The sequence below is a fragment of the Acetobacterium sp. genome, from assembly GCF_030652775.1.
GTDB lineage: Bacteria > Bacillota > Clostridia > Eubacteriales > Eubacteriaceae > Acetobacterium.
In genome coordinates this window covers 1-57,671 of sequence record NZ_JAUSPS010000014.1, presented here as the reverse complement: position 1 = coordinate 57,671, position 57,671 = coordinate 1, and the positions used below count along the sequence as shown (strand labels likewise).

Annotated in this window: 56 protein-coding genes (1 of these 56 running past the window's edge); 5 read left to right on the top strand and 51 right to left on the bottom strand. The window is 42.1% G+C overall.

Translation table 11 applies throughout. The features are described from left to right. The 5 genes from Q7J41_RS03440 to Q7J41_RS03420 form a co-directional block, all read right to left on the bottom strand. On the bottom strand, positions 1–129 hold part of the coding region annotated (locus Q7J41_RS03440; protein WP_304885268.1) for a relaxase/mobilization nuclease domain-containing protein (this coding region is incomplete at its 3' end). 621 nt of the annotated region lie to the left of the window's left edge; 129 of 750 annotated nt are visible. After that, on the bottom strand, positions 130–1,002 hold the full coding sequence (locus Q7J41_RS03435; RefSeq protein WP_304885266.1) for a ParB N-terminal domain-containing protein: 873 nt from the start codon (positions 1,000–1,002) through the stop codon (positions 130–132). It lies immediately after the preceding gene. A gap of 81 nt (positions 1,003–1,083) precedes the next feature. Next, positions 1,084–1,950, bottom strand: a complete 867-nt coding sequence (locus Q7J41_RS03430; RefSeq protein WP_304885264.1) for a hypothetical protein — start codon at positions 1,948–1,950, stop codon at positions 1,084–1,086. A gap of 1 nt (position 1,951) precedes the next feature. Beyond that, on the bottom strand, positions 1,952–2,320 hold the full coding sequence (locus tag Q7J41_RS03425; RefSeq protein ID WP_304885262.1) for a hypothetical protein: 369 nt from the start codon (positions 2,318–2,320) through the stop codon (positions 1,952–1,954). A gap of 467 nt (positions 2,321–2,787) precedes the next feature. Continuing rightward, positions 2,788–2,934 (bottom strand): toxin-antitoxin system HicB family antitoxin, encoded by a 147-nt coding sequence (locus tag Q7J41_RS03420; protein WP_304885260.1) that lies wholly within the window; start codon positions 2,932–2,934, stop codon positions 2,788–2,790. Positions 2,935–3,038: 104 nt separating this feature from the next. Between Q7J41_RS03420 and Q7J41_RS03415 the strand changes: the two genes are divergently transcribed. The 3 genes from Q7J41_RS03415 (at position 3,039) to Q7J41_RS03405 (ending at position 4,548) form a co-directional block, all read left to right on the top strand. Further along, positions 3,039–3,230, top strand: coding sequence for an Arc family DNA-binding protein (locus Q7J41_RS03415; protein ID WP_304885258.1), 192 nt, complete (start codon positions 3,039–3,041; stop codon positions 3,228–3,230). A 240-nt stretch (positions 3,231–3,470) separates the two neighbouring features. After that, positions 3,471–3,851 (top strand): helix-turn-helix domain-containing protein, encoded by a 381-nt coding sequence (locus Q7J41_RS03410; protein ID WP_304885257.1) that lies wholly within the window; start codon positions 3,471–3,473, stop codon positions 3,849–3,851. A 13-nt stretch (positions 3,852–3,864) separates the two neighbouring features. After that, the gene (locus Q7J41_RS03405) at positions 3,865–4,548 is read left to right on the top strand and encodes a hypothetical protein (RefSeq protein WP_304885255.1); all 684 of its coding nucleotides are present in this window, start codon (positions 3,865–3,867) and stop codon (positions 4,546–4,548) included. Between the two features lie 21 nt (positions 4,549–4,569). Here Q7J41_RS03405 and Q7J41_RS03400 read toward each other — a convergent pair whose 3' ends face one another. The 12 genes from Q7J41_RS03400 to Q7J41_RS03345 form a co-directional block, all read right to left on the bottom strand. Continuing rightward, complete coding sequence (locus Q7J41_RS03400; RefSeq protein ID WP_304885253.1) at positions 4,570–5,427, bottom strand: ParB/RepB/Spo0J family partition protein; 858 nt, start codon at positions 5,425–5,427, stop codon at positions 4,570–4,572. Beyond that, positions 5,427–6,254: a ParA family protein gene (locus tag Q7J41_RS03395; RefSeq protein WP_304885251.1), complete on the bottom strand. Its 828-nt coding sequence runs from the start codon at positions 6,252–6,254 to the stop codon at positions 5,427–5,429. Before Q7J41_RS03395 ends, Q7J41_RS03400 begins: the two co-directional genes overlap by 1 nt. Then, a complete protein-coding gene (locus tag Q7J41_RS03390; protein WP_304885249.1) occupies positions 6,247–6,729 on the bottom strand; it encodes a hypothetical protein in 483 nt (160 codons plus the stop codon). The genes Q7J41_RS03395 and Q7J41_RS03390 overlap by 8 nt, the downstream gene beginning before the upstream one ends. Beyond that, a complete protein-coding gene (locus Q7J41_RS03385; protein WP_304885247.1) occupies positions 6,722–7,030 on the bottom strand; it encodes a hypothetical protein in 309 nt (102 codons plus the stop codon). Before Q7J41_RS03385 ends, Q7J41_RS03390 begins: the two co-directional genes overlap by 8 nt. Positions 7,031–8,314: 1,284 nt before the next feature. After that, complete coding sequence (locus Q7J41_RS03380; protein WP_304885245.1) at positions 8,315–9,115, bottom strand: hypothetical protein; 801 nt, start codon at positions 9,113–9,115, stop codon at positions 8,315–8,317. Positions 9,116–9,194: 79 nt separating this feature from the next. Next, a complete protein-coding gene (locus tag Q7J41_RS03375) occupies positions 9,195–9,479 on the bottom strand; it encodes a competence protein CoiA family protein (protein WP_304885243.1) in 285 nt (94 codons plus the stop codon). Between the two features lie 16 nt (positions 9,480–9,495). Then, positions 9,496–10,662, bottom strand: a complete 1,167-nt coding sequence (locus Q7J41_RS03370; protein WP_304885241.1) for a hypothetical protein — start codon at positions 10,660–10,662, stop codon at positions 9,496–9,498. 17 nt (positions 10,663–10,679) lie between these two features. Continuing rightward, positions 10,680–11,021: a DUF6075 family protein gene (locus Q7J41_RS03365; protein WP_304885240.1), complete on the bottom strand. Its 342-nt coding sequence runs from the start codon at positions 11,019–11,021 to the stop codon at positions 10,680–10,682. Continuing rightward, entirely contained in the window at positions 11,008–11,238 is a 231-nt protein-coding gene (locus Q7J41_RS03360) for a hypothetical protein (RefSeq protein WP_304885238.1), read from the bottom strand. Before Q7J41_RS03360 ends, Q7J41_RS03365 begins: the two co-directional genes overlap by 14 nt. A 60-nt stretch (positions 11,239–11,298) precedes the next feature. After that, a complete protein-coding gene (locus Q7J41_RS03355; protein ID WP_304885236.1) occupies positions 11,299–11,871 on the bottom strand; it encodes a DUF6036 family nucleotidyltransferase in 573 nt (190 codons plus the stop codon). Between the two features lie 2 nt (positions 11,872–11,873). Continuing rightward, on the bottom strand, positions 11,874–12,242 hold the full coding sequence (locus tag Q7J41_RS03350) for a hypothetical protein (RefSeq protein WP_304885235.1): 369 nt from the start codon (positions 12,240–12,242) through the stop codon (positions 11,874–11,876). Beyond that, positions 12,239–12,838, bottom strand: a complete 600-nt coding sequence (locus Q7J41_RS03345; RefSeq protein WP_304885233.1) for a recombinase family protein — start codon at positions 12,836–12,838, stop codon at positions 12,239–12,241. Before Q7J41_RS03345 ends, Q7J41_RS03350 begins: the two co-directional genes overlap by 4 nt. Before the next feature lie 371 nt (positions 12,839–13,209). Between Q7J41_RS03345 and Q7J41_RS03340 the strand changes: the two genes are divergently transcribed. Continuing rightward, positions 13,210–13,818, top strand: coding sequence for a helix-turn-helix domain-containing protein (locus tag Q7J41_RS03340; protein WP_304885231.1), 609 nt, complete (start codon positions 13,210–13,212; stop codon positions 13,816–13,818). 105 nt (positions 13,819–13,923) lie between these two features. Here the strand turns inward: Q7J41_RS03340 and Q7J41_RS03335 are convergent, their stop codons facing one another. The 17 genes from Q7J41_RS03335 to Q7J41_RS03255 all read right to left on the bottom strand — a co-directional run bounded on the left by Q7J41_RS03335 (position 13,924) and on the right by Q7J41_RS03255 (position 32,599). Next, positions 13,924–14,361: a hypothetical protein gene (locus Q7J41_RS03335; protein ID WP_304885229.1), complete on the bottom strand. Its 438-nt coding sequence runs from the start codon at positions 14,359–14,361 to the stop codon at positions 13,924–13,926. Between the two features lie 129 nt (positions 14,362–14,490). Next, positions 14,491–15,165 carry a hypothetical protein gene (locus tag Q7J41_RS03330; protein WP_304885228.1) on the bottom strand — a complete coding sequence of 225 codons (675 nt, stop codon included), beginning with the start codon at positions 15,163–15,165 and terminating at the stop codon, positions 14,491–14,493. A gap of 74 nt (positions 15,166–15,239) precedes the next feature. Then, entirely contained in the window at positions 15,240–16,601 is a 1,362-nt protein-coding gene (locus Q7J41_RS03325) for a hypothetical protein (protein ID WP_304885227.1), read from the bottom strand. An 82-nt stretch (positions 16,602–16,683) separates the two neighbouring features. Next, on the bottom strand, positions 16,684–16,923 hold the full coding sequence (locus Q7J41_RS03320) for a hypothetical protein (RefSeq protein WP_304885226.1): 240 nt from the start codon (positions 16,921–16,923) through the stop codon (positions 16,684–16,686). Positions 16,924–16,937: 14 nt separating this feature from the next. After that, a complete protein-coding gene (gene dinB / locus Q7J41_RS03315; RefSeq protein ID WP_304885224.1) occupies positions 16,938–18,191 on the bottom strand; it encodes a DNA polymerase IV in 1,254 nt (417 codons plus the stop codon). Positions 18,192–18,496: 305 nt separating this feature from the next. Further along, a complete protein-coding gene (locus Q7J41_RS03310; protein WP_304885223.1) occupies positions 18,497–19,318 on the bottom strand; it encodes a hypothetical protein in 822 nt (273 codons plus the stop codon). Between the two features lie 894 nt (positions 19,319–20,212). After that, the gene (locus Q7J41_RS03305; RefSeq protein WP_304885221.1) at positions 20,213–21,028 is read right to left on the bottom strand and encodes a helicase; all 816 of its coding nucleotides are present in this window, start codon (positions 21,026–21,028) and stop codon (positions 20,213–20,215) included. A 133-nt stretch (positions 21,029–21,161) separates the two neighbouring features. After that, complete coding sequence (ltrA, locus tag Q7J41_RS03300; protein WP_304885220.1) at positions 21,162–22,832, bottom strand: group II intron reverse transcriptase/maturase; 1,671 nt, start codon at positions 22,830–22,832, stop codon at positions 21,162–21,164. Positions 22,833–23,411: 579 nt separating this feature from the next. Beyond that, complete coding sequence (locus tag Q7J41_RS03295) at positions 23,412–23,567, bottom strand: 2Fe-2S iron-sulfur cluster-binding protein (protein WP_304885218.1); 156 nt, start codon at positions 23,565–23,567, stop codon at positions 23,412–23,414. A 27-nt stretch (positions 23,568–23,594) separates the two neighbouring features. Then, positions 23,595–25,391 carry an NADH-quinone oxidoreductase subunit NuoF gene (gene nuoF / locus Q7J41_RS03290; protein WP_304885216.1) on the bottom strand — a complete coding sequence of 599 codons (1,797 nt, stop codon included), beginning with the start codon at positions 25,389–25,391 and terminating at the stop codon, positions 23,595–23,597. A 24-nt stretch (positions 25,392–25,415) separates the two neighbouring features. Continuing rightward, positions 25,416–25,781, bottom strand: a complete 366-nt coding sequence (locus Q7J41_RS03285) for a ferredoxin (protein WP_304885213.1) — start codon at positions 25,779–25,781, stop codon at positions 25,416–25,418. Next, positions 25,781–26,287, bottom strand: a complete 507-nt coding sequence (gene nuoE, locus Q7J41_RS03280; protein WP_304885210.1) for an NADH-quinone oxidoreductase subunit NuoE — start codon at positions 26,285–26,287, stop codon at positions 25,781–25,783. The genes Q7J41_RS03285 and nuoE overlap by 1 nt, the downstream gene beginning before the upstream one ends. Before the next feature lie 419 nt (positions 26,288–26,706). Continuing rightward, on the bottom strand, positions 26,707–28,062 hold the full coding sequence (locus Q7J41_RS03275; protein ID WP_304885208.1) for an MFS transporter: 1,356 nt from the start codon (positions 28,060–28,062) through the stop codon (positions 26,707–26,709). A 154-nt stretch (positions 28,063–28,216) separates the two neighbouring features. Continuing rightward, a complete protein-coding gene (locus Q7J41_RS03270) occupies positions 28,217–29,197 on the bottom strand; it encodes a uroporphyrinogen decarboxylase family protein (protein ID WP_304885206.1) in 981 nt (326 codons plus the stop codon). A gap of 13 nt (positions 29,198–29,210) precedes the next feature. After that, the gene (locus tag Q7J41_RS03265; RefSeq protein ID WP_304885205.1) at positions 29,211–29,840 is read right to left on the bottom strand and encodes a corrinoid protein; all 630 of its coding nucleotides are present in this window, start codon (positions 29,838–29,840) and stop codon (positions 29,211–29,213) included. 80 nt (positions 29,841–29,920) lie between these two features. Next, positions 29,921–31,297 carry an MFS transporter gene (locus tag Q7J41_RS03260; protein ID WP_304885203.1) on the bottom strand — a complete coding sequence of 459 codons (1,377 nt, stop codon included), beginning with the start codon at positions 31,295–31,297 and terminating at the stop codon, positions 29,921–29,923. A gap of 798 nt (positions 31,298–32,095) precedes the next feature. Beyond that, positions 32,096–32,599 (bottom strand): GNAT family N-acetyltransferase, encoded by a 504-nt coding sequence (locus Q7J41_RS03255; RefSeq protein ID WP_304885201.1) that lies wholly within the window; start codon positions 32,597–32,599, stop codon positions 32,096–32,098. 810 nt (positions 32,600–33,409) lie between these two features. Between Q7J41_RS03255 and Q7J41_RS03250 the strand changes: the two genes are divergently transcribed. Continuing rightward, positions 33,410–35,770, top strand: coding sequence for an ATP-dependent DNA helicase (locus Q7J41_RS03250; RefSeq protein WP_304885199.1), 2,361 nt, complete (start codon positions 33,410–33,412; stop codon positions 35,768–35,770). 106 nt (positions 35,771–35,876) lie between these two features. On the opposite strand, the gene Q7J41_RS03245 is transcribed toward Q7J41_RS03250, so the two are convergent. From Q7J41_RS03245 to Q7J41_RS03165, 17 genes are all read right to left on the bottom strand, one after another. Then, positions 35,877–36,122 (bottom strand): hypothetical protein, encoded by a 246-nt coding sequence (locus Q7J41_RS03245; protein ID WP_304885197.1) that lies wholly within the window; start codon positions 36,120–36,122, stop codon positions 35,877–35,879. A gap of 15 nt (positions 36,123–36,137) precedes the next feature. Continuing rightward, on the bottom strand, positions 36,138–37,391 hold the full coding sequence (dinB, locus tag Q7J41_RS03240) for a DNA polymerase IV (protein ID WP_304885195.1): 1,254 nt from the start codon (positions 37,389–37,391) through the stop codon (positions 36,138–36,140). Positions 37,392–37,718: 327 nt separating this feature from the next. Continuing rightward, positions 37,719–38,222 (bottom strand): hypothetical protein, encoded by a 504-nt coding sequence (locus Q7J41_RS03235; protein ID WP_304885193.1) that lies wholly within the window; start codon positions 38,220–38,222, stop codon positions 37,719–37,721. Between the two features lie 41 nt (positions 38,223–38,263). Next, a complete protein-coding gene (locus Q7J41_RS03230; protein ID WP_304885191.1) occupies positions 38,264–38,986 on the bottom strand; it encodes a sulfite exporter TauE/SafE family protein in 723 nt (240 codons plus the stop codon). 2 nt (positions 38,987–38,988) lie between these two features. Further along, the gene (locus tag Q7J41_RS03225) at positions 38,989–39,777 is read right to left on the bottom strand and encodes an acyl-CoA dehydratase activase (RefSeq protein ID WP_304885189.1); all 789 of its coding nucleotides are present in this window, start codon (positions 39,775–39,777) and stop codon (positions 38,989–38,991) included. A 245-nt stretch (positions 39,778–40,022) separates the two neighbouring features. Beyond that, positions 40,023–41,381, bottom strand: coding sequence for a 2-hydroxyacyl-CoA dehydratase subunit D (locus tag Q7J41_RS03220; RefSeq protein ID WP_304885187.1), 1,359 nt, complete (start codon positions 41,379–41,381; stop codon positions 40,023–40,025). Then, positions 41,365–42,567, bottom strand: a complete 1,203-nt coding sequence (locus tag Q7J41_RS03215) for a 4Fe-4S binding protein (RefSeq protein ID WP_304885186.1) — start codon at positions 42,565–42,567, stop codon at positions 41,365–41,367. Before Q7J41_RS03215 ends, Q7J41_RS03220 begins: the two co-directional genes overlap by 17 nt. After that, the gene (locus Q7J41_RS03210) at positions 42,564–43,829 is read right to left on the bottom strand and encodes a 2-hydroxyacyl-CoA dehydratase family protein (protein ID WP_304885185.1); all 1,266 of its coding nucleotides are present in this window, start codon (positions 43,827–43,829) and stop codon (positions 42,564–42,566) included. The genes Q7J41_RS03215 and Q7J41_RS03210 overlap by 4 nt, the downstream gene beginning before the upstream one ends. 233 nt (positions 43,830–44,062) lie before the next feature. Further along, complete coding sequence (locus tag Q7J41_RS03205) at positions 44,063–44,680, bottom strand: carboxymuconolactone decarboxylase family protein (protein ID WP_304885183.1); 618 nt, start codon at positions 44,678–44,680, stop codon at positions 44,063–44,065. Between the two features lie 173 nt (positions 44,681–44,853). Beyond that, complete coding sequence (locus Q7J41_RS03200) at positions 44,854–46,929, bottom strand: HD domain-containing phosphohydrolase (RefSeq protein ID WP_304885182.1); 2,076 nt, start codon at positions 46,927–46,929, stop codon at positions 44,854–44,856. 238 nt (positions 46,930–47,167) lie between these two features. Continuing rightward, positions 47,168–48,973, bottom strand: coding sequence for an aldehyde ferredoxin oxidoreductase family protein (locus Q7J41_RS03195; protein WP_304885179.1), 1,806 nt, complete (start codon positions 48,971–48,973; stop codon positions 47,168–47,170). A 46-nt stretch (positions 48,974–49,019) separates the two neighbouring features. After that, positions 49,020–50,183 (bottom strand): iron-containing alcohol dehydrogenase, encoded by a 1,164-nt coding sequence (locus Q7J41_RS03190; RefSeq protein WP_304885177.1) that lies wholly within the window; start codon positions 50,181–50,183, stop codon positions 49,020–49,022. 331 nt (positions 50,184–50,514) lie between these two features. Beyond that, positions 50,515–51,321: an MBL fold metallo-hydrolase gene (locus Q7J41_RS03185; RefSeq protein WP_304885175.1), complete on the bottom strand. Its 807-nt coding sequence runs from the start codon at positions 51,319–51,321 to the stop codon at positions 50,515–50,517. A 193-nt stretch (positions 51,322–51,514) separates the two neighbouring features. Next, positions 51,515–54,196: an FAD-dependent oxidoreductase gene (locus tag Q7J41_RS03180; protein WP_304885174.1), complete on the bottom strand. Its 2,682-nt coding sequence runs from the start codon at positions 54,194–54,196 to the stop codon at positions 51,515–51,517. 56 nt (positions 54,197–54,252) lie between these two features. Next, a complete protein-coding gene (locus Q7J41_RS03175; protein WP_304885172.1) occupies positions 54,253–56,022 on the bottom strand; it encodes an oleate hydratase in 1,770 nt (589 codons plus the stop codon). A 178-nt stretch (positions 56,023–56,200) separates the two neighbouring features. Further along, positions 56,201–57,181 carry a DUF5692 family protein gene (locus Q7J41_RS03170; protein ID WP_304885171.1) on the bottom strand — a complete coding sequence of 327 codons (981 nt, stop codon included), beginning with the start codon at positions 57,179–57,181 and terminating at the stop codon, positions 56,201–56,203. A 126-nt stretch (positions 57,182–57,307) separates the two neighbouring features. Further along, a partial coding sequence (locus Q7J41_RS03165; protein WP_304885169.1) for a TetR-like C-terminal domain-containing protein occupies positions 57,308–57,671 on the bottom strand: 364 nt, incomplete at its 5' end.

The window sequence follows — 57,671 nt, the reverse complement described above, 5'->3', positions numbered from 1 at the left end:
CTCGGATGAGCAGTTAATGGTTGACACCAGGTGATTTTCTTCTTCCATTTTCTTGGTATAGTCAATACAGTTCCGCATTCCGGTTTTTGTTTGACCATGTTTGAACTTGATGATTTTAAACACAGCCATTTAACTGCTCTGAGAAAAATACTGATCCAATGCCAACTCAACGGTCATTTGGATGTCGCCTTCATCCTCAATATCCTGAAAGTATTTTTCGATAATTTCCGGTGATATTTTATAGGTTTTTTCCGGTTTCTTTTTTGAAACCTTATCTTTGAAAATCTCATTGAGTACATCGATTGTAATTTCAGCACTTTCCATTTTTTTTCGGATGATGTTTGCTTTATGGTAGGATATCTTATTTCCATCCAGCATAAAGGATCTCACCACGTCCTGTTCGGCATCAGAGAGATAGGACAGCTCTACTGCCGACTTGATACTGAGTTTACCACTGTCGCAAAGATCTTTTAATCCTTGCGTCAAATTGTTGTGGATCTGTACGTAAGAAATGATCTGACGCTTGCCGATATTGAATGGATTATCCTTTTCCAACTGATCGTATTGAGATCGCTCAATTTCTGAAAGTTGTGCCTTCCTTTTATTGAGTATTTTCATCAATTGATGGCGTCTCGTCAGAATTTTAGCTTTTTCAGAAATAGCATAATCATTTAGACTGCGCTTTTTTATATTTGTTTCAATGAGCATCAGTTCAGCAGCGCTATCATCTTTTAATTCCTCATAGATAACAGCATGGATATCTCTTTTCCCTAGTCTTTTGCAGGCTTCCACACGATTATGCCCGGAAATAATCTCAAACATCCCCTCATACTCATTGTGAGGTCGAACCAGGATCGGATCTGTCACTCCCATATCTTCAATACTTTCCATCATTGATTTCATTTCGCTTTCGTTGTACTTGGCAAAAATGTGATTCTTGAAATCAATGAGACGACTTACTTCAATTCTCGCATAAATTGAAGATTCAGAATAATCGGCCATATTTACTTAACACCCTTTCTTATAAAAAATAAAAGACCCTGTGAGGGTCTGATTAATTTTGTTTCCTCGGGAAACAGAATCCTATGTTGAATAGTCTCTAAATTGTGTTCCTCTTTCCATATGTGCTTTGATCGACGCCGGTCGCTGCCATTGCCTGGCGAATGCTTTCCATTCCATTGAATACTCCGTTTTATACGATGAGAAATCCCTCACCAATTGGGCAAAGGGCATGGCTCCCATCCGATATACTTCTTGGAGACGATTTTCATTTGCTTCCATATCATCCCCAATCAGAACATAGCACTTAATTTTTTCCCGATTAAATCCCCCTTTAACTAACTTCTTACAGGCAGTTCTAAACGCCAGTAGTGATTGATCCGTGTCACAGGCCAGCCATAATTCATCAATTTTTAGACTTCTGACGTTCTCTACAAAATGATCATCGATCAAATTTGATTGTAATCCGCCTTTAAACTGGATCCTTCGCTGAGACCGTAGCATTTCAAACATTTTATCTTTATGATTTTTACTGGTCTGAAGAAAATTATTGTCCTGGACAATGTTGCCAGGACAAATAGGCAGTTCTTTTAAGTACCCCTCAATCTTCGGCACGATGCACCAGGGACATTGATTATTACAACCCCTGCTGGTAAAAATTATGTTTGGTTTGAGATATAGTCCCGGCACGAAATCCTCCGCTGCACTTACAAATCCGGGGCCACCAATTTTCACTGGCCGGTCTGTAAATGCCTGGTATTGTTCCTGAAGCTTAATGCAATAGTCCTTATCCCAGGTAAAGGAACAGGAAATATGAATCTCATCAAACTTTGGAAAAAGTGAAAACATGGGTGCCTGGATGATTCCATCCGGATAATAGGTCAGGGGATCTTCCGGGGTGTAACTGGTTTTCTTTGGGAAAACCCGAAGTATCTGTTTATCCCAGTTCATTTCAATTAATTTGTTGCACTAATTCAATAAAGCGCTTATTGATTTCATCATTCGTCTTATTCTGTCGATTATAAAAGATTTCTTTCTCAAAAAGATCGAGTGGATGAGTGACTTGATTTCCATTCTTATCAATTGTATAACTCATTCCAAAGCATCCCAGCTCCAGTTCTTCCAGCCATTCTCCTGTAGCTTCTGATCTTACATCCAGATCTTTTACTTGCCCACAGTATGGACACCGTAACTGATCGGACGTTTCAGCGAAGTGCTTGCCAATAATAAATTCTTTATCACAACCATAACAGACATATTTCACCAAATCGTCTTCATAGTGCTTTTCACCCGATTCTTTTTCCCAAATTAAATTCGCCATTAAAATATTCTCCTTTATAATTATAATGATTTACAAATATCCCTAATAGAAACATTTGTAAACCATCAAAAAAGCAGATGAGTAGAATCTACTCATCTGCAAATTATTTATTATATTAATGATTGAATTTTACAACGACCCCCAATCATGGAGAGAAATCTCTCCGGGCACATTATAGAATTACTTTGGTTAAAAGCAAACGAAACTAAATCCCGCCACATAGGCCGGCACCAACAGGCGTCGCATGGTCCATTTTTCCGTATCTTTGCGATTAATCTCTACCATGAGATCATTTTTCGGCATCTATGTGAATCCAACACAATGCTACGTCGCTTCCTGTTTAAAGGGGGAATCATGGAATTTCTATAATGCGTAATATTCATTTATCTAAGAACTAAGAAAGACCTAGGACTTGAACCCAGCGGTTACCATCTAACATCTTTCATGAAAATATTTTTAACAAACATTTATTTATTCAATTTACTCACATATTCCCATAGGATTTGAAGTATTAACGCATTTTTAGAAATGCCTTTTTCTTTAGCTTTTTTTATTAGCATTTCATTCAATTCTTCTGGTAATCTCAATCCTGATCTAACGTTGTTTGTCGTCACTTTGTCGTCACCTCCTTTTTTTACCATTTTATCATGTCGTCACTTTGTCGTCAACAATATTTTTGATGTTATAATATATCAATAAAAGTAAAGGAGATTTTACAATGCCTTCAAAATTACCACGTTTCACAATCCGTGTTGATAAAGAATTAATGAAAAAATTCAGATATGTTGCTGACTACAACGGCCGATCAGCAAATCGTGAGATCGAAATACTAATAAAAAAGCATGTCTCTGAATTTGAGGAAAAAATTAATTTAATTACACCCGAACAATACGAAAAATTTGATAAGTAACCTTTTAAAACCTATAAAATCAAAAATATTTAAAACACTTATAAATATAATAAAAGTGTTTTTTTTTATTATCTAATTATACTCTGTGTATAATTAGATAATATTATACCTTATTTCAAATGTCAATCCTTTAAATAATGTAGTATTTATGATTTATTTGATATTTTGGTTTAAAAAAGAGCATAAAGAGTAGTATAATAAATAACTCAGGAGATTATACTACTGATAAAGGAGATCATAATGTTCCCAAAAATATTGAGAAAACTTCGAATAAAAAATAAGCTTACCCAAACAGAACTGGGAAACATTATTGGCGTATCATTTGTAAGCATCAGCAAATATGAAAATGAAGATAGACAGCCAGAGCTTGGAACCCTAGTTAAACTTGCAGATTATTTTCAGATATCACTAGACGATTTGATCGGCCGGTCAATAGAAAAACCTTCAGTTGAAACAAGCGAATATACACATAAAATAAAACAGGAATATTCCATTAAATTAACAAAAAATCAGAAGGATTTACTTGATATTTATGATAAAATTGAAGATGAAAGATTACAAATTAAACTATTAGGAAAATTTGAGAATATTGTTGAAAATATGATTATTGAAAAAAAGTAAAAGGGGATATTGAATGGATCACTTAGACAGAAGTAATTTACTAACACAATTGAAAGAAGCCACTTCTTATTTTAGCCAGAAATCACCTCAATACAATCAGCTTATAAAAATGGAAGAAGCTGCTATAGAATTAACCAAGGCTTTTGAATCTCATAAAAAACTATCCTTCAGTAATTTAGGAAACTTTTTTCTTTCTATTTTTATAACCTCAGCTACGTTGTTTACCATTTTCTTTTATTTATACATGGATTACCAATATACGCCCAATATTTTATTATTTACGATACTTGATATTCCACTTATCCTGGTATTTTACTTTATCCTTCACTCTTCGAAAGAACGAAAATTGGAGAAGTATATCAAAAATTTAGATACGCTGAATAATGAAAAAAATCGACTTCTGTCCGATCTATACCAAAGTTATCAGAATTTCAGATATCCTGGTTTACTGCCCTTTAAGTATACCTTTCCAGGATTTATTGAAATTATCTATGACTATATCAATGATCATCGAGCTAATACCATTACCGATGCAATTAATTTATATCATGATGAAATTCACAAACAGAATATTGTAAAATCACAGAAGGAAATTATTAAAATAGCAAATGCTACTAATTCATCTACCCGACGTGCCGGAAATTGGGCTGCTGCTGCAACAGCTATTTCAGTATTAGGATTGTTTGTAAAACGTTAGATAAAAAAGAAGGTAATGATTTTACTCACTACCTTCTTTTTTATTAAAATATTCATCTAGAGCTTCTACTAGAATATTTTGAATCTCTGCATCCGTTTCTTTGTTAAAATAGTTATCTAATATTTCAGGTCTTATTTTAAAAGGCTTTCTCTCTTTTTTCTTTTTAATAAATAAATCTAAGATTGCTTCCCTCGTGATCAGATTTTTTTCGAATAAATTTTTGATTAAAGAAGCCTTTGGTTCGGTTAGTTTATACCCATCATTCAATATAGATAATACCATCATCTGCCCATCTTCATCCAGATAAGATAATTCTACTCCCGCTTTTATACTGATAGCATAATTATCAAGCAACTCTTTAATCCCCTGGATCAAGGAGTTATGTATCCGATTATATCTCCATACTTGAATTCTTCCCAGATTAAATCCTGATTCATTTGGAGATTCTTCATTTTCTTTTTCAATATCTTTATCCTCTCTCAAACGATCCCATTCAGATACAATATGAGCACGTTCCGATACTTTAAAATCATTCAAATTTCTTTGATTGAGGTTTGTTTCAATAACAATCATTTTTGCATCATTCTCGCTCAAATCATTAAATAAACGTGCCGGTATAATATCGATATTCAATCTTTTACAAGCTTCAACTCTATTATGGCCAGCAAGAATTTCATACTTCCCTAATTTTTCAGGATGCTTTCTAACAAGAATCGGCGTTACAACTCCACGACTCTCAATACTCACCATTAAGCCTTTCATAGAAATTTCATCATATCCGGGAAATATATGATCCTCAAATTCCAGTAGTTTATTGACTTCTATCATCAAAAGTTCTTCATCATCCAAGCTAAATAAACTGTCTAATCGGTTCGCCATTACTTCACCTCCTTATTTATAATTTCTAAAGAAAGATTCTGATATGCACTCATTACTTTTTCAATTGAGTCTTTATGCTTCTTTATTTTTAAACTCTCGTACATTTCACGAGCACTTAAGGAGTTGATAGCAGTATCACCCATTTTTGTAACTGCTGGAATTTTTGAATCAAACACATTAATCCTTTCACCAAAAACATCTGTAATAATTTGTTCCATTTCCTTTGTGATTCTTAAATTAGGAGTATATTTTGTTAATAGTATCCCTTCAATTTCTAATCCACTATTCATTTTCTTTTTAACATTCTTGATCGTTTTCAGCAATGCTTCGATCCCTTTGACTGCCCAAAATTCCGGAACAACTGGTATAATAACTTTATTGGCTGCAACAAGAGCATTTATTGGCATCATCCCTAATGAAGGCATGCAATCAATGATTATATAATCGTAAGCTTCTTTATATTTTTCTAAAATACGATCTAGGACGCTTTCTCTTGACATAACATTTACAATTTGTATCTCCACATTTGATAATTCAATATTAGAAGGTAGAAGATCGATCATCTCTTTATGAATAAGAATATCTTCATTATCATATGTAAATTCATCGTCATATATACACTTTGTTAATAAAGTCGCCAATGTAAAGCTCAATTTGTCTGGAGTTGGAACACCTGCTTGCATGGTTAAATTTGCCTGCGAATCTAAATCAACAAGAAGAACCTTTTTGCCCAATTTACCAAGTTCCCAACCTAAATTATATGTTGAAGTTGTTTTACCTACCCCACCCTTTTGATTAACAACCGCAATGACCGTACAATTACTCATGCTCGTCTCCTTCTTCATTATCGTTTAAGTCTTTTTTAATTAGAGATATAATATAGTTACCAATTGTTTTTATCTTCGGATCTTTCTCTCGCTGTAATTTAAATCTCATTCTTTTGTCAAGAACTGCGGGTATCTTTAAATATATGCCTACTTCTTCTTTATTTTCAGTACCTGGATTTATACCAAAGATCTTATCATATACTTCAACCTGAAGTTTTTCTTTCGCCCAATTTTCCGCTTCTTCGAAGGTTATTGGCAGTAATATTTCTCCAGCAGTAAATTGATTATTACCGCTTTGTTCAGCATATTGAGTAGCAGCTCCACCGTAAGCGTGAATAAAATATTCACCAGTCTTTTTTATATAAAGATTCTCTTTAACATACAAAGGATCCATTCTAGGATAGCCATTATCCCAATCTGCCAATTGAGTGGCAGATTGGGTGTTATACAATTTGTTCTTAATAACCTTATTCATCCGTTCCTTCACCAAGAATCTCTAAGAAATCGAATTGCTTTTCTTCTGGCAATTCTTTAATTAAAGCCTTTAAAACATTAGACTGGCGTATAATTGTTTGATTTTGGGATTGAACGATTTTAAACAATCCAAACAACTTTAAATCCTTTACAAAATCTTTTTCATCGTCCTCACCAAACACAAATAACCCTTCACATTTATCTCTATAATACTTTAAAACATTATATGATTCTAATTCATCTTTGTACTTTATAAGGAACTTCTTATTTTCCATTTCAATTTCATGTTTACTTTTTAACATATAACTGTTTCCTTTCTTTATTAAGTTAATTCATTATATAATAGATAATATATATAGTCAAGTATTTAATGACTATATATATTATCTATTAAGACAAAGTCAAATTATACTAAATATAGTGAGAAAAGAATGCCGACTGAAAAATTTTCTTTTTAATTTACTTGCTTTTTAGTTCTGAAGAATTTAGGATAGGCGGAAGGTTCACTAAGGACACAAAATTTTTCCCCCCCCTGTTTTAAATTAAATTAAAAAAATAATTTAAAACAAGGGAAAGAATTTAGAATAGGCGTATAGGACGCTTAAGGTTTCTAAACCCTTCGCAAGCATTACTGCTCGCAATACTCTGCCGGTCAAGGATCTGCCATAAAACACCGGTTGTTATCACACAATTGTATCCCCCCCCTCCTAGATAACTCCAGGCGACAGGACGGTAACGAACCACTCTTAATAAAATACATCCCTTTAACGGACTATACACGGTGATTAGACGTGCGGGTTATTTTAAAGTGGTTTACCCCTCAACACAAGAAAACTATTTGCTTTCTTACATTAAACGGCATTTTAAAGCCATTGTAAACCTCCACCAAAAACCAGCTATAAGAACTTACAGTTCTTACAGAACTTAGTGAATTATTAAAGATATTCAAAATACCCCAGTATATTGCCATTTCCACTATAAAAAATCAACTTTTAACTTGCCCACTTATGCGACCCAACTCGCCCACTTATGCGACCCAACTTGCCCACTTATGCGACCCATCACCACTAATGAGATTTAAGTTTTTCTTAAGTATCTCTGAAAAATACGGATTAAGGGACGTTTTAAATTCACAAGCATAATTTATTATTATAACACATTTAAAAAAATCCGTCTAAAACATGAATTAAAAAACTGTCCAAACATAACGTAAAAGTTAGAGTTTGGACAGTTTTTTTAATTCATGCTATACTTATTTTGTTGGGGTTTTGACGTCCCCAAACTCCTATGAAAGGAGGTCCCTCAGTATGAAAAAGCATAAAATGTCTAAGCAGGGAGTCACAGGCTTTGCCGTAGAGATCGTGAAGTTGGCAGCAGCTATGATTACCTTGATTAAAGCCTTGCTTTAGTCTAAATAAAAACCCCCAGATTCGCAGTCTGGGGGTTTTTTAATTTGACGTTTTTTTACCTGACCCTCAGTATGGATCGTCTATAAAAATTGTATCATACTAACTTTATTTTGTCCATATTACATGCTAATGTTTTATATTTGATATAAAAATTTATAAGAATTAAACTCGGCCGCATTATTCAAGTAGACAGTAACCTTCCCGGTCCTCGATAATCTTCATTTTATTTTTTATATAAAATTTCCAACTGTAGGTGTTATCATTAACCTCGCAGTTAAGATCCGGCAGTAAAAAACCATAATCTGCCAACTGCATGAAGAATTCCGCTAAAACATCTGCTAGAGAAGGCAGTTTAAATCCCTGGATATCTTTTTGTCTCCACGATCCATAAATTAACCAATTGATCGGTAATCCTTTCTTTTTGACAATCCAATTATGTACCCATTCAATCTTTATGAAGGAATACTTGTTGTTAATAACAAACAGACCGAATAATGTTGTCTGCCAGATCCGCCGATCACAATCAAAAACAATTTCACCTGGTATCGGGTAATTTAAATACTCAAAGATATCGTCCATATCAAGATGCATATATTGATTTGTATGTTTCCAGTATTTATTTTCCGCAATTCTCGCATCCATGGGATATAATAAGTCTGGCATGTGATATAGTTTGAGCATTAAAGCACTCACTTTCTTCCTAGCCTGTTCTTCTTCACGTATGTCTGCATTTTCATAATCTTCAATCGCTTTATTCAGCAGCTTATTGTTTACCCACTCTTTGTTGGTTTCCCGATGGATGATATGATTTTCCAGATGTTCATAGGTACCGTTCTGGATACTTGTATAGTAATATTCCTCAAGGTCTATTTTGAGAACGCTAAGGTTCATTTCTTTGATCTTTTCATACTTCTCATCATCCACATCATGGGTTACTACGATCTCAATAAACAAGGTATTTTTTCCATCTGAAATCATCAGATCTGGTTTAATCCCTTTAATAAAGTATTCTGATTTAGCATGATTGTATTTAAAATATTTACTTGATTTTATTATTTCATATGCTAACAGCAAACTCAACATGTGGTAAAAGTATTTTCCGATTTTTAAGTACAATGTCTTTTGCCATCATATGTAGAGCGGTTTCTGCGGCAGTTGGGCAATTGCTGCTGTGGGCAAAGTGTTTGATCCGTTTCATTCCAATTCGTGCCTGGAGCGGTTCATGACAGACTGGGCAAACGCAATTACATTTCAATCCACGCTGATCTTCTGATATTTCTGAAATATGAATAATGTAATTGTCCCTCAAACCATATGGTAGTTTTAATGTTTCTTTTACCAATGCAAATCACCTTATTTCACAAACATATTTTTACACCTGTATAGGCTCGACCTTTTTTATAAACCTCATACTCTTTAATATACTCTCTTTCAACCCAAAGCGAAAGAATAAAATCTACATCTTCCCGAAGTCGACGCATTTGTTTATCTGTGATATTTTCGGCACCAATCGTCTGAAAAATTGTTTCATATTTTCTTCTACTTTCATAAGGTTGCCCTTTATTTTTTTGATATTTCATAAATTCAATTTCTTTTGCTAAAAAATGCTTCAAACAAATGAACTCTTTCGTATTACGTCGAGTTTTAGATCCAACATCTTTTTGTCCAACACCAGATGTCTCTAATAATTTAGACTCGACTGTGGCGATTTGGTTGACTCTCTGGCTATATATATATGATAAAGGGGGGCGATAAAAATAGTATACCATCTTTTGATGGCCTCCAATTTTTGCCGTTAATTTATCAGCTTGAACTAAAGCTCCTTCTAAAGTTGCTTCTTCGAAGCCGATCGAAAGCGATTTATGCTTTCCCGCTTGTTCTTTGAAATCAATCCAGGCCCGGGTCCATCTCATTTTATCTACCGATTCAATAATTTCCTTCTCGCAATTTTGACTTACTTTTTCTCCTGGTTCCAAACCGGCCATTTTGCGATAAATTTGAGCTGGTGAAATACTTACGTTACTGCCACCATTTTGATCCATTAGAGTTCCGATGGCATCCTGAACGACAGTATCATAATACTCTATTTTCTCATCAGATTTTAATTCCATTTTCATCTCAACCGTAGCTGCATTAACACCGGCGCCCCCAACACTAAATGATATTCCAAACTGCCCTTTTTGAGATGCAAGTCCTTGCTGTTTTGATACTTTACTCGTTTGTATCAGGTTCTTATTTCCTATAATTTCGACTAGAGCTAATTTAGTCACTTCATTATTAATATCTTCAACATTTATATTTTGGGGATCTATTCCATATTCAATAACTAGTTCTTCAACTAAGTCATTTATTTTTGAATAGATGTCTACAAGTTTCTCGTTTTTTATATTTTTCACATTCTGTATATTTTCATTTGAAGCTTCACTTATAATCTCATCAATCAACGATTTAACATTTAAACTATCAAATGACAATTGTTGAGCAACTATTGTATCCACATTGTCCTGATCTGCTTTTTTATTCACTGAACACCTCTATCTTATTATCCCCTAAAACGTTTTTTTATTGCTGCCATGGCCAATGAATAGTTATCATCATCAAGCCTTCTAAAAGTCTCAATTACATCTGCTGGGAAGCCATTAAATAGGTTGTATCCTAATTTTACTAAGGCTCGAGAACTACCACAAAAATCTACACTTTCAGAATCCAGTACTTCTGGAATAATCGAATGATCCTCAAAATCATAGATATATCTAGCCTTTTCAAATAGATCCTCATTACCGGCAATAATAATAAACAATGCCATTCTTTCGATATCTTCAGGATGTGTCTGATCACGTTTTGTTAAAATATCGAAATTCGAGTTAAAATTAGATGCTTTCATTTGTATATCCAGCCCTTTCATTGAAATAATGAAGTGCGTTATCTATATCATTATAGTAATTACCATGTTGCCATGAATCATGGCCGTTATAATTATGTGCACATACAAATGAAGGTGAAAAACCATCACCATCGCCAATTTTTGCTAGTAATAAAAAATTATTATATTCTTTCAGAATAACATAATCATTTTTATTTGCGTTATTAATTATTTTCATTTCCGTTCTCCTTAAATTTACATCACTTTCAAGAACCTTCAAATTTCGCCGATAAAATAATTACTGTTCATGATCCCATTCATCTTCAAGTTCTAATATCTTTTCATTTTCACAATATTGAGAATAAGACTCTTTTGTGAAAAAATAGCTTTGGGCAGTTTGTCTGTGCTTTGGAATATATTTATCTATAATTTCAAATAACTTATCTTCTGATTGAATATTTAAATATTTCATCAAGAATATTGAATCTTCCATATCTTTTGATAAAGATCTTGCTGAAGTTAACTTAAGAGCAAGCATTGTTTCTGCGTCCATTGAACTAATTCTCAAATTGGTGAAACTCAATATTTCATTATATTTCATTTCAGCAGTAAAAAATCCTTTTATTCCGTCATTTAACCAATCATCAGCAATGTCATTATCTTCCGCTATCTTCTTTATCATTCGATTAAAACTTTCCTTTGGTTCAAAAATGGCATCTATATCATAGGTTGACTCTCTAGCTGAATATGCTAATGCCAAGGCAGCCCCACCCGCAATGATAATCTCACCAAATTCTCCCGACTTTTTAAGCTCTTCATTAAGTAGTTCAAAATAGTGGATTATATCATCCCTTGTTAATTGACATTTCATAATCAGACTCTTTTAATTGAATTTTCATCAAAGAATAAATTTCTTTTAGCAAATTCAGGTATTGCATTTTTACTTAGAAAATCCTGGTATTCCTTATTTTTTGTATTAAATTGGAAATAAGGCTGTTTTAGAAAATATTTTTTTTTCAATATCCAATTTGGGGAACTTATTAATTTGTGATCGTGCACCAGTTTTTCAGCTACTGCCGATAGAATGCTATATTGTTCTTGAGTTAAATATGGCGATATGGGCGGTTCTTCTACTAATAACAATAATTTATCTTCACTATTCTTGAACTCATCCAAAAATGTATCTAGTGCAAATATAAAGTCCGTTTTTTCAGTTAATGTAACAACTTCTTTCACCTTCATAATTTTTCCTCCATACTTATATTCTCTGTTGCAGCAGTTTTTGATTTTTGCTGCTCCACATATCGATATATACTTTTTTTACTGACTCCCGTAGCTTCAGTTATTTCGGCAATCGAGTAATCTTTACTTCCGTACATTTTTAAAGCAAGATTGATTTTATCCGCTGGCAACCGAGGTCTTCCACCCTTTCTTCCCCTGGCTCTTGCGCTTGCCAAACCTTCTTTGGTACGCTGACTTATCAAATCTCTTTCAAACTGCCCAATTCCAGCAAAAACGACAAATAACATTCGGCCTTGTGGTGTCGTGGTGTCTGCCCATGGCTCTTTTAAACTTTTTAGATTAGCACCTTGCATTTCTATCCGATCGACTAATTCAAGAAGATCTTTTACAGATCTTCCGAAACGAGATAATTCCGTCACCATAATTGTATCGCCCAATCGTAAGTATTCAAACATTTTATTAAGCTCTGGGCGATCCATTGTCATTCCAGTGATTTTATCTTGAAATATTTTTTCACAACCAATATCTTTCAATTGATCAATTTGTCGATCTAAATTTTGTTCTGTTTTCGAGACTCTTGTGTATCCAAATATCATAATTTTTTACCATTCCATATCTGAGTTTATGTAGCATCATAAACGTATAATCACTGTCTTATTGACGCTTTGTTTATGGCACGTGTTATGACACTATTATATCCTCATAAATTCATTTAGTAAAGTACAAATAAAAAAAGAATCAAAAACGGCCGTTTTTGACTCTTTATTATTTGATAAGATTATACCAATTGTGTTAAATCTTAAAATGTTTTATTGAAAAATTCAAAATATCATATATATCAACATTTTGTTTAGCCATATATAGATAATTCCGTTATCGCTAATTTGATAACTTGTATAATCATTATGTGAATAATATTGATTTGCCTTTCGATCTATGATAAGATAGAAAAAAAGGAGTAAATAAAATGGCTAATTTTAAAGATCGTTTACGTGAATTAATAAAAGAAAAAAATAAAACTCAAAAAGACGTTGCGAAAGAAATCGCTGAATGTTCAAATATAGAACTTTCACCACAAACTCTATCATATTATGTAAATGGTAGAGAACCAAATTATGAGCTTCTTAAAACTTTGGCAAAATATTTTGATGTTTCTGTTGATTATCTTATAGGTTATAGTGATGCTAAAAAAGCCGAAAACGAGAAAATAATTTCTGATTTAGGTATAAACGATGATGCGATTAGAATAATCCAAAGTTTGAGAACACAAAGTGTTAGTATAACTGATCCCGAATCGTATGTTTTAAAAAATGACGAACGACAACTATTGGATGTATTTAATGCATTTGTTTCAGATAATTATTTTATGGCATTCTTAACTGCACTAAAAATATCTACTCACCCTACAGTCGATGACATCATTCCTAACAACAGTCCTTTTCAGCTTAAAACAACCTATACTAATATTTCTAAAGCAGAAACCTATGCTTTTATAAACGACAAAATATTGAAGACCATACTGGATAATGTCATTGATTCTATTAAAGACAACATAAAACTAAATTCAAAACAATAAAATGTATTTGCTTATCAAAATAGCAATATAATCATATAGCGATTTTTCTAGTTTTTTCTTCTAAAACAACTACTGTCTTTTGAGATCAGATTCTTAGCTTTTCACTTAGAATTGGGCTAAAAGATAACCTAAAACTACCCCAACAATACAAAAAAAGGCTCCGAAAATAATAGTGTTTATTGTAGCCTTTTTCCCTTCATTTTTGATTGGTCTTTCAATTAATACTCGGATTGATTCAAATTGTTTTTCATTAAGTTCTAACACATTTTTGCAAATTTCAGCATCACTAGACATTTTTTCAAAAACCCTTTTCTGTTCCGATACTTCTTTCAAGGTATTCTCAATTATTATTTGCGATTCTGTTAATTTTTCTTGAATAATGTCAAAACTCTGCAAGATGTTGTTTTCCACTTCATTAAAGTGTTCCTTTTTTAGTATGTTTCTTAACATTTTTGTATCGATACCGACAAAATAAGTCAATATATACGCATTAATCTCGATAATCGCATCTGAAAATATCGAAAAGAAAGATTTTACTTTCAAACTATTACACCTCAATTTCTCTTATTACTAAATATCATTTATATTTCCCGAGGAAATTGATTAGCGAGAGATCAATGTATTAGGGTCAAAATATCTCAAACACCGCCAATCACTCCACCTGCTAAATAATTAAATTGCTGCTTGATCGCTAACTAATTTTCTCAATCGCCTAAAAGTTGGAGTTACCTTGCCTTTGCCACCTACTATGTCCGCCATATATGATCCGGAAAAAATTTCATAACATCCAGTTCTATTTAACCTGATCATCATAGCGTCAATCTCGTCTTCTGGAACCTTGAGTTCTTCAATCAATTCATTTTTATATTGCTCCCAAAACCGTTCTAAACGCTGCAAATCACTTTCTTCCTGTTTATGGGGATAGTCATTTTCAAAATTGTCCAATTTAACTAACATCAGGAATTCCCTATAAGTCAGTTCATTTAGTATTTGAAGGTATTCTTCATACTCATCGGTATCTGTAAAAACATCTTCATTTAGTGATGCCTTTAGCAGTCTTGCAAACATTTCAATTTTTTCTTTTTTCCTTGAATCTATCGCATATTTATATGTTGAAAAAAAACAATGTAAAAAATTTTCATTTTCTATTAGTGTTTCATCAAGAATCACGCTTCCATCCGCTAGTTCATTAAAAAACTCTCTTTGTCGCATATCACTTATTCTTTTTACATTAGCGCAAATTCCAACATCTATTGCTGAACCGATTCCTAAAGGAATCAACTGCATTAAAACCCTTATAAGCGGAGAATCAACATAATTCTTGCAAGTATTTTCTATATAATCCATAATTCGTTCTCCAATATTTTTAATTAAGACTTGCCTTGTTTCCCGAGGAAACAAATTAGGAAGTCTCCAGGTTATTAAAATCCAGATCTTCTGCTATTTGCTTCACGCTGCTCTTTCATAAACAGATAATCTGCCCTGCTCGTCACACTACCAGGTTTCTTACGGCATTCGTCCAGGAATACATGAATCTTCTTTTTATTTTCAGTCCCTTTGAAATAGACTGTTTCTCTTGCGATAACTTCCAGTCCTGGCAGCTCTACCTTTAAGTATTCACGGCTTAAACCGTTATTTACCAAGAAATAGACTTCATTGTATTCATAATAAAGTTCCTCAATGGCATATGGGCTTTCCTTCAGGTATAGATCCTGCATGATATAAATCAACGATTCCAGTGACCGGTACTCAACGACCTTCCCGACACTAACCAGATCCCGTTCTGACGCAATGGTTTCAATATCATTTACTCTTAGAATCTCAGCACCATACTTCTTACAAAAAACGCCATACGGTGCTTTTAGGATGATATTCGCCTGGCGCTTGATTCGATATTCCACGCCATTTTTAGGACTGACATTAAGGATTGTGATTTTATTTGTCTTAAAAAAAGCATCATATTTTTCAAATATCTTTTGGGCCACCTCGTCGTCCCGGATCCGAAACAGCGTTCTTGGCGTGATATAACCGTCCTGCTTCAGCAAAGCAACGCTTTGTGGCTCCATCGATCTGAAAATCCGGCTCGGTGGATAGAGAACATTGTTTTTATGTTTTTTAATATATTTCGTAATTTCAGATATTAGCTCATCCGCTTCACTCAATATCTCCCGGATCTGATCCTCTGATTCCTTATCACTGTTGTTTTCATGTTTCAAGTATGAACTATAGATACTGCTCAATGTCTCCCCTAAAGTGTAATACTGCTTTGACAGGGTATCTTTGATGATGATCGGCTGATCATCGATAAAGTTTTTCCACTGATAGATCCGTAAATCGATGCCTGGGAAAATGTGTTCAATGGCTTCCCGGCGTTTTAAGCGCTTGGCATTCTTTAGAAGACTATCCAGATGCTGCTTATCTGTAATTGCAAAATGTTTGATGCATTCCGATCCGGTTCTCAGACTATTCTGATTGATTGAGTTTTTGATGTAGAATACGTTCTTAATGGGCATTCCACACACTTCACACCGTACTTTTTTATCATCTGGCAGTATATCCACGCTTCGACTCGTATCGATTTCCCATTCATTCTTAGCCTGGGTTACGATATCGTTGCGCATCCGGTAGATATTATATTCTTCTACCGTGGCCTTTTCTTTTTTCAATATCTGCTCATCGATGGTTGTATGTTTTTCCAGTCTTTTTTTGAGTAAAGGATAGTCGTTTATTACATGGCTGAACAATAACAAATTCCGTTCTTTTTTTATAATCAGCTTTTTCAAATGAACCTCCCTTTTGTGGTATTGTTTTCATTGTAAGATTAATGCACTGTTTTGTCAAATTACGAAAAAATTCCTACTACTATCACTCTTTGCTTTCAACATACCATTTTGGCTTCTCGTAATAGACATAAACGTCTTTATTTTTAATTCGACAAAGATACCGGGTTCCCTGTCCGCCTATCTTCAAAGACGATCTAGGCCGGATATCAAAGATATAGTCAACGTCAAACTCTCGGCCATCTTCCCACAAAATCTTCATCGGAATGATTTTTCCATCTTCTTCAAATTTTGCAATCACCGGCACAAACTTCTTCACCGCCATAAAAGCATCTCCTTCTAAAAATATGAAATGGGATAGATGACATGATCTTTTTTAGCATCCAAACAGCCCATCTGATCATCAATGGTTATGGCCCTTCGCACCGCCAGATTGCCAAAGCGTTTTTTCAGGTCATCCACGGCATCATCCAGTCTTGCTTGCCGTACCCGTAATTCCTCATTGCCAAATAAATCCAGTTGAATGGGTGTTGAATCCGGTACCAAGTCTGTAACCCTCACGCCCATGGAGCGGATGTCCGAACTGAAATCATAGCTTCTTACAAACAGATCAATAGCAGCTCTGGCAATTTCATTGGTCAGATCCGATGGTTTCTGGAGCTTCATTTGCCTGGTGAAGCTATGTAGCTCTTTATTTCGAACATGAATGGCCACCGTCTGACAATAACATCCGGTTTCCCTTAAACGCATGGCCACGCTCTCGGTAAGCATATAAATGATGATCTTGACGTCCTTCAGATTGGTTAGATCCCTGGGTGTGGTAATGCTGTTGCCGATGCTTTTAATCAGTCGTTCATTGCCATTATAATGCTCATCAAAGCTTTTAACCGGGCTATCATCCAAACCATTGGCAAACTGCCATAGAACAGTGCCCATCTTACCAAATATTTGAATCAGAAAGTCAAGATTACTCTCTGCTAATTGACCAATGGTATAAATTCCATATTTTAAAAGTTTTTTCTGAGTAGACCGCCCCACATAAAGCAGATCCCCTGCTTCCTGTTCCCAGACGATTTTTTTATAATTATCTCGAGTGATCACTGTGATCGCATCCGGCTTCTTGTAATCCGATCCATACTTTGCAAAAATCTTGTTCCAGGATACTCCGATTGATACCGTTACTCCCAGTTCATCTTTGATTTCCGCACTGATCTTTTGGGCAATTTCCTCACCTGAACCGTGAATTTTCACACTATTCGTACAATCGACCCACGACTCATCGAGGCCATAAGGCTCCACCTGATCCGAGTACCGGTTGTATATCTGTCTGGACAACTTTGAATACCTGAGGTAACGCTCATAATTCGGCGGGACAATGATAAGCCCTGGACATTTTCCCATCGCCTGCCACAAGGCTTCTCCGGTCTTAACGCCGGCTTTCTTGGCTTTCTCATTTTTGGCAAGGATAATCCCGTGACGTTTTTCCGGATTACCACCAACGGCCACCGGTTTATCTCTGATCTCAGGATTATATAAACACTCCACCGCTGCATAGAACGAATTCATATCACTGTGTAAAATAACTCGATCCATTTCTTCACCCCCACTAAATCACCAAATAGGACGAACGTTCGTTCTATTAATAATATACCCTTTTATGATATATTGTCAATAATAAATTATAACCAAAGGGTATTCATCTATTGATTACATTCAATTTTTTAATTCCTGTTTCCCGAGGAAATAAACCACTTAAGAATGAGACAAAAATTCTAGAATTTTAGCAACAAAAAAAGCTACTGTATTAATTCTATACAATAGCTCAATTAATAATCATAGTAATTTTTCACGAAGGCTTATTTTCGTTTCACGAATTTTTCCTGACCAACACTTAACTCTTAGATCTCCTTCACATCAACTTCTTCAAGTGTTAGGACGATCTCATTATCCGATTCTAACTTATCAGTGTCAACTGATAATTCTCGATCTCTGCCGAATTTGTCACTGATCTCATCAACAATTCCCTTGTAGATAGCTGCATCCAGTTTCGCTTCTCCACTTAATTTTACTTTTAATTTCGACAATTTGATTAGTGGTTTAAGTCCGGACTTAGCGATGATTTTTGTTGATATATTAGAACTGAATGATTCATTGACGTCAAGTTTTCCATCAAGAAAATCCATTTTGAGCTGTGGGATTGGTATATTAGCACCAATTGGTATCGCAACTCCAAAATCTATCTCTGCTTCACTGCTATCTGCTAAAATGACAGTGGATCGATCTGCTTTTATTAACTCAGTGATGACATAATAATCTTTTACCCAATCACCTTTATTATAGAGTTCAATGATTTTCTTTTTTAATTCTTGATAATTATCAATTAAAGTAGTTTGGCAATTGTTAAATGAAAAAAATACATTTGACGAATCACCAAACGCAATTTTTAAACTTGCTTCAAACATACCAGGAGCCGTGATGCTGGGAGCTAATGACACCTTAAAATCAACACCTTTGCTAAAATCAATTTTATTATCAGGTGCTTCTCCCGTTAATTCCTTTACTATGAAGTCAAAATTTTTTACACTACCTTCTCGAGTGAATTTTCCGTCATCAACCGTTCCAAAATCGCCCAGTGATAATGGATAACCCGGAAGAAATACCGGATAATACCCCAACTCATTTTTAACAACATCTGCATAACTTTCAAATACAGAGTTCATTTGTAGCTCACCTCTCAAATTCTTGTTTTATAATCCTAAACCCGATTCGTGACTATATCCAAATGTCGAAACATTGTATTTTCATCACTTTTTTTACTGATACACCTCCTTTGTGTCTGTTATTCTTACTAGTAACCCCTTTTTGACACGTCTAAACACAATGATTCATTTTTTCTTATGCAATAACCTCCTTGATTGTTTTTTGTTTCCCGAGGAAACAGATTTACCATAAGTACGGATAATGTTAAAAAGCTAGTAATTGCGATCAAAACCCTTTTATTTTCTTTTTCAATCACTAAAAAAGGGCGTAGAAATCCTGAAATCAAAAAAGCTTAAAACTTGTCATTTCTACGTCTTTTCATAAAAAAGTCTGCTGGATAGGTGGTTTTTTCATGACCACTGGATTCTCATTATCCTTCGTCCAAACTACATAGGTGACTATCACCTTAACGAATCCAAAATCTCTCCCGAAGTTTCCCCCGAACCGTGATTATTTTACTTGGGTTTACGTTCTCATCCCCAATGACGACATTTTAATGCAGCAGCACATTAAAAGGCCGAATAGATTTATTATTTAGGCTCTATCACACTACGCTTCTGTTTTCGGTGGTCTAACGTTGTCCCCACCCTCATTATTCACATGTAGTATCCTTCTTAAATCAATTTTAAGCACAACAAAAAGGGTGTGCAGCAATCAAACGACTACTACACACCCCTTTGTTATTGAAAAGAAATATTCAGCTTGCGTAAAATACGAATTTTTTTACTTTTAATATCTGATTCAACAAGCTCGTGCATGCAGGAGCCTGTTGACGGTTTTGCTACTTCTTGGCTGATCGATTTTCCCATTCGGTTTTTCTATTCCTTCCTTTTATTATCATTGATTGATTCAAATTATTGCTCCGGCTCCCATTCACCTTCGTCAATGGCACACATTTCCATATATTCCAGGTGATCCGCTTGGGTTGCTTCATTATCCGGGGTTCCCTGGGAATGGTCGGAATGTTCGACGCTGAGAATCGTATTTAACTCGTTTAAGCGAAGCAGGTAGTCGTTTAGTTCCTGCTCCTGGGGAAAAGGCTTTTTAACCTCATCCCTGGCGTTTTCCAGCCGTTCCACGGTATCCTGGATATTCATTTCACATTTTTTAATCTGTTCCGGGATGCTTTCCAGGACATGACCGATTCGGGTGATATTTCCCAGGGGATCGGTACCCAAATGGACGGTATGGGTGGCCTGATTTTTTAGATAAAGATCCACCCCATCGAAACCGGCATACTTGGCTGCCATTTTAAAACCGGCATACTGACCAATTAATCGTGTTTTATCGTCTTTCAGCTTTTTAATCACTTCCAGAATGGCGGTGCCGGCTTCCTTCTTGTCGGTATGAAAGACATTGCCGATGGTCATTTCAAAATGATCCTTGGATGGCCGTTTTGATTCAAAGAGCTTCTGATCCTCAATTAAGGCGTTTTTCTGTTCGGTTTGGATACTAATAGCTCTTGGGTAGGCTTTTAAGATATTGTCCTCCAGACGATAGCGTTGGCTGACAAAATTGGCTTTGATCAGCTTCAGCTTGGTGACTTTTACATCGAGATCCATTTTCTCTTTGATAAGCGGATTGCCAGTGGCCAGGGCTTTGACTTCGGCATAGGATAACGCCTGTTCGTCCACATCTTCACAAGACCTTCCAGGAAGTTTACTGGTCATGATCTGACCGATGAATTTCTGTTTATTCTCGATCAGCTGATCGAGTAGGTCAGGAGTATTACTACTCCTTTCCCCTCTAAGAACCGTACGTGAGAGTTTCCCCTCATACGGCTCAAGCTTTCATAAACTCTAGTTAAAGAGCCAGCTCTAAGTCTTTCGTTTTATCATGTAAGTTTCGGTGGCATTCTGAATGTACGAGATATTTCTTTTTTCCCAGCGGAGAATCTTGTTGATGAATTCTAAAATCTGTATCCGCTGTGATTTTCGTCGAACAATAAGGACAAATACCTTTTTGCATTTTCCATAAGTTATTTATGATTTTTCGTCCTCTTAATTCGTTACGCATTTTTAAATCTTCTCGTTCTTCAAAGTATATTTGCCATTCGTTATCAAACGGATTAGCTTCTGCTTTAATTTTGGTAAATCTTCTTATATCAGTATTTGTAGCGTAAACTAGCTTTAGATAAAAGTTCTCACCATTGTCTATTTTACCGTCTGTTTTTACTGAAAATGTCCATGTTCTAGTACCTATCACATGAAAATATTTGTTTGCAATCCATTTTTTCCCTTTTTTAGGATGTCTTCTCTTGCACCAGTTCCACAATGATTTCCAAATGTCATAATCGAGATCTTCAAATCGTTTAGATGATACATTGAATTTCTGATAGTTTACCCATCCCCTGATGATTGGATTAAGAATTCTTATTAGAATTTCCTGTTTTATGGATGGGTTTCGCTTTATTATCTTTCTGATTTTCTCAATGATTGCCTTATAGTTCTTTTGTGCAGGTGTTGTCAAAAGTTTATTTCCATACATTTTGATATTACATCCCAGGAAATCAAAGCCCTCTGTTATATGAGTGATCACGGTTTTTTCTTCTGACAGTTCTAATCCTCTTTCTGTCAAAAATTCCTTGATGATTGGCATTACTCCTTTTTCCAGTAGTTCATAACTTTCGCCAGTTACTATAAAATCATCAGCATAACGGATAAAATTTACTTTAGGGAAATACCATGCTCCGTTAATAGATTTCTTATGGTATTTTTCTTTAATCACTGTTTCCAGTCCATCTAAGACCATATTACTGATTACTGGTGAAATAGGTGATCCTTGAGGACTCCCTGTTTCTGTTGGAAAAAGTTTGCCTGTTTCTATGTATCCGCATTTTAGCCATTTCTTTAGGATATTTCTGTCTATTGGGATATTATCAAGAATCCATTCATGACTAATATTGTCAAAACAGCCTTTGATGTCACCCTCCAATACCCATTTAGCGGACTTTCTCTTGTTCAGAGAAGTAAAACATTGTTCGATAGCATCCTGCGTGCATCTTCCTACTCTAAATCCATAAGAATTAGGATCAGCGGTAGTTTCTGCAATTGGTTCTAATGTAAATTTATATAATGTCTGCATTGCTCTATCTATCATTGTTGGAATACTGAGTGGTCTTTTCTTTCCGTTTTTCTTAGGAATATAAACTCTTTTTAAGGGTTGTGGCTTGTAACCTCTACTTTTCATTCTCATAATAGCGTAAAACTTACTTTCCGGCGTATTCCAGATTTCTCCATCAACACCGGCGGTTCTTTTGCCTTTATTGTCTGTAACCTTTTTTACAGCCAATGCTTTGGCATAAAACGAATGTGATAACAAATACTGTAATGATTTAACTTTATTGTATTTGTCCTCCTTTTGAGCCTTCACAATACGGATTTGCAGTTTTTTAACATAGCTAGTCGCTTTGTTCCAATCAATATCTTCCCATCGCTTTACTACGTCAGAAGTAGCACACGTTTTAACGTTCATTTGCATTTTCTCCTTTCAAAAATTCTGTAAATTATCTTGTGATTGAAAACCGCGTGGAAGTCTGCCCACTTTCGTGTGGGATAACATTTAAATCCCTATTCACATCATTACAATGTGACCTTCGCTTTTTCCACAATCTTCTACCCGCATTCCCAACGGTATTCCTTACGGTCTACTTGCCTAATGTATAGGCAGAAATACGGGCTTACCATGTTCCACTTAATTAACAAAATGGTAGGTTAGGTTCCGTCTCTTCGCCGGCAGTTTAATGTCCGTGTAACTCCATCGCTGGAGAGAGTTATCCAACTGCATACCTTTTGGTTCAGGCTTATCAGCAACTTTAGCCTGTTCACCTTAACGACGTTTATCAACGGTTCACATGTGTTAACCATACTACCAAGCCCGCTCCCTAACTGCTTTGTTGCTAGCAGTATCAGTATCCCCTCACGGTTCAACCTTAATTAGGGTTACTTTTTCATATCAGCTTCCCAACAATGTCATTACTGACAATGCAGGTGATACTAGGCTCAACCAACGGAATGATTGGTTTGGTCATGTAGTAAAATGCCAAACAATTAATTAAGCGACTTCATGTCGCACACAGGAATAGGTATCGTGAATGCCATCCATATGGCACAACGTGGGAATGTGAATGCCATTATTTTCAGCTATTTTAAGAATCGTTTGACCCTCTTTAGCCTTCAACACCCTATTATTAATCGTTAACGTAATCATTACTACCTCCTTGAATAATTTAACCGTTTATTTTGTGATGGCGTCAACAGGACATTTCTGATAACATACGCCGCATTTGATACATATATCCTGATCAACCACAAAGGGAATCTCATCTTTTTTAGAACCAGTAATGGCGTTAACCGGACAATTTTTGGCACATAGTCCACAGCGAATGCACTTATCTTCTGTGACTTCATAGCTCAACAGACTTTTACAGGAACCCGCCGGACAACGGTGATCACGGATATGAGCTTCATATTCATCCCGAAAATACCGTAACGTACTGAGAATCGGATTCGGTGCGGTTTGTCCTAAAGCGCACAAAGATGCGGCCTTGATATCTCTGGCCAGGGTTTCCAATTCATCGAGGTCACTCATTTTCCCTCTACCTTTGGTAATTTTGTCCAGTATTTCCATCATTCTGCGGGTTCCCAGACGACAGGGGGTACATTTCCCGCAAGATTCATCGACGGTGAATTCCAGGAAAAACTTGGCAATATCAACCATGCAGGTGTCCTCATCCATAACAATCAGTCCGCCAGAACCCATCATTGACCCTAATTCAATTAAGGACTCATAATCGATCGGGGTATCGATGTGACTGGCCGGAATACAGCCGCCGGAAGGCCCACCGGTTTGCGCCGCTTTGAACTTCTTGCCGCCGGGGATACCGCCGCCAATATCATAAATGACTTCTCTCAGGGTTGTGCCCATGGGTATTTCCACCAGACCGGTATTGTTGATTTTTCCACCGATGGCAAAGACCTTCGTCCCCTTGCTCTTTTCCGTCCCCATGCTCGCAAACCACTCCGGACCTTTTAGCAGAATCATCGGAATATTGGCCAGCGTTTCAACGTTGTTCAGGATCGTTGGCTTTTGCCAGAGCCCTTTTTCTGCCGGGTATGGTGGTCGGACCCGCGGTTCGCCACGTTTTCCTTCAATCGATGTCATCAGCGCCGTTTCTTCACCACAGACGAAAGCACCAGCACCAAGGCGGATTTCCAGATCAAATTTAACGCCAGTACCCAGGATGTTGTCGCCCAACAACCCATATTCTCGGGCCTGCTCAATCGCAATCTGCAGTCTTTTCACCGCGATCGGATATTCGGCTCGGACATAAACAAACCCATAGTTGGCGCCGATGGCGTAGCCGGCAATGATCATCGCCTCGATGATTGAATGGGGATCGCCTTCCAGAACGCTCCGATCCATAAAGGCGCCTGGATCGCCTTCATCAGCATTACAGCAGACATATTTCTGGTCATTGTCCTGTTTGGCCGCAAATTCCCATTTGCTTCCTGTCGGGTAGCCGCCGCCACCGCGGCCGCGCAGACCCGATTTTTTGATGGTCTCAATGATTTCATCCGGTTTCATTTCGGTCAGCGCTTTGATCAACGCTTTATAACCGTCAAAGGCAATGTATTCATCGATCAGCTCGGGATTGATAACCCCGCAGTTTCTGAGTGCAATCCGTAACTGCTTCTTAAAAAAGGAAGATTTTTCAATGGCATATTCACCATCTTTGACGTCGCTGCTTTTTTCCAGCAGTCGGGTGACAATTCTGCCTTTTATCAAATGTTCTTCCACAAATTCGGCCACATCGGTTACTTTTACTTTGCAATACATTGTCCCTTCCGGGTAAACAACCATAATCGGACCTTGTTCACAAAGCCCAAAGCACCCGGTTTGAACGACCTTAATTTCTTTATCCAGCTTTTTATCGACTAAAAGCTTATCTAATTCTTCGATTATTTTTGCAGAATCTGAGGAAGTACAGCCGGTACCACCACAAACCAAAATATGCGAACGAAAAAATTGCATGCAGGTTTCCTCCTTTGATCCGATTTATTTATTTTCCGGCAATGTATATTCAACACAGATTTTGCCATTGGCAATATGCTCGACGACAACTTTTGCCGCTTTTTCCGGGGTCATATGGACATAGGTTGTCTTATTACCATCTTTATCAATAACATCAACGATCGGTTCCAATCGACAGACGCCAATGCAGCCGGTTGCCGAAACATGGACGTTGTGGATGTTTCTTTTTTGGATCTCATCAAGAAATGCCGTCATCACCGTTCTTGCTCCGGCAGCGATGCCGCAGGTTGCCATCCCGATGACAATTCGAACTGATTCTTCATCCGTACGCATGCTGATTTCATCAAGCGTTCTTTTTCTAATCGCTTCCAATTCTGCAATAGTTTTCATCAGGCAATACCCCCATCGTTTTTATAGCTTTCAAGAATCGTGTCCACATCTTCGATTGTTAATCGCCCATAGACTTTTCCATTCACCGTTAAGACTGGTGCCAGTCCGCAGCATCCTAAACAGCGACACTCTTCCAAGGTAAATGCACCATCTTCCGTTGTTTGTCCCACCTTTACATGCAGCTTCTCCTTCAGTTTATCCAGGACTGAACCAGCTCCCTTGACATAGCATGCGGTACCCATGCAGACTGAAATTCGATACTTCCCAGCCGGTTTTGTCGCAAAATGAGAGTAAAAAGAAATCACCCCAAAAACTTCGGCCTGTGAGATATTCATTTCTTTGGCAACTTTCTCCTGAATCTCAACCGGCAGATAACCGTAACGTTCCTGAATTTCGTGCAATACCGGGATCAAGGCCCCTTTTGAATGCTGATGCCGGGCAACAACTTCTTTAACCAGGAAATTTTTTTCGTCATTCTTCGTCGGTTGATTTGCATTTGTATTCATATAACCGTCTCCTTTTTATATTAGTTTTCCATTAACACTTTTGACAAAAACTACTCGAAAGTAACAATGTGTTTTCAAACAGCCGGTCAGGACCCCCCCTGTCATGATAACAACACAAAACATCACACAGTAAAGAGCCATATGATTTTTTCTATTTTTTCCATCCATAAAAACACATTTGTATCAAACTGTAAAATTTAAACCGTCTTCAATCAATATGCGGCCGTTCGTCAGCTTATATTTGTTAAAATTTTATCTTATTTATGTATCTATCCTATTCAAAACCATTTTATAGCAATTTTTTATATAATGCAAGCAAAACAACGACCTGTAGTTTCTTCGCCCTATGTCTGCTAAATTAAAAAAGCATCTGCGGTCTTTTTCTGACAGCAGATGCCTGGTTCTTATTAAAAATTAACTTATTCAACATTCGCTTTCTTGGTGGCCAGATCATTTTCCATGTCTTTCAGTTTTCTTGACAGAATAACAAAAACAACCAGACCAAAGATCATAACTAATGCCGGGTATAAACAAAATCCGTTTTTAATGGCTTGAATCAGTTCCGGTGTTGGTGTCATGTCGGCCACGTAGCTGGCCGATGCCAATGCGGTGGTGATAATGATGCTTTTAATGAAATTTCCGACTTTAATGGGTGTGGTCAGCAGCGCCATGATAAAACCGCGAACATTTTTCCCGGTTCGCCATTCTCCATAATCAACACAGGTGGCGTACATGGCGACCACCAAAGCATCTGGCAGACCGTAACCGATAAAGGATACCAGCATGATAATTTTGAAAGCAGTGGCACTCATCGGTACCAGCCAGGTAATCAACAGCCCAGCAATGAAGATGCACAATGCTCCAACATAAGCCTTCCGTGGTCCAAATATTTTCGAGACCGTTGTCGCCAGGGTTGCCGAAAGCAGCATGACGACGGTCAGCCCCGTCATGAAAATCGCCATTCCCGGGAGATCATTCAAAACATATTTAAAGTAGTAGAAGGCCAGACCCAGAACCACAAACTTTCCGACATAGCGACCCAAATCAATTAACAGCAACCCGATCAGCGGCGGGTTATGAAGCAACTCTTTGAGTATTTCCGGAATCGACATGCTTTCTTTTTTCTGGGTTGCCGGCACGGTTCCCCTGAACGCATATTCTTTTGTTAAAAAGAAAAATATCCAGTAACACAGGACCATAAATAGAGCAACAATAACAACTACCGTGGTGTAGCCCATGGCCGGATCATTAAGGTTTTTGCCGATCTCCTGAATGGCTCTGACTCCTACATATGAAAAGGTCAGTGATCCAAGGGCGTTGAAGATCCCTCTGTTGGCCGACATTTTAACCCGCTCGTCGACCCTATCCGTCAGAGCGCTGTTCATAGCAATATGAGCAGAATAATAAACATCAAAGACCAGATGCCCAATAATAAATCCGGCACTGACCGTGATGGCATTTGTTATGGAACTACCGATTTTCAGGAATTGAAAGACATAGAGCATCGCTGCCACTGGCGGACCAACTAGCAGCCACGACCTAAATTTCCCCCACTTAAGATTGCTTTTCTGAAGGATAATCCCCGCCACCGGGACCCAGATCAAATCAAAGATACTGGTAATCATCAAAATTGACCCCGCCAGCGCCACCGGCATCTTGACCGCATCGGTCAGGAATGCCGAAAAAAACATCAATTCGACATAAATAAAAATCTGAAAGCCAAACGAAGGCAAACCATAGAGATAAATAACACTTTTCTTTAACTTATCAGCCATTTTGACTCCTTTTCAAATTGAAGAAATCGCCCCCGAAAGCTAAAATTATTTTTAGGAACTTTCCATGAAAATCCATTAATAATTCATGCTGTTTTCGGGGACGAATCTGTGACCCTTTCCCTCCGGAAGATATTGTCACTTATAATAATTTAATTTAAAACATTTTCTCTGACATCCGGTCGATTTCTTTATTAATGGTATCATAAACGCCCGGGAATGAATCAATTGGCAAGCCTGAGGTCTGCGATGGAATAAAATGCAGTTTTCCATTTTCTTCACACGTTTTTTCAACATATTCCGCAACAATTCCCGGCGTCCAGGTCGGGAAATCAACTAAGCCGCTGTGAATGCCGCCCATAAAAGTAATTTTTTCACCGTACTTCTTAATCAGTTCAGGAATATTATTGGTGTTCATGACCCCCTGCCAGATATCGATACCCATCTCAATCATCGAAGGCACCAGATTTGCGGCAAAACTGTCGCTGTGATGAATAATCAGTTCAACGCCATTTTCTTTATAGTAGCCATAGATTTTTTTGTAAGCTGGTTCAAAGAATTCCTCAAACATCGCCGGTGAGATGAAGGAATTGATCTGGCTGCCCCAGTCATCATGATGAAAAACAGCATCTGGTTTAAGATGCTTGACAAATTCTTTGGCCAGCCGGAGTTCAAAATCCACCAGGTAGTCAATCAGTTCATGCATCGCTTCCGGTTCTTCATAATAAGCCATCAAGGCTTCTTCCATGCTCATCAGATAATGAACGTGTTCAAACAGACCCGGAGCAACAAAAACAGTAACATATTGATCATTCCGATCAACCGCATTGGCATCAGCAACAGCCGTTGCCCAGGCTTCATCGGGATAGTCAAGATTGGGAGCTTTAACGTAATCACGCCATTTGGTAATATCTTTGATGACAATGTGCTCTTTGTCATGAACCGGGAACGAACCCAACTGCCCTTCCGGCCAACTCAGCGTAACCCCCCACTCATTGACGATCGACCCACCCACTGGTGGTTTCAAACGGGTAATTGGTGTTTTCATCATTAGCGCAAACGCTTCATATTGTTTAACAAAGCGATCTGGACTTCCACCCTTCATCACTTCCATCAAATTCTGTCTTTTTGTTAACATTTCTCTCTCCTTTTTAAGCTGTTGCCAGTTCTTTAGCTTTTACCGCAGCACTACCGGCATCCGGTGCGTATCCATCAGCGCCAACTTCGGCAGCGTATTCTGGTGTTACCGGGGCACCGCCAACCATAACTTTTACATCTGGGCAAGCAGCTTTAACGGTTGCTACGGCTTCTTTTAAGGCTGGCATGGTGGTGGTCAGCAGACCCGAGCAGGCCACCAGTTTAACATTGGTATTATCTTTAACCGCCTGGACAAAGGTATCGGCTGGTACGTCAACGCCCAGGTCAACCATATCAAAACCGGCACTTTCGATCATCATCGAAACCAGATTTTTGCCGATGTCATGAAGATCGCCGGCAACAGTACCGATGATGCAGGTTCCTAGTGAGGCGGAACCGTCTCCGGCCATCAGCGGTTTTAAAACTTCCACGCCTTTTGACATCGCTTTGGCAGCGATTAACATTTCTGGAACAAAAATTTCGCCGGAGGAGAATTTTTCCCCAACTACGCCCATGGAATCGACCATCGCCTGCAGAATTTCTCCTGGTGCGCTACCTTCATCTAAGGCTTCCTGTACCAGTCCAGGAACCAGTTTTGACTTTCCTGCTTCAACCTTTGTTTTGACTTCTTCAATTTTTGACATGTTTTTCTCCTTTTATGTTTTATAAATTCAGCATTTCCTAGCGGAGCGGTGTGTGTGCAACGCTCCGGAGGAAGTAAGATTTATTCCAATGGCGCTTGTTTTCGTTCAGCGACTTCTTTACTCATTTCAGCCATTCTTTTTGGTGTTAAGGTGTACAATCCAAACATTAACACTAATCCGATAACCATGATGATCGCCGGGTATAAAGCGATACCGTTTTTAATCGCCTGAACTAATTCTGGTGTTACGGCCATATCAGCAACGTAACCAACTGAACCAAGAACAGCGGCAATGATGACCGAACGGACAAAGACCGATATTTTAATTGGGAAACTGATCAGCGACATAATGAAACCACGGGCATTTTTTCCAGTTTTCCATTCACCATAATCAACGGTTGCTGAGTACATCGCAACACCCAGTGAGTCAGGCAAACCATAACCGATATAAGCAACAAACATAATAATTTTGAAAGCAGTAGCTTCAAGCGGCATAAACCATACCAGCAGTAAGCCAATAACCAACAGACTCAGCGCCAGCATATAGGTTGTTTTTTCGCCCAGTCGCTTGGCAATCGGTGCGGCAATCATGGCGGCAAAGAAGCTGGAAATTGTTAACCCAGTCATGAACAATGCCAGTCCAGGCAAATCATTAATGACATATTTAAAGTAATAGAATGCCATTCCGAAAATAATGAAGCGGCCTAAATATCGACCCAGTTCCACCAGCATTAATCCAATTAAGGGGGGATTGACAATAATCTGTTTGAACATTTCGCCAACCGACATCTTTTCGGCTGGTTTTCCGGCCAAAGCTTCGCTGCCGTTTTGAGCATAGTCTTTGGTAAGTACAAAATAGATGATATTACAAGCAATCATAATACCGCCGGTAACGGCTGCCATAATGGTATAACCTAAAACCGGGCTACCAACGCCAGCACCAATGGCAGCGATTGCTTTTACGCCAAAGTAAGAAAATACCAAAGCCCCAGCAGCGTTGAACATCCCCCGGTTACTGGCCATGGAGATTCGTTCTTCCCGAACTGTGGTCAGAGCGTTGTTCATGGAAATATGGGCGGCATAGAAAGTATTCCAGACCAGATGACTGACGACAAAACCGATAAAGATGACAATAGCACTTATCTCTGCAGATCCGCCAATTTGTGAAAATTGCAGAATATAAAAGAGAGCGGCAACGGGTGGACCAACCAGCAGCCATGAACGGTATTTACCCCACTTCATGTTGCTTTTTTCTAAAATGACCCCGGCGGTCGGTACTGCCAAAATATCAGCAATACTGGTTGCCAGTAAGATGGTGCTTACCAATGCCAATGGTATTTTTGCAAAATCGGTGAGGAAGGCTGCGAAAAACATGACTTCGATATTGACCATGGTCTGAAATCCAAATGACGGCAATCCATAAAGATTAATGGCTGACTTTTTTAATGGTTTGTTCATAATTATTTCTCCTTCATTAGTATAATACTTAATAACAATAACAAGATAACATTGACAATTCCTTCTCAATGACTGTCTGCAGGTCATGCCCGAACAATCTTCGCCCCTATTCCGACAATCAACTTTTGCTTAGTTTATCCAGTCGTACCTGCTCTCGTTTTATTTTGCACCATGCTTTCAGTTTAGGGTGCAATCCTTTCCATAACGCCTTTCTTCATTATTAAAATTTCCCCAGGGAGGCACTAAAGATTTTCTTAGTTCTTGTTTTTTTGTGAATCGTAAACAATATTGTAATTACTATTGCTTTTTCAAGATCATTGTACTCGTATTCAATAAACCTGTCAACGTTTTTTTTAGTAAATTCTATTGTTTGATCTATTTTTCAGCATATGCATTCGTTTACTTTTTATGTTTATCTGGTAATTTATGCTTTTTTTGTTATATGCAAGGTTTTAAATCTGTTTTTTTGTATTGCTTCAATTCTTTGTTTATTATTTTTTGTTTTTCATTTACAAAATGTGATCACTCAGATTACCCCGATCGATCATGAATTTTGCAGTTTTTATGATTATCTTCCCCATAGTATGGGAAAAACTATTGCTTTGTCTTTATATTCCCTGAAAAGCGCATATTAAACCACTTTTATATTTATTTTTCCGACACACATTCATCCCCAAATAAAAAGAACCTCCTAGGAAGTTCTTTTTATTTGATCTATTTAGTTTTTCGATGACCGCAACTGTTATTTATATGCATTTAATTGACTGACTCATAAAATCGGTAGCCCCATCGATGGTTTTATTTTGTCAAAGCGTACATACAGGAATCCTGAAGTTTTCCATTTTTATAAATACTCTTCTGGAAAACGCCTTCCAACTGAAACCCAGCCTTCTCCATGGTTCTTCGAGCCTTCTGATTTTCGGCAAAGGGGCGGGCATAAATTCTTACCACATCCGACTCATCAAAAGCTTTTTCGCAGATCTGCTTAATCGCTTGGGTCATGATTCCCTTTCCCCAGTAGGGTTGGCCTAGCCAGAACCCTAACTCGCCGCTTTTACAGCTGACATCTTCCTGCATCAGCAGGCTGATGGCTCCGACTAGCGAATCATCAATTATGATGGCCTTGTTCAAATGCTTTCTTTTGTTCTGGTGAATACTTTTTGTAATAAAAAGATGGGCGTCATCCAGGGTGTAGGGATAGGGAAATGTGTTTCTCAGATTTCCAGCTATCTTTTCATTATTGGCCAGGGGCACAATGCTTTCAGCATCACTCAGTTTCCATTCTCTTAGTCCAAATTCCATTTTTTTGACCTCCTATAATTATTGCTTTTCAATTTTCGTGTCTTCTGTTAAAACCCAATTTATGCACATCTGTTTTATAATTTTCATTAGGTTAACATCTCCCACTATTTATGTCAATATTTTTTCTTTTTATGGCAATATATTGCATTTACTTGTTTGTTATTTCTCAAACAACTTGCCATGCAAGAAATATATTGTTCGTTATTTAACAAATCATCTCGAAAATGAATCCCTTTATTTTAATGATTATTATTCGGGTAACCTTAATATATTTATAGTCAAATTCTATTAAAGCACGGCATGCTTTTTATCCCGATTTTGATATCGGTTGCAGCACTTATTAATTTTTTCATCTACCACCAAAAACAAATACACTTGTTTAATGATCTTGCTGTTTAACATTCTGTTTTATCCAGCAAATTGACAGCTAGACCCTGTTCAAGCCGTGGGAATCATTTTTTATAGAATACCCCCAGGGAAGGTTTGCGATTAAATGCATTTAAATAAAAAAACAGCTAAAAAGCCACCTTAAATCTCGATTAAAATTGCTGTTTTTGACCTTATTTTTTTGATATTCCGGGCTGATACGAGCTAAAGTTTAAGCATTCTTTAAGATATAATTCCCCCTAAGGTCTCTGATCCAATGCGAAATAATCCACTCTTTTCTGCACTTTTCTCCGCCAATTGCTACCACAACACGTACTGATTCGTCAGAGTCATCAGCTATCGTCAAATCTGCTATACTTTCTCTAGCTTTTAGCATAAAATTAAAGATATTAAAGAGCTATCAAAACGATCACAGGTGAAACGATGACCAATCAACCCGAAATAAAACTATCCGTTCGAAATCTGGTGGAGTTTATGCTCCGTTCTGGAAATATCGATTCCCAATTTATCAGCAACGCCAGTGCTCTGGAAGGAACCCGAGCTCACCAGAAAGTTCAGAAAGACAACCAGGACAAGGGCTATACCCCCGAGGTATCGCTAAAATACAGCCTCGAGTATGAAGGCTTCAGCTTCCGCATCGAAGGCCGGGCCGACGGCATCATCGCCAGCGATACCGGGATTATTGTGGACGAGATCAAGTCCACCAACCGACCCCTGGAATACATCGACGCCGACTATAACGCAACCCATTGGGCTCAGGCTAAATGTTATGCCTTTATTTATACGGTTCAGAATGAGCTGCCGGAAATCGGCGTCCAACTGACCTATTTTCAGCTGGATAGCGATGAGATCAAGCAGTTTCTAAAAGTCTTTAGCCAAACCGAACTGACTACTTTCTTTTACGATCTGATCGATCAGTACCTGATCTGGGCTCGTCTGAGCAGCGACTGGGTGACTAAGCGAAATGCCGCCATCAGGGCTCTTAATTTCCCCTTTGAGAGCTATCGCCGGGGTCAGCGGGAACTGGCCGTGGCGGTTTATAAAACCATCGTCGAACATAAAAAACTATTTGTTCAGGCGCCCACCGGGATCGGGAAAACCATGTCGACCCTATTTCCCGCCATTAAATCGATGGCCGAAGGGCATACTGCCAAAATTTTTTATCTGACCGCCAAAACCATTGTCCGGGAGGTGGCCGAGGAAGCCTTTGCCAAAATGGCGGAGCAGGGACTGGCTTTTAAAAGCGTCACCCTCACCGCCAAGGATAAAATCTGTTTTCAGGAAGAAACCATCTGCGATCCCGATCACTGCGAGTACGCCCGGGGTCATTTCGACCGGGTCAACGGCGCTATTCTTGATCTTCTGGAGCAGGAAAACCGCTTGACCCGGCCACTCATTGAAAGCTATGCCCACAAGCATCAGGTCTGTCCCTTTGAATTTTCCCTGGATTTAACCCTCTGGTGTGACTGCGTGATCTGTGATTACAACTATGTTTTTGATCCCCGGGTTTATCTCAAGCGCTTTTTTACCGATAACGGCGGCGACTACACCTTTCTGATTGACGAGGCCCACAATCTGGTGGATCGGGCTCGGTCGATGTTTTCGGCAGAACTTTATAAAAAACCGTTCCTGGAACTGCAGCGCTTGTTTAAGGATACCGATCCCGGCATCGCCAAAGCGCTGGGAAAACTCAACACCCATATGATCGGGCTGCGGAAACTGGCTGAGACCAGCCAGCATTATCGCCAGCCAGAAGCGCCCAAAGATTTCTTGCCGCTGCTACTAAAGTTTATTAATCTGGCCGAAGCATGGCTGGTGAAAAACGAGGGCAACAAATCCCACGAACAACTGCTGGAACTGTATTTCAACGCCCTGACATTTATGCGTACCGCCGAGTTTTATGATGACCGCTATCTGACCTATGTTGAAAATGGCAACGGTGATACTAAAATAAAACTCTTTTGTCTGGATCCCTCCCACCTGCTGGGTGAAGCCATCAAACGCGGCCGGGCGGCCATCTTTTTTTCCGCCACGCTGTCACCGCTGGACTATTTTGCAGAAATTCTGGGCGGCGACCCCGACAGCTATAAAATCAGTCTACCCTCGCCCTTTGACGTCAAAAACCGGGAACTGCTGATTGCCGATACTATCTCCACCACTTTCCGGAACCGCGAAAAAACTTACCCCGCCATTGCCGACCGGATCAAAACGGTGCTGGCGCAACACCCCGGCAACTATCTGGTCTATTTTCCCTCTTATAAATATATGAACGCCGTGTTTGAGATTTTTAGCGACACTTACCCGGAGGTTGTCACCATCCGACAAACCCCCGAAATGAACGAGGAGGATCGGGAGCTGTTCTTGAATCAGTTCCGGCCGGAACCCGGTGCTGCCCTGACCGGGATGCTGGGCTTCGGAGTGCTGGGCGGGATCTTTTCCGAAGGGGTGGATTTAAAGCACGAGGGACTGATCGGCGCCATTATTATCGGGGTGGGTCTGCCTCAAATCTGTTTTGAGCGCGATATTATCCGGGATTATTTTAATGAAAAGAACCACGCCGGCTATGAATATTCCTATCTCTATCCCGGTATGAACAAGGTGCTCCAAGCCGCTGGACGAGTGATCCGAACCGAAACCGACCGCGGCGTAATCGTCCTGATCGATGAGCGCTTCAGCAGCCCCAGCTACCGCCAGCTGTTTCCCCGGGAATGGTTTCCCCATCGCCGGATCCGGAATGAGGCCGAGCTGAAAAAAAACTTGCAGGATTTCTGGGCCCAATGGTGATGCCGCTGCGCTGCCTGTGAACGCAAAAACAGCTGCTGTCTTAGATCGACAGCAGCTGTTTTTGGCCCTAACCGGGTGATCCTAGCTTGGGCATGGTTTGTTTGGATCAGGCTTTTTCCTTGCCCTCGACAAACCATTTGGGTTCTTCATAATAAAGACAGACTTCCTTATTCTGAATCCGGCAAGTGTAGCGAATCCCCTGTCCACCCACCTTCAAGGATACCCCTGGGCGCATATCCAGAACCCGGTCGATTTCAAAAACCCGACCATCTTCCCATAAAACCTGCAGGGGAATAATTCTTCCGTCTTCTTCAAATTTTGCAATCACCTGGACAAATTTTTTTATCGCCATTCTCCAACACCTCCTTTAAAAGTAACCAATCGGATGGATGATATGATCTTTTTTGGGATCCAGGCCGCTCATCTGATCCCCGATGGTGACCGCCCGCCGCAAAGCCAGATTGCCAAAGCGCTTACGCAATTCATCGACAGTCTCATCAAGCCGGGCCTGCCGCACCCGCAGTTCTTCATTGCCAAACAGATCCAGCTGAATCGGGGTTGAGTCCGGCACCAGATCGGTGACCCGCACCCCCATGGAGCGGATATCCGAGCTAAAATCATAATTGTTTTCAAACAGCGCAATCGCCGCTTCCGCTATTTCCCGGGTCAAATCCGAAGGCTTGGCCAGTTTTTGCTGCCGGGTGAAGCTATGCAATTCTTTGTTACGCACATGGATGGCCACGGTCAGACAATAGCAGCCGGTTTCCCGTAACCGCATGGCCACGCTTTCGGTGAGCATGTAGATGATAAATTTCACATCCTTCAGGTCTTTTAAATCCCGGGGGGTAGTGATGCTGTTGCCGATGCTTTTGAGGATCCGTTCGTTGCCGTTATAATGCTCATCAAAGGATTTGACCGAGCTGTCATCCAGGCCATTGGCAAACCGCCATAACACTGCCCCCATTTTGCCAAACTGGAGCACCAGAAAATCCACGGATGTTTCGGCCAACTGTCCGATCGTTACGATGCCGTATTTGAGCAGTTTTTTTTTGGTGGCCGGGCCCACATAGAGGAGGTCTCCAACCTCCTGCTGCCAGACAATTTGGGGGTAATTATCCCGGGTGATGACGGTGATGGCATTGGGCTTCTTATAGTCCGAGCCAAACTTGGCAAAGATCTTGTTCCAGGAAACCCCGATGGACACGGTGATTCCCAGCTCTTCCTGAATATCCCGGCTGATTTTTTCGGCGATCACCAGGCCGTTGCCGTGAATCCGGGCACTGTTGGTGACGTCCAGCCAGGCTTCATCCAGACCGAAGGGTTCCACCTGATCGGAATAGCGATTGTATATCTTGCGAGCCAACCGGGAGAAGCGCAGATACAATTGATAATTTGGGGCTCGGATCACCAGGTCGGGACATTTTCCCCGAGCCTGCCATAACACTTCCCCGGTTTTGACGCCGGCTTCCTTGGCTTTCTGATTCTTGGCCAGAATAATGCCATGGCGTTTCTCCGGATTTCCGCCCACCGCTACCGGAAGATCTCTTATTTCGGGATGATATAAACATTCCACATTGGCATAAAAGCTGTTCATATCTGAGTGTAAAATAATCCGTTCCATGGTTCACCCTTTTAATCCACCTCAATAAAATTAGTACATATGTTCTATTATTATTCTATACCCACCGGCACTCTTTGTCAATGCCTAAATTCTTAACCTCACCCCGTTGCGATTTTTTTATCAACCAATCGGTTCATAAAAAAACAGGACCAGCGCATTTACTGGTCCTGTGGTTTTCAATAAACTGCCGTACCGACCAATTGTTAATCTGTTGTGCGCTGCGGGATCGGACAGGTTTATCAACCTGTTCACCCCGATGCGTACAACATGATGTAACAATTATCGGTACTGGGTTAGGTTCAATAGTTTTACAGCTCCCCGCTTTTTTTAGCTGTAGGTTGCATAATACTCGGCTTCGGCCTGCTGGGCTTTCTGGTTGCCGACGCCACAGCGGGGATTGAGCAATGAACAATTTTTACCGCAGCCGCCGCAGCGCAATTGGGACATAAATTCACTTAAGCTGGGGACATCCGGTTCAGGTTCGGTGACCACTGGTTCGGCCGCTGCCGGGGTTGCTTCGACAATCGCCGGAGTTTCGACTGGTGCGGCCGCTGCCACGGTGACTGATTCCGTAACCATGGTGGATTCCGCAGTGCTACTGGCAGTTTCGCTGGTCGTTGCCGCGGTGCTTGCAGTATCGGCAGTGACGGCAGCGGTGACGCTTTCAGCTTCACCAGCGGCGGCATTATTCTTGACCACAATGGCCGGGGGAATTTCCGCCTGAGCGGCCATCACTTGTTCATAGCTGCGGTAGGTATTGACGCCGACCCCATAGACGATCAGCACAGCAGCGATGGCCGCCACAAATTGCCTGATAATTTTATTCTTCATATTAAATACCTCATTTTTAAATATCTCATTTCAAAACCTCATCAGATCAAGTTGATCAATGCCCCGGCAGAAAACAGGGTTAACAGCACATAGCTGGCTAAGCGAAACCACTGCAGCTGCTGGGGAATTTCTTTGGCAATTTTTCCCGACAGCACTCCGGATAGCAGTACCATCAGCAGTACCGGGGTCAAGGTACTGGCGGCGGCAAAAACCCCGCCCACCAGGGCGGCCGTGACCAGCGGCAAGGTGGTGGCCACCCCCATCATCATGATCAGCGGGGCACAGGGGGATGCTCCATAGGCAAAGCCGGCTGAGAACAACGGGATCAACCCTTTTGCATTGTCCGCTCCTCTTGTTTCATTCTTTTTTTCTTTTTTTTCAACCGTACAACCGGAACAGCTGTGGGCTGGGTTAGAGCGGTTGACTGGTTTTTTGTAATCTACCAGCCATTTTCCGATCAACACCAGCCCCAGGGCAATCATTGCCAGCTCCATCATCAGACCCAGGTTGACCCCGCCGACATAACCGGCAGCATCAATAAACTGACTGCCAATCAACGCCGCCAGGGTACATAACAGCACCACGGCGATGACCTTGCCGATAAAAAAGCTAAAAAAAGCCAACAGCGATTTTTTCATCCCCCCGGCATGAGTAATGATATAGCTGGACAAAAAGACGCTGACCGCTGGACTGCAGCAGGCGCCGCAGCCCAGCCCCACCGACAGGGATGTGGCCAGCACTGGGATCAGTAATGTCAGCCCCATGATCAGACCCGCTCGCTGGCAATCAGGGCGGCCCCAATGGCTCCATTAAACTGGGGGTGTCTGGCCACATAAACGTCCCTCATCATCTCTTCTTCAAAGGCTTTGTGAACCCCGATATTCAGAGCGCCGCCGCCAGTCATTAGAATATCCCCGCCTTTTTCAGCTTTCTTCATCATTTTAATGATCCGTTTGGCCATCGATAAATGCATCCCGGCCAAAATATCCCGGCGGTCATATTTCCGGGCCACCAGGGACACCACTTCCGACTGGGCAAACACCACACAGGTGCTGTTGATGTCGCAGGGAGCCTTGCTTTCCAACGACAGGGGGCCGACCTGATCGATGGTGGTTTCGAGAATCTGGGCAATAACTTCCATAAATTTGCCAGTTCCGGCGGCACATTTATCGTTCATGGTAAAGTTTTTAACGGCGTAATGCGGATCCAGATAGATGATTTTACTGTCCTGGCCGCCGATATCAATAATCATCCCTGGCCGGTAATCTTTTGGGGCGGTTAGTCGCACCCCATAGGCATGGGCGGTAATTTCAGAAATATCGTCATCGGCAATGTCAAAGACCTTGCGGCTGTAACCGGTAGCCATGGTATACCTCACCTGAGTGCGGTTAATCCCCCGGCGCTGACACATCTTTTCAATCAGAGCACTGGCCGCAGCATTGTTGTCAATCCCGGTGTTGGTGACCATCGCATCAACCACCTGGTTCTGGCAGATCAACGCCGCCTTGGTATAGGTTGATCCCCCATCTAATCCGGCATAATAATTTTTATTCATGTTTTTCTCCTGTTTTTTTAATCACTAGACAAACCCAGTACCGACAATTGTTACATCATGTTGTACGCATCGGAGCGGACACGGCAAAGCCTGTCCGACTCTGCGCGCAGGTAACGAGCCAATCACAAGCTCGCTTGTAGTTGGCGACTGCCCGCGACCAATGCGAAAGGAGCACAGCGGATTTCGCATGGCGCAGCGAACAACAGATTAACAATTGGTCGGTACGGCAGTTAAGAGTTAATCTGTCAACCTGCTATTTCCGGTTTTTTCGGCCGCAGGGCCAGATCTTTTAATTTGATCAGCTCAATGAAGGCTTCAATCCGAATCCGCAATTGTTCAATATCTTCTTCATTGTAATCACTTTCCACCCGGATCACCGGTACCCCCAGTTTGCCCAGCTCATCTTCCAAGGTCTGGTATTCAAAATCATAAACCAGACAGCCCCGGAGGACGTGATAAACCACTCCCTGAACCTGATGGTCGGCTATCATCTGTTTGATCCGATAGATCCGCTGGCTATTGTCCACAAAGGTCGGACAGGTGCAGGGCCGGGTGTAGCGATTGGCCAGGGACCGCATCAAACCGTCAAAGCTCTGATCCACCACCACGGTGGGATCGTAAAGCGAACGCTCGCCCATACAGGTTTCATCTCCCACCAGAATGCCCCCGGTTTCTTCAATCAGTAAGGGGATTTTGATATTGGGGAAAATAATCGGCGAGCCGGTGACCATAATCCGGGGCTGCTTGTCTTTGCTGACGTAGTGCTTGTCTTTTTTACGCCGGGCCAGCTCCTGATTAAGGAGATGCAGCTGCTGACTCCACTGCTCCACCGGCATGTAAGAAAAAGCGTTCATCAGGGCCATCGCATGGGTGCCTTTGATTAAGGCCGGGACGTGTTTTTTATAAGTGTTGAACTTTGACATTTGATACTGGGCAAAACCCATCTGATCAATGCTTTTAGCCAGACTTTGATAGCTGATCGTCTGACCGGTGACCTTTTCCAGTTCGGGGATCAGCTGATAAAGTTCCTGGACATACTGCTCCATATCAGTATCATCACTTTTGGCGGTAGGCACATGAAGGGAATAGGTGGGTACCCGTTCCTTCAACATTCCGACCATTTTCTTTTTGCAGTCGCAGGTAATCGGCACCACCATCAGGGCGCAGTCATCATAAATGGGCATCACTTCCATGGCCTGAAAGCCCATCACCGCTTTGATCAGCGGGCAGGCATCCCGGGGCACCAGATCATCGCCAATGGCAAAGGCGGTATAACTGCCGCTGCATAGCTTCACCGGCTGAGCCCCGACGGCGTAGATCAGCTCGTCGGGTACCATCACACAATAGGTGCCGACAATTTTGGTATCGGCCGGTTTTTCGACATTTTTCATATCTACGTAGATATCTTTGAGGACCTTGAAAAATGGTTGCATGGTTTCCGGGGCACCATTTAATTCTTCCAGCCGCCGCAGATATTTGGCTGACACCTTGGTGGCTTTGTCGACAAACCGCTGGCGCTGTCGTTCTTCCATCGTGGTCGGAGGTTTGGTGTTACTTTCGTGATTATTTTCTTGATTGGTTTTTTTATTATAAATCAGACTCATTTTTATCTCTTTTCCTGATAAAGCGTTTTAACTTTCTTTCGGTTTTTTTATGGCCGGACATAAAGGTCTTGCGGGAGGCGCTATAAAATTTCACACCGCCAAAGCTCATCGCTAAAGCTTTATTTTCCGGACATTTATCAATACATTCGCCGCACATAATACAGTCGGCAGTGGTGACATCACTCTTTTCCCGTTCGGTATAAATGGTTTTGATCCCCATCGGACAGGCTTCATAACAGGCTCCACATTCGGTACAGGCCTGACAATCTTTTTTGATCCGGAACAATGAGATCCGATGACCCAACCCGATTAAGTATCCCAACGGACAGATGTTGCAGAAAAAGCGGCGCTTGAAAAAGCTGCCGATGATCACCACAATCATGAAGAACCCACTTAAAAACAGGGATACCTTAAATCCCGCCAGAGCTGGGGAAACCGTGATGGCCGGGCAGATATTACAGAAGTTGCCGCCGACAAAACCAAGCCCCAGAAATAACAGCAGCATCATCCATTTGATCGGTTTTAAGCGCTGGTAGAGTTTTTCATTTAATGACAGCCCTTCAATTTTTAGACCTTGCCGGGTTTCGTGGGTGAGATCCTGAAGCAGTCCCATCGGGCAGAGGAAGCCGCAGATAAACCGGCCCAGCACCACGATCGATAGCAAAAGCGATCCGAAAAAGATGCCGATTTCCGACCAGCTCATCCCCACCAGGGAGTTTAAATGGGACAGGGTATAACAGCTGCTGTCAATCAGCTGATCCTGATTGATGGGGCAGGCAAAAATCGGTATTTCGATATTGCCAAACCCCTGACCCAGCCATTTCACCCCATAGATCAGGCCGAAAAAGCTGATCAGCATGATCAGCCAGCGAATCGTCATAAATCCAAATTTCCGCTGGCTCTTGTTGGTACCCACCGGCCCCAGACTCATTCGTTCACCGACAAAACGCCCCATCACCGGATCGTTCCTGACAATCCGTCGCCGCAGCCACAAACAAAGAACGATACCGATGATCGAGAGCAGCAGGATGATCAGCACCGGGGTGATAGCATAGCCGCTGTCATCGGATCCGAACTCGAAAAAGAACAGGTTGGCGGCAAACAATGATAGCAGTATCAGCACCCCGCAAATGACAATCACCGTCGGGGTGACTGTTTTTCTTAGCTTAAGATAGATTTTTTTCATACGGCTCTTTTTTCCTCACGATAACGATGATGCGCCAGCATTTCCATAAAGGCTTCCATCCGAATTCTTAATTGCTCCACATCCTGGTACTGGTAGTCAGTTTCCAGCCGGAAGACCGGGATCGCTTCTTGTCCAAAAAGCTGTTCAAAACGTTCCAGTTCAAAATCATATTCAATCTGTCCTTTCAGGACATGGAAAACCACCCCTTCAATCCCGCCCTGTTCCAAATGCCAGCAGGCACTCTGATAAAACATCTCATTCTGAGCATAGGCCGCTGAGCAGTCATAGCGGTAATGGCTCTCAATGATGGCGGTAAAGGGATCTCGTTTGCTGGCTTTGTGCTGGGTGCTGCTGGCGTATATTTTTTGGATACTGCTATCCAGAGTGGCCCCAATCTGCAAACCAATGTCACCAATCAGAAAGGGAATCTTATAATTGGGTAAAACCACCGGTGATCCCATTAATAAGATTTTAGGCTTGCTTTGTTCCGCTGCGGAAATCACCTGGCGGTTAGCCAGCAGTTCCAGATTCAATTTGCGCAGATGGCCGCACCATCCTTTGAGATCAGCGGTATAATAATATGAATTAAGAACTGCCATCCGTAGGGCACCGGAGATCAGCCCTTCTTTTTGACGACACACCTGGATAAAATCCCGCATCAGTTTCCGGGCGGTTTCCACCAGCTGGGTGGCCTGAACCAGGTTCTTTTTTGATAGCCGCCGACCGGTATGGTCGGTGAGTTTTTCGGCCAGAAGCTCCATCTGGCCTCGCCATTTAAGCCCGGCCAGGGGATCGCTTTTCTCCGGGGGAATATCCACGGTTACCACTTTTTTTCCGGCCGCACTCAGCAGATAGGCCATTTTGCGGCTGCTGTCGCAGGTGATCGGAACGATAATCAGGGCTTCTGCGCCCAGATCAAAGTGATCATTCAGTAGAAACCCCAGCATCGAGCGGCTGACCGGATCGGTGTCACGGGGTACTAAATCGTCGGACCAGGCCACCGTGCCGAGACTTCCGCCGAGGATCCAAAAGGGTTTTGCCCCGGCGGCATAAATCAATTCTTCGGGAATACTGGTGCCCATCACAATAACTTCCGGTTTTCGCCGGACCATCTTTTCCTGTTTAAAATAGAGATAGGTTGTATTTAAAAAATAGCGGATCGCTTCGATCTGGCTGTTTTCATTAAACAAGGTTCTCAGGGTGTCCATGTATTCACTTTCATAGCTACTGGCTGGTTTGTTTTTTTGGTGATTGACCGTCATCGTCTTACCTCCTAAAGTCATACTAGCGTTATGCCAACGTCATTTTTTTATTTTATGTCCAAATTGTAACAGAGTAGTTTGTGTACCATTTGAACCTTATCTGAACATTAGGTGAAGACGTCCATTTTTCGGGATAAAAAAACAGAGGGTATGATCCTCTGTTTTGGAAAATTGGATATATTTAATCGTTCAGGGTTTGCAAATCAATAGTAGCATAACTGATATAACTTATCTCATTCATATTTGTGATAAAGTAAACAGCGGTCGCTGAATCCGGCTGGCGGTATTCCCAGCCCCTGATTCAGTCTGGCCCAATAATTGACACTGGCAATGGTACTGGCTAACATCACGATTTCGGCTTCCGTAAATTCACGAGTCAGGTTTTTAATGAATTGATCAGACAGGTCTGGCGGGGTACTTGACAGGCTGATGGCATACTCCAGCGCCAGCAGCTCACGCAGGTTGAAGCTATCAACCAACTGCACCTTCTGGTGCCCCTGTAAAACTGCCAGCTCTTCATCGGTGATTCCATTTTTTATGATCCCAACGGCGTTCATGTCAATACAGAATGTGCAGGAGCAGATCAATGAAGCCTGGAGTCTGACCAGATTGAGCAACCGCCGTTCCTGCTCGTCCTTCCCTTTTGCGGTCATCATCTCCAAAACTCCGGAACCAATGGCCGCTCTGGGATACCAGCTTAACAGCCGGGCTGGCAGCAGGTCTTTGCCGGTTTCTTTTTTGGCAATAAACAAGCCGATTCGCAGTAATAACGGTATTTTTTTCGGTGGTTTGATCAATGTTTTGGACATTTGGCCATTGTTATCCAGTTCTTTTTTTGCAGTGCTTTTCATTGCGCACCTCCGCTTATTTTTATATTGACTGTATACCATTATTATTACCCCTTAAACGCTAAACCTGATCCGGCTCCCGGGAACTAAAACAGCCGGAAAAAATTCTCCGGCTGTGGTGGACCTACCAGCTCGAAGCCGTTGGCCTTATAGAAGCCCTATATTTTTTAAGGCTCTTATTTGATCGCATTCTCTTCAATTGCATTTTTTTCAATTACATCCTTAATAAAGACTTCCACTAGAGCCGGATCAAATTGACTGCCGGCATGGTATCGCAACTCATCAATGGCATCCTGCTCCAACATCGCCCGACGATAAGGGCGATCCTGGGTCATCACATCGTAGGCATCCACAATCGCCAGAATCCGCGCCAGCAAGGGGATTTTCTCGGCTTTCAGACCCTGGGGATAGCCAGTACCATCCCAGCGTTCATGATGACAGAGAATATATTCGGCGATCTTGCGCAGTTCCGGCACGGTCTGGGCAATCCGATAACCAACCTCGGGATGCTTTTTGATTTCCGTCCATTCCGCATCGGTTAATTTACCAGTCTTTTGAAGCAGCTTGCTGTCAATGCTGATTTTGCCAATATCGTGAAGAGTTGCCACCAATTCCAGAGCCACCAGGTCCTCCTGATCCAGCCCCAATACCCGACCCAGTTGCTTGGCCAAATCAGCCATCCGCAAGGCGTGAGCTTCGGTTTCGTTACTTTTTTCATAAAGGGTGGTTTTAATAGAATTCATAATGGCAGAATGAAAGCTTTTATATTCCAGCAGTTTTTTCCGGTACATCGATTCCTCGGCCAGCCTAAATACTTTTTCAAAGGGTTCATGCTCCCTGGCCTTGGAGGCATAGCCCAGTGAAATGCTGGTGCTGATCAGTTCATCATCCAGTTTATACCCTTTTTCGCATGATTTTTTTATTTTTTCAACCAGCGCCCCGGCTTCCCGATAGGATGTCTGCGGCAACAGCATGACAAACTCATCCCCGCCGGTTCGCACCAGCACGTCTTTTTCCCGGGCACAGTCTTCCATAATCTTGGCAATGCTGATCAGCAGTTTGTCCCCTTCGCCATGGCCAAAGGCATCATTGATCAATTTGAGCCCGTTGATATCGCCGATAATCAAGGATAAGGGCAAATAGTCCAGATTATCCAACCGTTTCCGTTCTTTCTCGTAATAGCTGCGGTTATGGAGGCCGGTGAGGGCGTCGTGCTGGCTTAGATAAAGGATCTCGGCTTCATTTTTTTTTCGTTCAGTGATATCCCGGCTGACGCCGATTAAACCCAAAATCTCCCCATTGTGACCATAGTAAGGAGTTTTCAGAGTTTCCAGAAAGACTTCCCGGCCATCCGGATAGGTGACAATTTCCTCATTCCGGCGGGACTTTTTTTCACTCATCATGATCAGATCCATTTCTCGAAACAGCGTGGCCATTTCCAGATTAAAGAGATCAAAATCAGTGTGACCCACCAATTCGTCCATAGGTCGGTTAGCAAAACCTTCAAAGGCTTTGTTACAGCCCAAATAAACACTATTTTCGTCCTTATAAAACACCAGATCCGGCAGGGAATCCAGCAGTGAACGTAGTAGTGACTCTTTTTTCTGAAATTCATAATAGAGGTGTTTATAGTTTTCCCGGCTTTCTCGCAGATTTTTTTCTGCGGCCTGGTTTTTGAGGCCTTGGAGCATCACCAGGCACAGTAGTAGTGACCCGATGGGATAAATAATCAGCACCGGCAGAGTGATGGCCTGCAGAACTGCCACCCCCTGTTGATTAGGCAGGGTCAGCATGCAGAACAGCATGGCAAGATGGACAAGCAATCCAAACAAGTACAGCTCCGGCCAGACCTTTTTAGGCTTTTTCAGAATTGCCGGCAGTCGGTATTTATACCAGACCAAGCCAATCAGAGCCGAAGTCCCCGTCACCAGCACCCCGGTGAGAGCCCCGCCGCCACCTAAATAAATCCGGTAGGCCGAGATCAGCAGCGTGGCGATGATGGTCGGGATATAGCCCAAAAATAGACCGGAAACGCTGATCAGAATGGATCGGGTGTCAAAGATAATGCCGTTTGAAAAACTGACAGTATTGATCATCAACAGCATTCCCACCCCGCCCAAAAAAATGCCAAGAATCGCCTCCAGCCACTTTTCACGACTGTCGAAGCGGATAAAAAAGAGATTGTAAACAATGCTGATGGAAAGCAACAGGGCGGTATTATAGAGCAGGTTCTTGATCAGTTCCGATGACATAATGGTCTCACCCCTTTTCTGGTTGGGCTGTTTGGTTATTATTATACCCGCTTCCGGTGGTTTAATTCATGAGTTTTAATGAACCGGGGATATAAAAACAGACAACGATTCTTCGCCACATTGGGTGCCACGATGACAAGGTACATTTTTATTGATGACAATCCAATTGCCAAGATCAGCCATGCAGGTCGTTAATCCAGCAACGATAAAAGGGACGATCAATGATCGTCCCTGAGACTTATTCTGATAGCAAGCCTAATTTTTCAAGTCGTTCTTCGGTCGGAATCCCATCTTCATCCCAGCCCCGTTCTTTATAGTACAGTGGCAGCAATTCATCCAGTTTATGAACCCAACCTTTTGTCGGTCCATCCGGCATTGCTTCTACTAATAGCCGCGGTGGCAAGGTATCTTCTGCTGGCGAAACACCCGCTTCTAAATTAAAGAGTTTTTCCAGATTCCAGATCCGTTCTCCGGCCAACAGGATATCGTCAGCGGTCCAATCGGTTCCCAATGTTTCATTGAGCATTTCGGCATATTGCTGAGCTCCGAGGGCAAAGGACGTAAACAGACATAAGCCGGTGGAATCAATCACCGCGGTCAGATCCTGGAATATTTTTGTCCAGACTTCTTTACCAGCAAGATCAAAACGATCCAGTTTTTCTGGCAAACCAAGGATTTCAGGTGAAATCAGGTAGCCCCGAACATGACATCCGCCCCGGTTGGAGGTTGCATATTGAAGACCCATCCCCTGGATTCCCCGGGGGTCATAAGCTGGCAGATCCTGTTTCTTAACTGACATCGAGTATTCGGGAACGCCGAAAAAATCAGCCAAACGGTAGGAACCGCGAGCCAGTAAATCGCCGAAGCCTTCCCGATTCCCCATCTTTTTCAGCCAGTGGACAACCGAATCGGCATTGCCGAATTTGAGGATCACATCGTCATCCAACATTTCATCGGTGATATAACCACGTTGATACAATTCCATGGCAGCTGCCAGGGTTGCCCCGGCGGAAATAGTATCCAGGCCCATTTCGTTACACCAGTAGTTGGCATCGATAACCACTTCCATGTCGTCAATTCCGAGATCGCCGGCAAATACCCAAAGGGTTTCATACTCCGGTCCGCCAATGCCATCCGGGCTATGTTCGCTTTTGACCCAGCGGCCGCAGCCAATTGGACAATGGTGGCAAGGATTACGTTTGATCAGATATTTTTCAGTCATGGTTTCGCCGCTAACGGCTTCGGCATCGGGATCTTGTCCTTCCTGGAAGTTCTTGGTCGGGTAAACCCCATGTTCATTGATAATATTAACCAGTACGGCGGTTCCATAGGTCGGCAGTCCGCCGCCGGTAACGCCGTTTTCTTTTAGTAAGGTCCGACATTCTTTGGTAACCGCTTTTAAGCCATCGGGATTGGCAATTTCCGGTTTTAAATTTCCTTTAACGGTAATGGCTTTCAAGTTCTTTGAGCCCATCACCGCACCAACACCGGAACGGCCGGCGGCCCGATCTTTTTCGTTGATGATGGCAGCCATCTGAGACAGTTTTTCGCCCGCCGGACCGATGAGCAGAACTTTTGCACCAGGATGTTTTTTTATCAGCTGATCACTGACTTCGCTGGTGTATTTACCCCAAAGATCAAGCGCCGGTAAGATTTCGGCCTTTTCTTCGTCAATATTGAGATAAACCGGCAAACTGGCCTTGCCTTCAACAATAATGGCATCATAGCCAGCATATTTCAGGTAGGCGCCCCACTCTCCACCAGAGTTTGACGAAGCGATGCAGCCGGTTAGCGGTGATTTTGTCACGACCATATAGCGGCCGCCGGTGGGTGTTGCTGTTCCAGATAACGGCCCGTTGATGAAAATTATTTTGTTTTCTGCCGCAAAGGGATCTACCTTGGGATCTACCTCATCGGTATACAGCTTTGTCCCCAAACCACGACCGCCGATAAATTTCTTGGCCAGCTCAAAATCCAGCGCTTCGGTTGTCACTTCACTGGTTGTCAAATTGACACGTAAAATTTTTCCCATGTAACCAAACATTTCGTATGCCTCCAAAATTATTTTTATTCGTTGTGAATCAGACGTTTTACAATGCGTTTTTAAAGATCTGAATAACATCTTCCAGCTTGGCCTGACGTGGATTCGTGGCACTGCAAGCGTCTTTCATGGCGTTTACGGCCATCAGTTCGAAATCTTCTTCTTTGGCCCCCAACGCTGCTAGTCCTGATGGAATGCCGATATCCTGGGATAACTGGACAATCGCATCGAGGCCTTTTTCAGCCGCATCTCGAACCGATAGACCACTTATGTTTTCACCCAACGCAACAGCAATATCAGCCAGCCGTTGAGGGTTGCTGTTTAAATTAAAGCGCTGAACATGCGGCAACAGGATCGCATTACAAACGCCATGAGGGAGATCGTAAAAGCCACCCAACTGATGAGCCATGCCATGGACATATCCCAAACTGGCGTTATTAAATGCCATTCCGCCCAAGAACTGGGCATAGGCCATGTTATTTCGGGCGACAAAGTTCTGCCCGTTGGCAACCGCCTGACGCAAGTTTTCACCAATCAGTTTGATTGACATCAGGGCAGCGGCATCGGTAATCGGGGTAGCAATAGTTGACATATAAGCTTCCACTGAATGGGTCAGGGCATCCATCCCGGTTGCTGCCGTTAATCCCGGAGGCATCCCCATCATCATGATCGGGTCATTGACGGAGATGGTTGGAGTACAGCGCCAGTCAACGATGGCCATTTTAACGTGGGTATCGGTGTTGGTGATAATGCAGAAACGGGTCATCTCACTGGCTGTTCCGGCGGTGGTGTTGATGGCAATCAGCGGTTTCATCGCTTTTTTGCTTTTATTGACGCCTTCAAAATCGCGGATGTGCCCGCCATTTCCGGCCACCATGCCAATTCCTTTGGCACAGTCATGGGACGATCCGCCACCTAAAGAGACGATTAAATCACATTTTTGTTCCTTGAATACCGCCAGGCCATCATGAACATTAATATCGGTCGGGTTTGGTTGCGCACCCGCAAAAACGACTACTTTCAGACCCGCTGCTTCAATGATTTCTTTAACCTGATCGGCGACGCCCATTTTTTCCAGGCCGGCGTCAGTGACAATTAAGGCCTTTTTTAAACCGAGGGACTTTGCCTGAACGCCCACTTCTTTTACTGAACCCGGTCCCATCAAATTGACAACGGGCATAAAAAACCCAAACACTTGATCTGCAATAGCCATAATAAAGTACCTCCTTGAATTTTAATAAATCTGTAACCTGAATCTGTTTTGGCCAAACCCCGCCTATTCTAAACCGGCATTACCTCCATCCTGATAAAATATTACTGAATCCGCCGAATTGCAAACGTTTTCTATGTATAATATACTACCACTTTTTTTCTGAAATCCACATATTCTTAAGAAAAATAAGAAAAAACCACCGTATCCTGATAACGGTGGTTTAGATATGGGGATGTTCTACCTCTCATAACAACTGGGGGAATATCTCAAAGCAATCAGTTTTTCTTAACCTTCGGAAGCTTTCGTACTTTCCTCTTCAGGCATTTGATCCCTAGAGTTCAAATACCTCCAGATCATCTGGTACCAGCAGGTTCCCCGCAAAAAACGGTGCGCCCTCGGCGGTGTATAGCGCCTTCCGGTTAGCCAGATTGCGATCTTCGGTATGATAAAGAATCAGGTTAGCCACTTCCAGCCGGGCGCCGATTTCACAGGCATCTTTAACGGTGGTATGAGCCTTTTCATAGGGCCGGAACCGTTCCCGATCGGCATAAAGGCAGAAGGCCTCATGCAACAACCAGTCGGATTGGAAGGCCTGATCAAATTCATGCTCCTGAAAGGGTTCGTCCCCCAGAAAAGTCAGCCGCCGTCCCGATGACAACGTCATGGCAAAACCAAACTGCTTGGCTTTCTGTGACTGAATATCAAAAAAAGTCACTTTGTTACCGAGAATTTTTTTCGTTTTCCCGTCTTTGACAATCCGGAACACCACCCGATCGCCGATCAGCTTGACAAATTTCTCCGGCAGGGTCAGTTTAACAATCGTCATTGCTGTTTTCTTCAGCTCAGCATGGCAGTAGATCGTCAGATTACCTTGGTATTGGCCACTGCGGATCTGGCCAATGATCATCCGGATCAGCCAGATCAGTCCCAACAGATGATCGGTATGTCCATGACTAATAAAAATCTCATGAATCTGCTCCAGTCCAATTTCGGCCCGCTCCAGCTGGGTCAAAATGCCGTTGCCGCCGCCGGCATCGACCAGAAAATAGTCCTCGCCCTGCTGGATGGCAAAGCAGGTATTATAACACCGGGTGACCGCCGCATTGCCGGTTCCCAGAATAATTAACCGTTCACTCACTTGGTTTCCTCCATTTTTTAAGTATTCGTCGCTTGTTTTTAAATCGATTATACTCGAAAATGGTTTATTTATCCAGATTCACCACAATTTTCTTTTTTTGGTCAACACCCGACAATCTCTTTGATCATAAACTCTTTGTCGTAGTGTATTTCGCCATCATCACGGTCTTCACCTCGCTGGTCGTCAAATCTTGCTATTTTGAAAAAATTGAATGAAAGGTTTTTTTTGTATTTTTAACGGCAATACGACCTTGTCGCTTAATGACATGTTTAATCACGGCTGGTTTCATTTCCTTTAACTCCATCCCCGGCTGGTCATATTGCCGAACCAGTGAAATGGCATCAAATTTGCATTTAGTGGTACAGACCCCGCAACCTACGCATTGATGCTGATCCACAAAGGTAGCGCCGCAACCAAGGCACCGTTCAGTTTCCTTCTTGATCTGTTCCTCAGTAAAGGTCACCCGGAGATCTAAAAAGGTCTCTTTTGAAAGGTTGCCATCCACATGAAGAGCCCGTTGTCGGGGCATCCGGTCATAGCCAGCGATGTTCAGATTCTTCGTATCAAGCGCATGATACTCGCGATCCCGGGCGATTAACAGATTATCTCCCTGAACATAACGATGAATCGAGACGGCTCCCTGTTTACCCAGAGCGATGGCATCAATAGCAAACTTAGGGCCAGTCAATGCATCTCCACCAGCAAATACATCCGGTTCTCCGGTCTGATAGGCAATCGGATCGGCTTTAATGGTCTTGTTGAGATTTAATTCAATTCTTGAACCTTTCAGCAGTTCGCCCCAGGCCATGCCTTGACCCACTGAAATCAGGACATGATTGGCTTTTACAATTTTAATATCGTTATCATCAAACTGGGGATTAAACTTACCTGTTTCATCGACAACCGACACACATTTCTTAAATTCCACCCCCACTACCTGGCCATTTTCGACCAGAATGCGTTGTGGTCCCCAGGAATTGTTGATGATAATTCCTTCTGCGACGGCTTCGTCAATTTCTTCATCCAGCGCCGGCATTTCCGGGCGGCTTTCCAGACAGAACATGTCGACAGATGCTGCTCCGACCCGCTCAGCGGTTCGAGCCACGTCAATAGCCACATTACCGCCGCCGATGACGATGGCCGGGCCGCTTAACTTGACATCCTCGCCCAAACCGACCTGACGCAGGAAATCCACTCCGGTAACGACGCCAGCGGCATCTTCACCCTCCAGTCGGAGTTTTTTTCCAGCCTGGGCGCCAATGGCCACATAAAAGGCGTCATAGCCTAATTTTCGCAGGGCTGGCAGGGTAATATCCTGACCCACCTCAATGCCGGTTTTAAATTCTACCCCTAATTCCTTTAACACCTCAATTTCAGCCTCGACAATTTCTTTTCCCAACCGGAAGTTGGGAATCCCCAACGTCAACATGCCCCCCAGTTTTGGCTGTTTTTCAAAAACAGTGACCTGGTAACCGTCTACCGCCAGAAAATAGGCGCAGGACAATCCGGCCGGACCGGCGCCGATCACCGCAATCTTTTGCGGCCGTTGTGGTTTTTTCTCGGGTACAAAGCGGTGTTCCGCTTTCAAATCCTGGTCGGCCAGGAATTTCTTGACCTCATCCACGGCCAGAGCTTCATCAAGACTGCCCCGGGTACAGGCGATTTCGCACTTTCTCGGGCAGATCCGGCCGCAAATGGCCGGAAAGGGGTTTTCTTTCTTAATCAGCTCCAGGGCATCCCGATAGCGACCCTGGGCGGCCATCTTGATATAGCCCTGGACAGCGATATGAGCTGGACATTCGGATTTACAGGGACTCGTCCCGCTGTCCTCAACAAAGATCCGATGACGGTAGTCATAATTCCATTTATCTTTACCCCACTGGGTATCATAGGGGGTATCCTTGACGGCCAGAACCGGCAGGGGATTGGTGGTACATAAATTTTGTCCCAGAGTGGCCGCCCCGGCCTGACAATTTTCTACGCATTCTCCGCAAGCCACACATTTATCCTTGTCCACCTGAGCCACATAGTTGGAGCGGGACCAGTCGGGGTTGCGGTAGAAAGTGGTATTGCGAAGCCCGAAACAGGAACAGCCACAGCAGTTGCAGACGGCCAGGGCATTTCCCGGCCCTGATAAATTGGGGATCGAATGAACCAGCCCTTCTTTTTCGGCCTGGTCACAGATGGCAAAAGCCTGTTCCCGGGTGATCTCTCTACCTTTGCCGGTGCGGATATAATATTCCGCGGCCGGCCCCACCTGGATGCACATATCTTCGATGGTATGGCCGCAGCCTTCGCCGATGGAGCGCATCGAGGTACGACAGGCACAATCCGCCGATGAAAAGACCTCATGGCTGTTGAGAATGTGTGAAATTTCCTCATAGGAGGCTCGTCTGGTATCGCCGTCAATGGCACTTTCAATGGGGATCACCCGCATCACCCCGGATCCGATGGGGATGTTTCCGGCCATCAACCCACCCAGTTTCCGAGTGTATTCTTCAAAACAGGCGGCGATGTCGGGATACTTGGCCACATTTTCCTTATTGACAACCATGTATTCCATGACGCCGGGCACAAAGAGTTCCAGACAGTAGACATCCACACCGTTTTCGGTTTCGACCTTGATCGAGCCGTCAACCGCCATCTTATAGAGAATTTTTTCAACCTCATCCACCGGCTTGCCACAGAGTTTGGCGACTTCGGCGGCAGTTTTATACTGCCGAATCTCCAGCTTGAGGGCAACTTCCGCCTCTTCATCGGAGGTAACCGGTGCCAGGATCCGATATTCCGGGTCGCTGGGTTTTACTTTGACAACACCACCGGTGATCCCGGCAGCAATTTTATTAGCCAGTTCAAGAACCTTTTTCTTTACCATCTTATTTCTCCACTTCTCGATTTTGTTGATTAATAATAACCATCAGAAATAATACTCTAAATAATATGATAGCGCTGTAATACCTCTTCGATGACCGTGCCGGAAATTTTCTTCAGACCTTTCTTTTTAATAAAGTTCATCACCAAGGGGAGCTTCTTATCCCCAGGTTTATTGCCATCCATCATTTTGACGGTGGAATCCAGTAGCACCCGGACATCATAGCAGGAAGCAAATACCTCCGGCACCCCCCGATCAATATCCAACAAGGTATAAACAGCCTCCATCCCGGTTCTCACTGAGTATTCGGTGGTAAACACCGTATCCCTTGGCGTCTCGGCGAATTGTCCCAGAAAGGCGAAATTTTCGGCACCTCCCGGTACCACCTGAGGTCGGTCCCCTTTTGTCCGGGGCATAAAGAAGGCAGTAATATAAGGCATCATACAAGGAATGGTATGAGCCGATTTGGTGGCCATGTCATGAATCTGCGATTCCGGCACGCCCATGTGATACAGCCATTCTTCGGTGATCTCCACCCCGGTGCATTCTTTCATCGGCTTTTTGATATAGTTCCCCGGCACTTCCGAAAACAAACCGTAGACCCAGACCGTCAGCTGATCTTTTGGCTGTTCCTTGAAATGGGGTTGACGATTAACCGTATAACTCAGCATCCAGTTGGAATCCTGAGCGGTGATGATCCCCCCGGTGACCACCTTGCCGTTAAAGGGATCGCGCTTGCAGATCTTTTCGATGTAGGGCGGAATCCGATCGTCCAGAGTGGTGACAGTAGCCGATTCCCAGTTGGTTGCTTTGGCATTGGTGCAGAATTTATCCGGTTTCCCAAAGGCTGGATCCTGTTTGGCAATATTGCGCCACAGCTCCCAGCAGCCCCGGATCGAATCATCAAAGACTGGCGCCTGGTGATCGTCGCCGAGGGTTGAGTTTTCGGTACAGCTACCGTTGGTAATAAAGACCAGTTCATTTTTTGTCAGTGGGATAACGTCTTCTTTGCCAGCCCGTTTGCAGATGATTTTGGTGGCCTGTTTTTTTCCTTTTTTAATGTCGAAAATAACATTGGTAACCAGGGTATCGTATTGGAAGTGAACCCCATGGGCTTCCAGGTATCGAACCATCGGTAGAATCAGCGATTCGTACTGATTGTATTTGGTAAACTTCAGCGCCGATAAATCTGGCAGTCCGCCAATATGATGAATAAATCGTTGCAGATATAGTTTCATTTCCAGGGCTGAGTGCCAGTCCCTAAAGGCAAACATGGTGCGCCAATACAGCCAGAAGTTGGAAGACAACAATTCCTCTGAGAAAACCTCATCAATCCGCTTGTCATACAGGTCGCAATCCTTGGTCATAAACAGTTTGACCATTTCCTCTGAGGCTTTTTCACTGAGGTCAAACTTGCCTCCCAGTTGGGCATCCCGGCCCCTGTTTTTGGTGACCCGCATCAGTGAATAGTTGGGATCGGCCTTGTTCAGCCAATAAAACTCATCCAGCACTGAAACGCCCTCGGTTTCGATCGAAGGGATCGATCGGAACAGATCCCAGAGACATTCAAAATGATTTTCCATTTCCCGGCCACCCCGGATGATAAAACCTTTCTGATTATCCTTGATCCCATCACAGGCACCGCCGGGAAGACTCAGTTCTTCCAGAATATGAATATTTTCGCCTTTCATTTGGCCATCCCGGATCAGAAAACAGGCTGCTGCCAGAGATGCCAGACCGGCCCCCACCAGGTAAGCCGATTTTTCATCCACATCCACCGGTTTCAGGGGACGGGCAAATGCTTCATAATTACCATTGCTATAATACATTGTGATTACCTCCAATTTTTATGATCAGGTAATTGCGAAATTCCAAAGCATCGTCCTTGCTTAAGTTTGCTCACTTTGACGAATTTTGCAATTGCCTGTCGGAAAACTTTTATTAGCCTAAATTACTTACACTGACATAGTTAATCAAACTAGAACCTCTAAACGCTATCCTGAACGCTTATTCAGCCAGCGCCTTGACGGCTTTGTATGGTGCCAAATCAATATACAGTTCGCCCCGATAAGGATTTATTCTGGTCTTGAGGATCTTATAAAGCATATAACCAAAGACCCCGATATTGACAACTAAAGCCAAGCTGCTAAAGACAAACAGCGGTAGGGGATTATAGGTTGATGCCACGGCAAAGCTACCCTGATCAATAAAAGCCGGGAAGGTCTGAGCAAACATGCACCAGATCGCCAGCGTTTGAGCACGGTGCTGTAACCATGCGCCTTTTCCTACCGTAAATGCGCACAGCGTCGGTGCCAGCAGCAACGCAAAACCACAATACCAGGCATGTCCGGGCAGGCAGTTATAGGTGTAGGCAAAATTCCATAAATCATAGGCGATGATCCAAAACCAGAGCATGTCCGGCCAGAGCATATCCTTACTGCCGTCTGTGGCCGTCCGTTTTTTAATGACGATCCCGAACCATCCGGTGATGGTGATAATATTCAGGATCCCGGCTATTCCATTGAGATAATTCCAGGGTCCGCCCAGCACGTACATCGCTTCGTCAGCTAGAATCCCGCCGCCGGCATACTGCATCCCGATCTGAAAATCCCGGGATACGGCCTCCAAAATATTGATGGCCAGAATCAGAGCCGGAAAAACCAGCACCCATTTGACATCTGCCAATCGTTTTTCTTGCCCCGTGGATTTGTTTTTCCACTTAACATGACGGATGCACCAGAAACCGATGCAACCAGCGGTGGCTGAATAGACCTTAGCCAGATGAAACCAGTCGGTATAAGTGGTATCCCTTAATACCGTAAACCATAAGGTTGAAAGGATGATCGGTAAAATAACGAAACTGAAAAAGCCAACCGCTTTCCACCGCCGGGCTACTTCATTAAACGCAAAAAGCGCAATGAAGACGATTAACCATACGCCCCACACGCTTAATGCCGATGCCCCCTCAGCGTAGTTGAAAACAAACATAATTGTTCCTCCTTGAACGATTTAATGTCTGCATTATACATCCATTGTTAAAACTTCTTCAATAGACAGATAAAAGGAAGTGTCGACTTTGACACTTCCTTTTATCTGAAAAACTACTCGCTAAAATTATTCAATATCGGCTTTGACAAAGGCTTCCACGGAACGGGGAATACTACCTTGGATCATGATTAACAACTTTTTCAGGATGATTTCCGGTTCTTCTTCCATCCCTTCGGCGACCCAGTCGATCAGTAAACCATTAAACACATGGCGATAAAAATTGACGATGAATTTCTGATCCGCTTCCTTTAAAGAGACGTCCAGTTTTTTTACGCATTCATCAACCACGTAATCCAGCAAGCGGTTGGAAAGATGAGTCAGGTAGATCTGGGCTTCCGGCCAGTAGGACGAATGGTAGATGTGCAGAATCATCTTGGCGTTGCGCCTGGTATAATTCATGGTGGCCAGAAACCCGTTCCCCCAGGTTTCA

Excerpts from the sequence above, each read along its gene's own strand:
- Q7J41_RS03435 (WP_304885266.1), bottom strand. The coding sequence starts at position 1,002 with ATGGCCGATTATTCTGAATCTTCAATTTATGCGAGAATTGAAGTAAGT.
- Q7J41_RS03430 (WP_304885264.1), bottom strand. The coding sequence starts at position 1,950 with ATGAACTGGGATAAACAGATACTTCGGGTTTTCCCAAAGAAAACCAGT.
- Q7J41_RS03425 (WP_304885262.1), bottom strand. The coding sequence starts at position 2,320 with ATGGCGAATTTAATTTGGGAAAAAGAATCGGGTGAAAAGCACTATGAA.
- Q7J41_RS03415 (WP_304885258.1), top strand. The coding sequence starts at position 3,039 with ATGCCTTCAAAATTACCACGTTTCACAATCCGTGTTGATAAAGAATTA.
- Q7J41_RS03410 (WP_304885257.1), top strand. The coding sequence starts at position 3,471 with ATGTTCCCAAAAATATTGAGAAAACTTCGAATAAAAAATAAGCTTACC.
- Q7J41_RS03405 (WP_304885255.1), top strand. The coding sequence starts at position 3,865 with ATGGATCACTTAGACAGAAGTAATTTACTAACACAATTGAAAGAAGCC.
- Q7J41_RS03400 (WP_304885253.1), bottom strand. The coding sequence starts at position 5,427 with ATGGCGAACCGATTAGACAGTTTATTTAGCTTGGATGATGAAGAACTT.
- Q7J41_RS03395 (WP_304885251.1), bottom strand. The coding sequence starts at position 6,254 with ATGAGTAATTGTACGGTCATTGCGGTTGTTAATCAAAAGGGTGGGGTA.
- Q7J41_RS03390 (WP_304885249.1), bottom strand. The coding sequence starts at position 6,729 with ATGAATAAGGTTATTAAGAACAAATTGTATAACACCCAATCTGCCACT.
- Q7J41_RS03385 (WP_304885247.1), bottom strand. The coding sequence starts at position 7,030 with ATGTTAAAAAGTAAACATGAAATTGAAATGGAAAATAAGAAGTTCCTT.
- Q7J41_RS03380 (WP_304885245.1), bottom strand. The coding sequence starts at position 9,115 with ATGATTTCAGATGGAAAAAATACCTTGTTTATTGAGATCGTAGTAACC.
- Q7J41_RS03365 (WP_304885240.1), bottom strand. The coding sequence starts at position 11,021 with ATGAAAGCATCTAATTTTAACTCGAATTTCGATATTTTAACAAAACGT.
- Q7J41_RS03360 (WP_304885238.1), bottom strand. The coding sequence starts at position 11,238 with ATGAAAATAATTAATAACGCAAATAAAAATGATTATGTTATTCTGAAA.
- Q7J41_RS03355 (WP_304885236.1), bottom strand. The coding sequence starts at position 11,871 with ATGAAATGTCAATTAACAAGGGATGATATAATCCACTATTTTGAACTA.
- Q7J41_RS03350 (WP_304885235.1), bottom strand. The coding sequence starts at position 12,242 with ATGAAGGTGAAAGAAGTTGTTACATTAACTGAAAAAACGGACTTTATA.
- Q7J41_RS03345 (WP_304885233.1), bottom strand. The coding sequence starts at position 12,838 with ATGATATTTGGATACACAAGAGTCTCGAAAACAGAACAAAATTTAGAT.
- Q7J41_RS03340 (WP_304885231.1), top strand. The coding sequence starts at position 13,210 with ATGGCTAATTTTAAAGATCGTTTACGTGAATTAATAAAAGAAAAAAAT.
- Q7J41_RS03330 (WP_304885228.1), bottom strand. The coding sequence starts at position 15,165 with ATGGATTATATAGAAAATACTTGCAAGAATTATGTTGATTCTCCGCTT.
- Q7J41_RS03320 (WP_304885226.1), bottom strand. The coding sequence starts at position 16,923 with ATGGCGGTGAAGAAGTTTGTGCCGGTGATTGCAAAATTTGAAGAAGAT.
- dinB (WP_304885224.1), bottom strand. The coding sequence starts at position 18,191 with ATGGATCGAGTTATTTTACACAGTGATATGAATTCGTTCTATGCAGCG.
- Q7J41_RS03310 (WP_304885223.1), bottom strand. The coding sequence starts at position 19,318 with ATGAACTCTGTATTTGAAAGTTATGCAGATGTTGTTAAAAATGAGTTG.
- Q7J41_RS03305 (WP_304885221.1), bottom strand. The coding sequence starts at position 21,028 with ATGACCAGTAAACTTCCTGGAAGGTCTTGTGAAGATGTGGACGAACAG.
- ltrA (WP_304885220.1), bottom strand. The coding sequence starts at position 22,832 with ATGAACGTTAAAACGTGTGCTACTTCTGACGTAGTAAAGCGATGGGAA.
- Q7J41_RS03295 (WP_304885218.1), bottom strand. The coding sequence starts at position 23,567 with ATGATTACGTTAACGATTAATAATAGGGTGTTGAAGGCTAAAGAGGGT.
- nuoF (WP_304885216.1), bottom strand. The coding sequence starts at position 25,391 with ATGCAATTTTTTCGTTCGCATATTTTGGTTTGTGGTGGTACCGGCTGT.
- Q7J41_RS03285 (WP_304885213.1), bottom strand. The coding sequence starts at position 25,781 with ATGAAAACTATTGCAGAATTGGAAGCGATTAGAAAAAGAACGCTTGAT.
- nuoE (WP_304885210.1), bottom strand. The coding sequence starts at position 26,287 with ATGAATACAAATGCAAATCAACCGACGAAGAATGACGAAAAAAATTTC.
- Q7J41_RS03275 (WP_304885208.1), bottom strand. The coding sequence starts at position 28,062 with ATGGCTGATAAGTTAAAGAAAAGTGTTATTTATCTCTATGGTTTGCCT.
- Q7J41_RS03270 (WP_304885206.1), bottom strand. The coding sequence starts at position 29,197 with ATGTTAACAAAAAGACAGAATTTGATGGAAGTGATGAAGGGTGGAAGT.
- Q7J41_RS03265 (WP_304885205.1), bottom strand. The coding sequence starts at position 29,840 with ATGTCAAAAATTGAAGAAGTCAAAACAAAGGTTGAAGCAGGAAAGTCA.
- Q7J41_RS03260 (WP_304885203.1), bottom strand. The coding sequence starts at position 31,297 with ATGAACAAACCATTAAAAAAGTCAGCCATTAATCTTTATGGATTGCCG.
- Q7J41_RS03255 (WP_304885201.1), bottom strand. The coding sequence starts at position 32,599 with ATGGAATTTGGACTAAGAGAATGGAAACTGAGTGATGCTGAAAGCATT.
- Q7J41_RS03250 (WP_304885199.1), top strand. The coding sequence starts at position 33,410 with ATGACCAATCAACCCGAAATAAAACTATCCGTTCGAAATCTGGTGGAG.
- Q7J41_RS03245 (WP_304885197.1), bottom strand. The coding sequence starts at position 36,122 with ATGGCGATAAAAAAATTTGTCCAGGTGATTGCAAAATTTGAAGAAGAC.
- dinB (WP_304885195.1), bottom strand. The coding sequence starts at position 37,391 with ATGGAACGGATTATTTTACACTCAGATATGAACAGCTTTTATGCCAAT.
- Q7J41_RS03235 (WP_304885193.1), bottom strand. The coding sequence starts at position 38,222 with ATGAAGAATAAAATTATCAGGCAATTTGTGGCGGCCATCGCTGCTGTG.
- Q7J41_RS03230 (WP_304885191.1), bottom strand. The coding sequence starts at position 38,986 with ATGGGGCTGACATTACTGATCCCAGTGCTGGCCACATCCCTGTCGGTG.
- Q7J41_RS03225 (WP_304885189.1), bottom strand. The coding sequence starts at position 39,777 with ATGAATAAAAATTATTATGCCGGATTAGATGGGGGATCAACCTATACC.
- Q7J41_RS03220 (WP_304885187.1), bottom strand. The coding sequence starts at position 41,381 with ATGAGTCTGATTTATAATAAAAAAACCAATCAAGAAAATAATCACGAA.
- Q7J41_RS03215 (WP_304885186.1), bottom strand. The coding sequence starts at position 42,567 with ATGAAAAAAATCTATCTTAAGCTAAGAAAAACAGTCACCCCGACGGTG.
- Q7J41_RS03210 (WP_304885185.1), bottom strand. The coding sequence starts at position 43,829 with ATGACGGTCAATCACCAAAAAAACAAACCAGCCAGTAGCTATGAAAGT.
- Q7J41_RS03205 (WP_304885183.1), bottom strand. The coding sequence starts at position 44,680 with ATGAAAAGCACTGCAAAAAAAGAACTGGATAACAATGGCCAAATGTCC.
- Q7J41_RS03200 (WP_304885182.1), bottom strand. The coding sequence starts at position 46,929 with ATGTCATCGGAACTGATCAAGAACCTGCTCTATAATACCGCCCTGTTG.
- Q7J41_RS03195 (WP_304885179.1), bottom strand. The coding sequence starts at position 48,973 with ATGTTTGGTTACATGGGAAAAATTTTACGTGTCAATTTGACAACCAGT.
- Q7J41_RS03190 (WP_304885177.1), bottom strand. The coding sequence starts at position 50,183 with ATGGCTATTGCAGATCAAGTGTTTGGGTTTTTTATGCCCGTTGTCAAT.
- Q7J41_RS03180 (WP_304885174.1), bottom strand. The coding sequence starts at position 54,196 with ATGGTAAAGAAAAAGGTTCTTGAACTGGCTAATAAAATTGCTGCCGGG.
- Q7J41_RS03175 (WP_304885172.1), bottom strand. The coding sequence starts at position 56,022 with ATGTATTATAGCAATGGTAATTATGAAGCATTTGCCCGTCCCCTGAAA.
- Q7J41_RS03170 (WP_304885171.1), bottom strand. The coding sequence starts at position 57,181 with ATGTTTGTTTTCAACTACGCTGAGGGGGCATCGGCATTAAGCGTGTGG.